The following is a 51,593-nucleotide window of genomic DNA, read 5'->3' as shown; positions in this document are numbered from 1 at the left end:
TGAGCCGCTGCTCCATCGGGTGGGTGGGCGGGTCGTCACCGACGCAGTGGCGTCGGGCGACGTCGAGGTCGGCTGGCCGGGAGGGCCGACCGTACGCGTACGCCTCGACGCCGCGGCCGCCTCGACGACCATCTCGGCCAACCCGGACAGTCCATCCGCCCCCGCCGAACCCGCTTCGCTTTCGGACGGCTTGGCGCGTCTGATCGCCGACGTCGAGCGTGAGCTCGGGGGCGACCTCGCCGACCTGGCGCGGGACGGCAAGCAACGTGCGGTCCGGCTGCTCGAGGAGCGCGGCGCGTTCGAGATGCGGCGCTCCGCCGAGACGGTCGCCCAGGCCCTCGGCGTGACCCGCTTCACCGTCTACAACTACCTCAACAGGGCGGGCCGTTCGTCCGCCTGACCGTTGGTCAGCGTCCACGAACTGGTTTCAACAAACCGTTGACGCCCGCGTTTCAAGTCCCTACAGTTTCCGTCATTCGTAACAGCGATTCCGCATCCCGGTAGTTTCCATTGCATCTTTCAAGGAATCAGGTGTGACATGACAGCGACACCCACCCTCCCCCGCCCGCCCGAGTCGCCTGCGAAGCGACCGGTCCACCCCGTCGACGAGATCCTCCCCGTCCCCAAGCTGGCGATCTACGGCTTCCAGCACGTCCTCGCGTTCTACGCCGGTGCGGTGATCGTGCCGATCCTGCTGGCGAACCAGATCGGGCTGAGCACCCAGGAGCTCATCCACCTGATCAACGCCGACCTCTTCACCTGCGGGATCGCCTCGATCATCCAGTCCGTCGGGTTCTGGAAGATCGGCGTCCGGCTACCCCTCCTGCAGGGCGTGACCTTCACCGCGGTCTCACCAATGATCGCGATCGGTCTCGCCGCCGGCGGTGGCACCGAGGGCCTGCTTGTCATCTACGGCGCGGTCATCGTCGCCGGCCTGTTCACCTTCCTCATCGCCCCCTACTTCAGCCGGCTGATCCGCTTCTTCCCACCCGTGGTCACCGGGTCGGTCATCACGATCATCGGTATCGCGCTGCTCCCGGTTGCCGCCGCCGATGCCGTCGGCGGAGCCGGCCCCACCCTCGACCCGACCAGTGGGCGCAACCTTGCCTACGCGATGGGCACCCTCGCGCTCATCGTCCTCATCCAGCGGGTCTTCAAGGGGTTCATGGCCACGGTCGCCGTCCTGGCCGGCCTGGTCATCGGCACGGGTGTGGCCTGGGCGCTCGGTGACGCGCACTTCGACACCGTGGGCCAGTCCTCGTTCTTCGGGCTCACCACTCCGTTCTTCTTCGGCTGGCCGAAGTTCTCTGCCGCCGCGATCATCTCGATGATCGTCGTCATGCTCATCACCGCTGTCGAGACGACCGGGGACGTGTTCGCCACCGGTGAGATTGTCGAGAAGCGGATCACCAAGGACGACATCGCCCGTGCGCTGCGGGCTGACGGCCTGGCCACGACCCTGGGCGGCATCTTCAACTCCTTCCCTTACACCTGCTTCGCCGAGAACGTCGTCCTCGTGCGGCTCACCCGAGTCCGCAGTCGGTACGTCGTCGCGACGGCCGGCGCGATCATGATCGTCATCGGGCTGATCCCCAAGGCCGGAGCCATCGTGGCCAGCATCCCCCACCCGGTCCTCGGCGGTGCCGCCCTCGCGATGTTCGCGACCGTCGCTGTCGTCGGCATCCAGACCCTGTCGCGGGTGGACTTCCACGACCATCGCAACGTCGTGATCGTCGGCACCGCCCTCGGCCTGGCGGTCTTCGTCACCGTGCAGCCTGACGTGGCCAAGGCGGTGCCGAGCTGGGCGCAGATCATCTTCGGCAGCGGCATCACCCTCGGCAGCATCACCGCCATCGCCCTCAACTACGTCTTCCACCACGTGGGAAACAACGACGGCCCGGCCGTGGCAGGCACACCCGGAGACTCGGTGCGCCTGGGCGAGGTCAACGCGATGAGCCAGGAGGAGTTCCACACCACGTTCGGCTCGATCTACCAGGGTCCGTCCTGGGCGGTCGACCAGGCCTGGGAGCGGCGGCCCTACAGCGACACCCACGACCTGCGGCGGGCGTTCCAGCAGGCGTTGTTCTCATCCACGGACGAGCAGGAGCGCCACCTGATCGCCTCCTATCCCGACCTCGGCTCCGAGGCGGTCGCGAGCGGCCTGACCGGCGAGAGCTCGATTGCCGAGCAGTCCTCGCTGGGGTTGACCATCCTCGGCGACTCCGAGAACGACGAGCTGGGGCAGCTGACCGCCGCCTACCGTGAGCGGTTCGGGTTCCCGCTGGTCATGTCGGTCCGCGACCGTGAGTCCTACGAGCATCTCCTCGCCGAGGGTCGCGACCGGCTGGAGAACTCGCCCGCCCAGGAGCATGCCACCGCGCTGGTCGAGATCTCGCGCATCGCGAGCCACCGGTTCGACGACCTGCTCGCGGGCGCGAACCCGATCCACAGCGCCCGGCAGCGGCGATGAGCGACGACGCACCGGACGTGGGGCGCTTCGACGCTCTGCGCAGCGAGGAGGCGAAGGCCCTGCTCGGGACCTGCCTCGACGTGCCCCGGTGGGTCGCCGTGATCGAAAGCGGTCGCCCGTATGCGTCGTGGCCGGCTCTGCGAGCGGCCGCGACCACGGCCGCTGACAGCCTGACCGAAGAAGAGGTCGAGACCGCGCTGGCCCGCCACCCGCGCATCGGGGAGCGGGCCGGCGCCGGCCACGACGCCGCGCACTCCGAGCGCGAACAGTCGGCGGTCGACCCGCAGGACCGCGAGGTCGCAGCGCGGCTGGAAGCCGGCAACTCCGCATACGAGGACCGTTTCGGACGGGTCTTCCTGATCCGGGCTGCCGGTCGGTCCGCGCAGCAGATCCTCGCCGAGCTGGACCGGCGCCTCAGCAGCTCGGTGGAGCAGGAACAGGCCGAGACCGTCACCCAGCTGCGCGAGATCGCTCTGCTGCGGCTAGAGAGCGTGGTCTGAGGTGGCCGGTCGCCTGGTCCTCGACGGCGGCACGGTCGTCACGATGGACGGGGTGAGGACCGAGTATGCGTCGGGTCACGTCGTCGTCGAGAACGGCCGGATCGCGGCCGTCGGGCCCGGCCCGGCACCCGCGGTCGACGGGGCGCAGGTCGTCGATGTTCGCGGGTGCGTCGTCACCCCCGGGCTGGTCAACACGCACCACCACCTCTACCAGTGGGTCACTCGTGGGCTCGCGGTCGACGCGACTCTTTTCGAGTGGCTGACTACGCTCTACCCCGTCTGGGGCTGCATCGACGAGGAGACCGTCGGCGCAGCAGCGACCGCCGGCCTGGGCTGGTTGGCCCGGACCGGGTGCACGACCACGATGGACCACCATTACGTGTTCCCCGCCGACGGGGGCGACGTGCTGGGGGCGGAGGTCGAGGCGGCCCGTGTGGTCGGGCTCCGGTTCATGCTCACCCGGGGGTCGATGGACCTGGGCAGGTCAGCGGGTGGACTTCCGCCCGACCACGTGGTGGAGGGCATCGACCAGATCCTGGGCGCGACGAGCGAGGCCGTTGACCGGTTCCACGACCCCTCCGCAGACTCAATGCTGCGCGTCGGAGTCGCGCCGTGCTCACCGTTCTCCGTAACAACGCAGCTGCTCACCGAAGCCGCGAGCCTCGCACGGGACAAGGGAGTGCGGCTGCACACCCACCTGGCCGAGACGCTCGACGAAGACACGTTCTGCCGCGAGCGGTTCGGCTGCGGACCAGTGGACTACATGGCGTCCCTGGGGTGGTTGGGAGACGACGTCTGGTTCGGGCACGGCGTCCATCTCGACGACTCCGCGATTGCGTTGATGGCCGCGACGGGGACGGGCGTGGCGCACTGCCCGTCCTCGAACGCGCGGCTCGGTGCGGGTATCGCTCGGCTGCGTGACCTGAAGGACGCCGGAGTTCCGGTAGGGCTGGGTGTCGACGGAGCCGCGTCGAACGAGGCGTCGTCGTTGCTGGAAGAAGCCCGCCATGCCCTGCTGTTCGCCCGGGCGCGAGGTGGCCCGCAGGCTTTGACGGTGCGAGATGCGTTGGAGGTCGCCACGATCGGTGGCGCCCGCGTACTGGGCTGGGACGAGCAGATCGGGTCGCTCGAGGTCGGCAAACAGGGCGACGTCGCCGTCTGGCGGGTCGACACGCTCGCGCACGTCGACATCGTCGACCGGGTGGCCGCACTCGTCCTCGGGGACCGCCCGCCCCTGGAGCTGCTGCTCGTCGCTGGGGAACCCGTCGTCGAGCGCGACCGCCTGGTCCGCGTCGACGAGCAGCAGGTGACCGACGCCTCTCGCGAGGCCGGCCGACGCCTCCTGGTCAAGGCCGGCGTCGCAGGATGACCGCGACAGCCGGCCTCTCTCGGCCCTGTTCAACAGAACGTTGAAACGCTACGATGGCCATCATCTCCGCGGCCGGGCGTTCTGCATGGATCACCACCCGGCCGTCGCACGACCTCAACCATGCCGCCCTCCCCGACACGTGACGTCGGAGCGGATGATCGAGCCAACGGCGGCGCGACAGGAGACGAGATGAGTACCACCCCGATGCAGGTGACCGTCAACGGTCGGACCCGACCACTCGACGGTCTGGCGGCGAACACCACCGCCCTGAACTGGCTGCGCGACAGCGGTCTCACCGGCGCCAAGGAAGGGTGCGCTGAAGGCGAGTGCGGGGCCTGCTCGGTGCTCGTAGCCCGTCCCGACTACCACGACGGCGCTACGCGGACGCAGTGGACGGCCATCAACTCCTGCCTGATCCCGATGGCCACCCTGGACGGCCAGGAAGTCGTCACGGCCGAGGGGCTCGGCACCTCGAGCGACCTGCACGTCGTCCAGCGCGAGATGGCGGTCCGCGGTGGTTCTCAGTGCGGCTACTGCACGCCCGGGTTCGTCTGCAGCATGGCCGCGGAGTACTACCGGGCCGACCGCTCGGCCACACCCCAGTCCGCCGACAACCCCGACGACCTGGATCCCAGGGAGTCCGGCGAGACGGTCGAGCACGAACACGGACCCAACGGGTTCGACTTGCATGCGCTCTCCGGCAACCTGTGTCGGTGCACCGGCTACCGCCCTATCCGCGACGCCGCGTACGCCTTGGGTACGCCCGCCGAGGACGACGCGTTCGCAGCCCGATGCCACTTCGCGCCGCCGGCCGTCGCACACACGCGCCTAGTCGCACCGGACGGCGAGTTCGTCCGACCCATGACCTTGTCCGAGGCGACCGCGCTGATCGCCGAGCACCCAGACGCCGTGCTGGTGGCCGGATCCACCGACTGGGGCGTCGAGGTCAACATCCGCGGGGTCCGGGCCGCGTACGCTATCGGCGTCGACCGGCTGCCCGAGCTGCGGACCTTCAAGATCGAAGACGAGTGGATCGAGCTCGGCTCAGCGTTGACGCTCACGGAGATCGAACGCCGTCTCGACGGGCGGATCCCGTTGCTGGCCCAGGTCTTCCCCCAGTTCGCGTCCCGCCTGATCCGCAACGGCGCCACGATCGGCGGCAACCTCGGCACCGGCTCCCCGATCGGCGACATCCCGCCCGCACTCCTGGCCCTCGAGGCAGTGCTGGTCCTCGCATCCAACGCAGGCGAGCGCGAGGTGCGACTCGCCGACTACTTCACCGGCTACCGACAAACGCTGCGGCGACCGGACGAGGTCATCCGTGCGGTGCGGATCCCGTTGCCCCTGGCTGGGATCACCGCGTTCCACAAAATCGCCAAGCGCAGGTTCGATGACATCTCCAGCGTTGCCGTGGGTTATGCGCTCGAGGTAGTCGAGGGAGAGGTCGTCACGGCCCGTATCGGTCTGGGTGGGGTGGCGGCCACCCCATTGCGGGCTCGCGCCACCGAGGAGGCACTCGAGGGACGTCCTTGGACCCGCGCCACGGTCCGCGAAGCAGCCGCGATCCTGCGCCGTGAGGGCACCCCCCTGGACGACCACCGGGCGAGCGCGGCATACCGGTCGGCGATGCTCGGCACGTCGCTGCTCAAGCTGCATGCCCGGAACCCCAGCGAGACCGACTCTGCCACGGAGGTAGGAGCATGAGCACCCTTTCCGAGCGCCCGATCAATCCCGTTGTCGGAGAGGCCATCCCGCACGAGTCCGCCTCCCTTCACGTCACTGGTGAGGCGCTCTACACCGATGACCTCGTCGGCCGCACCAAGGACTGTCTGCACGCCTACCCCGTCCAGGTGATGCAGGCCCACGCCCGGATCACGCGGATGGATACGGCCCCGGCCCTCGAGGTCCCGGGGGTTGTCCGCGTGCTGACCGCCGCGGACGTCCCTGGTGTCAACGACGCGGGCATCAAGCACGACGAGCCGCTGTTTCCCGACGAGGTCATGTTCTACGGACACGCGGTCTGCTGGGTGCTCGGCGACACGATCGAGGCCGCTCGCCTCGGCGCCGCTGCGGTCGTCGTCGAGACCGACCCGCTTCCTTCGCTGGTTACCGTCCGCGAAGCCATCGCTGCCAAGAGCTTCCAGGGCGCCCAGCCGCACATGGAACGCGGCGACGTCGAGGCCGGTCTCGACCAGGCTGCGCACGTGTTCAGCGGCGAGCTCGACTTCGCCGGTCAGGAGCACTTCTACCTCGAGACGCACTGCGCCCTCGCCCTGGTGGACGAGAACGGCCAGGTGTTCGTCCAGAGCAGCACCCAGCACCCGTCCGAGACACAGGAGATCGTGGCGCACGTCCTCGGTCGCTCGAGCAGCGAGGTCACGGTCCAATGCCTGCGCATGGGCGGCGGTTTCGGCGGCAAGGAGATGCAGCCACACGGGTTCGCCGCCATTGCCTCGATCGGCGCGATCCTCACCGGGCGCCCGGTCCGGCTGCGCCTCAACCGGACGATGGACATGACCATGTCCGGCAAACGCCACGGGTTCCACGCGGAGTGGCGGGTCGGTTTCGACGAGGAGGGACATCTGCTGGCCCTCGACGCCACCCTCACCTCGGACGGCGGCTGGAGCATCGACCTGTCCGAACCGGTCCTGGCGCGTGCGCTGTGCCACATCGACAACGCCTACTGGATCCCCAACGCCCGCGTGAACGGGAGGATCTCGAAGACCAACAAGACCTCTCAGACGGCGTTCCGCGGGTTCGGTGGACCCCAGGGCATGATCGTCATCGAGGACATCCTCGGCCGGTGCGCCCCGCTGCTCGGCATCGACGCCATGGATCTTCGCCGTCGCAACCTCTACTCGCAGGGCCAGACCACTCCTTATGGCCAGCCCGTCCGGCACCCCGAGCGAGCCACGGCCGCCTGGGACCAGGTCATCGGCTCGGGTGACGTCACCCGTCGATGCGAGGAGATCGCCCGGTTCAACGCCGAGCACGACGACGTCAAACGCGCCATCGGCATGACCCCGGTCAAGTTCGGGATCTCCTTCAACCTCACGGCGTTCAACCAGGCAGGCGCTCTCGTTCACGTCTACAAGGACGGGTCGGTGCTGATCAACCACGGCGGCACCGAGATGGGCCAGGGGCTGCACACCAAGATGCTCCAGGTTGCGGCGACGACCCTCGGCCTCCCCCTGCACCGGGTCCGGCTCGCCCCGACCCGGACCGACAAGGTGCCCAACACCTCTGCCACCGCAGCCAGCTCGGGCGCCGACCTCAACGGAGGGGCCGTCAAGTCCGCCTGTGAGCAGATCAAGGCGCGGCTTCTCGAGGTGGCAGCCCAGACGCTCGGCATCTCACCCCATGACGTCCGCATCGAGGCCGGGGAGGTACGCGGCGTCGCTTACACCAGCAAGCGGATCAGCTGGGAGGAGCTGGTCACGACGGCGTACTTCCGGCGCGTCCAGCTGTTCGCGGCCGGGTACTACCGCACCGAGGGTCTGCACTGGGACTCCTCGACCATGCAGGGCGAACCGTTCAAGTACTTCGCCTACGGGGTGGCCGCGACCGAGGTCGAGGTCGACGGTTTCACCGGCGCATACCGGACCCGGCGCGTCGACATCGTGCACGACGTGGGGGACAGCCTCTCCCCGCTCGTCGACCTCGGTCAGATCGAGGGCGGATTCGTCCAGGGCGCCGGCTGGCTCACCTTGGAGGACCTGCGGTGGGACGAGAGCGACCGGCCGAGCCGAGGTCGCCTCGCGACCCAGGCGGCCAGCACCTACAAGCTGCCGAGCTTCTCCGAGATGCCGGAGATCTTCAACGTCACGCTGCTCGACCAGGCCCACGAGGACGGGGCGGTCTACGGGTCCAAGGCCGTCGGTGAACCGCCGCTGATGCTCGCCTTCTCCGTGCGGGAGGCGCTGCGCCAAGCCGCGGCCGCCTTCGGACCGGCCGGCATCAGCGTCGACCTGGCGTCTCCCGCTACTCCCGAGGCCGTCTACTGGGCCGTCGAGCAGGCCCGCCGGGCAACCGAGCACGGCCACGTAGACGAGGGGTATCCGGGAGTGGTCCCGGACCAGCCCGGCATCGGCTCGCACCCCATGCAGCCGACGTCCGAGGCGTACGAGCGTCCCGTGCCGGCTCGGGTCTAAGGAGGAGGAGGTGAACTGGGTCTCCGCCGTCGACTCGCTGCGCCGAGAGCGCCGACCGGGAGTGCTCGTGACGCTGGCGACCGTGCGTGGGCACGCGCCCCGAGAGGCGGGCGCCAAGATGGTGGTCTCCGCCGACCAGACCTGGGACAGCATCGGCGGGGGGAACCTCGAGGCAACCGCCGTCGAACGGGCTCGCGCGTTGCTGACCGACGGTGCCCGGCTGCCCGAGTTGATGTCAGCCCAGCTCAACGAGCGCGCTCTCGCGGACCACGGGGTGCAGTGCTGCGGTGGCGAGGTGACCGTGCTGCTCGAACCTCTCGCCGTCGTCCCGTCCATCGCCGTGTTCGGTCTCGGCCATGTCGGGGTCGAGCTCGCCCGGATCCTCGCTCGCCACGACGTCGAGCTGCACCTGGCTGACTCCCGTGCGACGTATGCCAGTTCGGGCGCTCTGCACAGCGCCACCCTCGACGCAGTGGCCCGGGTGGTCGTGCATCACGCACCTGTCCCGGAGCTCGTCCTCGGTCAGGTGCCGCCGGGAACGCACGTCCTGGTGATGACGCACGACCACGCCGAGGACGTCGCGCTGTGCGACGTGGCGCTGCGCTGCACCCATCTCGGAACCATCGGGCTGATCGGGTCGTCGGCGAAGTGGCGCCGGTTCCAGGTCCGCCTCTCCGAGGAGGGTCACTCCGCGGCGGATCTCGACCGGATCACCACGCCGATCGGGCTGCCCGGCATCACCGGGAAAGACCCGGCCACGATCGCAGTGAGTGTCGCCGCCGATCTGGTGCGCATCATGCAACGCGAGCACTCCCAGCAGGTTTCACGATGACGATCTATCGCGGGTCTGTACTCGACACTCCGGAGAGCCCGTTCACCGGCGGTGTCCTGCGATCCGAGCAGGACGCCGGGATCCTCGTTGTCGACGGGGTGATCTGCGAGCGGGGCGACTTCGCCGCGACTGTCGGCGCACACCCCGACGAGGAGGTCGTCGACCTGCGCGGTGGTGTCGTGCTCCCAGGGCTCGTGGACACGCATGTCCACTACCCCCAGGTGCGAAGCATCGGTGCCCTCGGTATGCCGCTGCTCGAATGGCTCGAACGCAGCGCCTTGCCGGAGGAGGCCCGACTGGCCGAACCCGCATACGCCCGAGCGGTGGCACACGAGTTCGTGTCGGGACTGGTGGCCGCCGGGACGACGACTGCGCTTGTCTTCGGCTCGCACTTCGCGGGCGCTGTGGACACGCTCTTCACCGAGGCGTCCCGAGTGGGAGTGCGGATGACGACTGGGCTCGTCGTAAGCGACCGCGTCCTGCGCCAAGACCTTCTGTCGACGCCCGCTCGCGCCTACGACGAGGGACGGGCGCTTGCGCAGAAGTGGCACGGCACCGGGCTGAACCGGTATGCCGTCACGCCGCGGTTCTCGCTCTCCTCCACCGACGAGATGCTCGAGTCGTGCGCTGCGCTCGACAAGGACGTCGAGGGCCTTTGGTTCACGTCGCACGTCAACGAGAACCTCGCGGAGGTCGAGCAGGTGGCGCAGCTCTTCCACACGTCGATCGACTACCTCGATACCTACGATCAGGTCGGGTTGGTCGGCCCCAGAAGCGTTTTCGCCCACAACGTCCACGTCACCGACCGTGAGCTCGCACTGTTGGCGGCCCAAGGCGCCGCCGTGGCCCATTGCCCGACAAGCAACTCCGCCCTCGGCAGCGGCCTCTTCCCGCTGAAGCGCCACGTCGAGGCGGGGGTCCACGTGGCGCTGGGCTCGGACGTCGGGGCGGGCACGGGTCTGTCGCTGCTCAAGGAAGGGCTACAGGCGTACTTCATGCAACAGCTGCTGAATGAGCGCGGGCTGCCCCTCACACCCGCACACCTGTTGTACCTGGCCACGCGTGCCGGTGCCCAGGCGCTCGGTCTGGACAACCTCGTCGGAGACCTGTCCATCGGTCGCCAGTTCGATGCCCTCTGGCTCCAGCCGCAGCCCGGCAGCACCCTGGCCCATGCTCTCGAGCACGCGCACGACGCGGACGACGCTCTCGCGAAGGTCTTCGCAATGGGAACGGTGTCCGACACCGCCGGGGTGTGGGTGGCCGGACAGCGGTTGACCGGCTGACCGCTCCGGCCAGCCTGGGCCGAACCCAGGCTGGCCGGAGTCGGGGGTGGGTCAGTCCTTGAAGACGTCCTTGACCTTCTCGCCGGACTGCTTGATGTTGCCGGACGCCTGGTCTGCCTGGCCCTCGGCCTGCATACCCTCGTCGTCCTTGGCGCCGCCCACGGATTCCTTCACCTTGCCCTTGGCGATCTCCGCCTCGTTCTTGGCCTTGTCCATCAGTCCCATGAGGTGTCCTCTCGACGGTGGTGCGCACCTCGCGGTGCGAGGCGCAGGCTCGTCAGTGCGTCGTCAGGACGACGGCGCCTGCTGCCTCTCGACAACGTACCCCGCGCCGGGCAGGACGAAACGTCCAGCAGCCCCGGTGAAACCTTGCGTTGGGTCCGGAAAAATGATGTATTCCACCTAGCGGTCCAGCAGTGGCGCCGCGGGCGAAACGCTACCCAAGGAGCGTCACTGTGGCTGTATCGGGCACCCCCGAGACCCACCCGTCGCGCGAGCGCACCGATTTCCTGCTCGCCGACCTCGCGTCACTCACGTCTGCCACTGCCGGCGACCTCGCTCGGCGCAGCGAGGTGGAAGAGACGATCGTCCTGCTCAACCTCGCACTGGCCGACTCGATCGCGTCCCGTTACATCGGTCGAGGGATCGACCGGGACGACCTGGTCCAGGTGGCCCGGATGGGCCTGGTCAAGGCGGTCCAGCGCTACCGCTGCGGCCTGGGCGACTCGTTCGCGGGTTTCGCGGCACCCACCATCTCGGGCGAGATCAAGCGGCACTTTCGCGACGCCGGCTGGATGGTGCGACCGCCACGGCGGTTACAGGAGCTGAGCGCCCAGACACGCGAGGCGGAGGCGAGCCTCGAGCAACGCCTGCATCGACCGCCTACGGTCGAGGAGGTCGCCAGCACGTTGGGCGTCGCGCCGACCCAGGTCGCCGAGGCTCACGCCGCCGCGTCCAGCTTCCACGCCCTGTCCCTGGATGCCCCGCCCGTCGGGGGGGACAATGACACGACCGGCCCGGGTGGCGTCCACGAGACTCTCAGCGAACGTGGCGATGACCCGTATGCCGCGGTGGAGGACGGCGACTGGCTCGCCCGGGGGATCGCCCAGCTGACGGAGCGGGAGCGTCTCGTCCTGCGACTGCGGTTCGTCGAGACGTTGACCCAGTCCGAGATCGCGGAACGCATCGGCGTCAGCCAGATGCAGGTCTCCCGCATCCTGCGGGCCACCCTCCGGCGGGCGCGGCTCGTCCTCGAGAGCAGCATGGTGAGGCTCGCCTGAGCCGCTCCCAGACAACACGCGGGAGCCGGCAGGGCCGGCAGGACCCACGCATGCGCGGCGGGCGGAATGTCTGACGCATACTGGGGTGGGCCCGCAGGGTCCTCCCCAGCTCCCCAGACCCCGGAGGCTACGAACCCGTAATGACCACCGAGTCCCAGGCATGCACCAAGGCCAGCAGCGACCGTCACCTGGCCGGCATCTTCGCCGAGCTCGCCAACGTCATCTACGACGACGCACAGGACTACGAGTCGACGTTCCGCAACATCGTCGAGGCCGCGGTCACGGTGGTCGAGGGCTGCGACCGGGCCAGCATCATGCAGATGCGCAGCGACGGGAGCTTCGCGACGGCGGTCAGCACCGACGACGTGGCGGCCTACGTCGACAGGCTGGAGCGGCAGTTCGGCGAGGGTCCTTGCCTCGACGCGATCGTGGACAACGCCCCCCAGTTCGAGCCGGACCTCGCCGCCTGCACACAGTGGCCCAACCTGTCGCGGGCCGTGCTGAGCGAGACGCCGGTGCGGGGGGCGGCCGGGTTCCGGATCCTTGCGGGTAACCGCAAGGTCGGGGCGCTCAACCTGTTCTCCGACACCGTGGGGGCGCTGAGGGAGGAGAGTGGCGACGCGGCCATCGTGCTCGCGGCCTTCTCCTCGGTGGCAGTCTCCGCGGCCCATCACCGCAACGAGGCGACCACCCTCGCCGCAGGTATCGAGAGCAACCGCGAGATCGGCAAGGCGGTCGGGCTGCTGATGGCCTTCCACAAGATCGGCGACGTCGAGGCGTTCGCCATGTTGCGCAAGACGTCTCAGGACATGAACATCAAGCTCGCGGAGGTGGCGCGCAAGGTTGTCGCCCATCACAACGCCGGACGTTCGGCTTGACTCATCTCTCGATGTGACCCGCTCGACCTGCGCCCTGTGGTCCTAGCGCCGAAGCGGCACCGAGTCGTACTGTCACAAGGTCACCGGTGGCGCCCTGCAGGCCCGTCCTTTCGTCGCCGGTGGCGGCTGTGGACCAAGGGCGCCGATGCGGAGGAGGATGTTGAGCAGGTTGAGTGAGCATCGGTGTGAGCTGCTCGACGGCGGGGATCGCGCCTGCGGCGAACTGCTGTTGGTGCTTGCCGCCCGGGTGCGCACGCTTGCGCCAGGCGCTCACATTCGCCTGGTCGCGACCGACCCCGCGGCGGCGATCGACCTCCCTTTCTGGTGCCACCTGACCGGGCACTCCTATCTGGGCAGTGGGCTGCACGATGACGACCGGCCCTACTATGACGTTCGAATCGCTGCCCGGGCGCGGGCCACCCAGCCCGACCGTCCTTGGCGGCTGCAGCAACCGCCTGGCAGTCCCACCCCCCACGAACAAGAAGGCCACCAATGACATCCATGAACGGACTCGTCGTCAACCTCACGCACTCGGTCGATGACCCGGATCGTTGCAGTGTCGCGATGGTCGTGGCCGGCGCCTCGGTTGCGTCCGAACAGAAGACCACGGTCTTCCTCTCGTCCGAGGGGACGCGGCTGGCTGCCAAGGGCGTCGCAGACGAGCTGCAGGAGGACGGCTTCGCACCGATGAGCCAGCTGGTCTCGACGTTCGTCGACGCCGGGGGCACCTTTCTCGTGTGCAGTCCGTGCGCCAAGAAGCGCGGCATCACAGCGGACGACCTGATTCCCGGCGCGTCGATCGTCGGCGGCGCCACTCTGGTCGCCCTGCTTGCCGACGGCGCCGCCTCGTTGTCCTTCTGAGCCCGGCGCGCTGATGTCATCCACGCAAACCACGCCTGCGGCCGAGTTCGACGGGGGGGACATGGACTGCGGGAGCGGATTGCTGTTGGCCATCACGACCCGCATGCGCGGCATCGACGAGGGCCAGGTGCTGCTGCTGCATACCAGCGAGCCTTCGGTGTTGGCCGACCTGCCCGCCTGGGCACACCTCGCCGGACACGAGCTGCTGCAGGTCGCCGACCACGGTGACGGGGCAGGACCGTGGGACCTGTCGGTGCGACGTGGGCGACCGCGGCAACGGTCCGAGCCCGTCGACACGGTCGAGTACTCCGCCGGCGCCCCCGCCCCTCTGGGAACCCGGCTGTGGTTGTACTCGAACTTCCACTGCAACCTGGCCTGCACCTACTGCTGCGCCAGCTCCTCACCCCGGGCGGACCCCCGGTTGATGTCGGTAGCGGTGGCCGCAGCAGCAGCCGCCGAGTTCGCAGCTCAGGGCGGCCGAGAGCTGCTCGTCACGGGCGGCGAGCCGTTCTTGCATCCCCAGATCGGAGACCTGCTCGCGGTGACTTCGGCATACGTCCCGGTCACCGTGCTCACCAACGCCATGGTGTTCGAGCGAGGCCGACGTCGCGCTGCGCTCGAGTCGCTCGACCGGGACACCGTGACGCTCCAGGTCAGTCTCGACTCCGCTTCGCCGGGCCTGCACGACCGTCAACGCGGCGCTGGGTCGCATACCAAGGCCGTGGCTGGCATCCGGCTCGTGCGACAGCTCGGCTTCCGGGTGCGCGTAGCGGCCACCTACGCCGCACACGAGGCCGCCGACGCCGGCAACCTGGACCAGACGCTCGCGGAGCTGGGTATCGACCCTGACGACCGCCTCATCCGACCGGTGGCCAAGGAAGGTCATGCCGACAGCGGCGTCGTCGTCAGCATCGACACCGTCGAACCGGAGCCCACACTCACCGCCGACGGCGCCTGGTGGCACCCTGTAGCGGTCACCAACCCCCAGCTCAAAGTGGCCGACGCACCTCTCCCGCTGAGCCATGTGCTCGACGTCATGCGTGACGTCGTCGCCGTCCAGGAACAAGCGGGCGCGCAGGGCCGGGCCGTCTTTCGCTGCACCTGAGCGACGACCAGCCCTTAGGCTGCCGAGCATGCCTCGAAGCCTGCGTAAGGTCGCCCTGCTCACCGCCGGTGGGTTTGCCCCCTGCCTCTCGTCCGCGGTCGGTGGGCTGATCCAGCGGTACACAGCCGAGCTGCCCGACGTCGAGATCATTGCCTACCAACACGGCTACCACGGTGTGCTCACGGGCACGTCCCTCGTCGTCGACCACGAAGCCCGGGCCAAGGCGTACCTGCTCCACGAGTACGGCGGCAGCCCGATCGGCAACAGCCGGGTCAAGCTGACCAACGCGGCCGACCTGGTGGCGCGGGGGCTCATCCAGGAGGGCGACGACCCGCTCGAGGTGGCAGCCGAAAGGCTGCGCGCCGACGGGGTCGACGTCCTGCACACCATCGGCGGCGACGACACCAACACCACCGCCGGAGACCTCGCCGCCTTCTTGCACGAGCAGGACTACGACCTCACCGTCGTGGGCCTGCCCAAGACGATCGACAACGACATCATCCCGATCAGGCAGTCTCTCGGGGCGTGGACCGCCGCCGAGCAGGCGTCGAGGTTCGCCCAGAACGTCCTTGCCGAGCACGGCGCGAACCCGCGCATGCTCATCGTCCACGAGGTGATGGGCCGCGGCTGCGGATGGCTCACGGCGGCGGCGGCAGAGCGCTACCAGCAGTGGCACGCGGGCCGGGACTGGGTGCCGTCAATCGGTCTCACGCCGGAGCGGTGGGCCATCCACGCGGTCTACGTCCCCGAGGTCTCCATCGACATGGACGCCGAGGCAGCCCGGCTGCGCGCCGTCATGGACGACATCGGCTGCATCAACATCTTCCTGTCCGAGGGCGCTGGTGTCCCTGAGATCGTCGAGCAGCTGGAGGCGGCCGGCGAGGAGGTCCCGCGCGACCCGTTCGGGCACGTCAAGCTGGACAAGGTCAACCCCGGTCAGTGGTTCGCGAAGCAGTTCGCCCATCTCGTGGGGGCCGAGAAGACGATGGTCCAGAAAAGCGGTTACTTCTCCCGCTCCGCCCCGGCGAACGATGAGGATCTCGCGCTGATCCGCGACATGGTGGTCGTGGCGGTCGAGGCAGCCAGAGCCGGGGTGTCCGGTCTCGTGGGCCAGGACGAGGAGCGCGGAGACGAGCTGCGGGCGATCGAGTTCGAGCGGATCGCCGGGGGCAAGAAGTTCGACACGTCCGTCGACTGGTTCCAGACCGTGCTGAAACACACTGGCCAGATCTGAGCGAGGTCGGTCAGACCGGCCACTCCCGTCGGGCGGCGCCGTCCCACCGCCGTATGCCGGTGGCCAGCACCGGATCCCCGTCACGGTCCCCACCATGGTCGGTGGCTACGGCCACCACGGCGTGTACCCGGGCCAGTGCCTCCGCACCCACGCGGGGGGCGAGGGTGACGTGCGGGGTCCAGCGCTCCGGCGTCGTGAGGCTGTCTGCCGGCACCCCGCAGACTCCGGCGACCCGGGCCTGGAGTGCACGCATACCGGCCGACGGTTCGACGAGCCGAACCACCGTCCAGGGTCCATGGCCGAACTCGGCGACGCGACCCCACGTCCCGGCCACCGGCAGCTCGCCGACCTGCGCGGGGAGCAGGTCGTCGGCGTCGGCAGGCAACGCGCCCACCGCGACCAGGGTGAGGTGTGGTCGGTTGCTGGGCGCCAGATGCCGCGCCTGGGACGGGAGGCCCGCGGCGGCCAGCGCCTGCCAGACCGCCCGAACCCGGCGCTCAACCTCCCGGTCCAGCAGCAGCTCGACCGACTGGACGGTCACGTCACCTCACCGTCCGTCTTGCGAGCTCAGGAGATGTCCCGGAAGAAGTCGTCCCACTCGCGTTCCAGGTCGTCCGTCGAGTGCGGCGCCAGCGGGTCGGCCGTGTATACCGAGGCGTCCGCGAGACTCTGCAGCCGGATCGACGGGATGCCGACGTACGCCCAGGTGACGAGCCTCTCGTCGACGACGGCATGACCGACCTGGATGCCGAGGATGTCGCGGGCATGCGCCTGAGTAGCGCGTCCGTCCACGACGACCGCACCGGACTGCCAGGACTCCGCGTCGTGTTCTGCCTGCGTGAGTAGCTCGCGCCAACCGGTCTGTTCGGGAGGTTCCGGACCCCAGAAGTGCATACCCCCGATCACCAGGAATGCCGCACCGGACCTGGCCCGTCGCTCGAGCGGCCAGCCTCCGTTCGGCACCATCTCGGTGTTCACGACCACGCGCGCCTCGTGACCGGTGCGCCAGCCGAGGCTAACGCCGTCGGCCGGCATCGAGACCTGTCCATTGAAGTTGAGCAGCCAGCGTCGTCCCGTGTCGACCAGGTCCGCAGCCACTGTGCAGGTGTCCATCTCGAGGAGCGTGAAGGTCGGCGGGACGTAGTAGCGGGCTCTGTCGAAGACCTGCGGGGGCTCTGGGGTGGGCGTGGAGCTGGGCACGTCTCCACGTTAACCAGGTCGGCTTATGCCTGCCTCAGGGACGACCCTGAGCGAACCCTGGACCACATCTGACACCGAGTCGCGTGCGGCTGCCGTTGCACACCTGCCCGGACCGAACTCATATTGTTGCGGGTTCCGGCTGTTCCGGTGTCCGAATTTCCCGGGAACATGTGAGTCCGGTCGCCGGGAACGTGAGTCCGGTCGTGTCGCCGGCCTTAGTGTCCTTGGCGTAGTAGTACAGCAGCCGCGACCGAGCTGCGGGTGCACACCCGCGACGGAGCAACGCTGGCAACCGTGTCGAGGAGAAGCACCTGACCAGGCGGACAACCGACCGTCTCGTCGTGGCAACGGCCGCATACAGTCGAGCGATGCGCATCGTCTCCCTCCTGCCGTCGACGACGGAGATCCTCTTCGCACTCGGGGCCGGTGACGACGTGGTCGGTGTGACCTTCGAGTGCGACTATCCCGTCCAGGCCCGCGAGCGGCGGATCGTCTCGACCTCTGCGCTCCCCGAGGGGCTGACCGCCGCCGAGATCGACCGAGTGGTCGTCGAGCGGCTGCGGGCCGGCGAGGACCTCTACCACCTCGACGCCGGCGCGCTCTCCGGACTCGACGCCGACCTGGTCGTCACCCAGGACCTCTGCGCCGTCTGCGCCGTGGACGTGTCCGTCGTCGACGAGGCGCTGGCTCATCTTGGCTGCCGAGCGGACGTCCTCACGGTCGACCCCCACACGCTCGACGAGGTGTGGCGGTCCGTGGCGCTGCTCGGAGACGCGACCGGCCAGCAGGACCAGGCCCAGTCGATCGTCGACGGGCTCATGACGCGGCTCGACACCGTGGAACGGCTCGTCCGGGGCCGCTCGCGCCCTCGAGCCCTGGTCCTCGAGTGGACCCACCCTCCGTTCGCGCCAGGCCACTGGGTCCCCGAGATGGTCGACCGGGCGGGCGGGGTCAACGTGATCGGCGCTCCTGGCGAGAAGTCGTTCCGCACCACCTGGCCGGTCGCGCTGGCCGGCCGACCGGAGCTCGTGGTGGTCGCTCCCTGCGGCTACCACCTCGACGGCGCGGCCGACCTCGCCGCAACCCTGGTCGCCGAGGGTGAGCTGCCCGACGGCATACCGGTATGGGCGGTCGACGCCAACGCCTCGTTCGCCCGCCCGGGTCCTCGGCTGGTCGACGGCATCGAGGCCCTCGCCGCGATCTTCCACCCCGCAGCAGTCGGTGACCCCGACCCGGCCATGGCCCGTCAGGTGGCGTGACGGCCAGGCTCTCCCCGGTGGAGCAGACCAACCGCCTGATGCTCCGGGCCCGGGACGCCATGGACCGTTCGTACGCCGAGCCGCTCGACGTCGCCGCGCTCGCGACCCTGGTGCACTCATCGAAGGCGCACTTCACCCGCACCTTCCGGGCCACCTTCGGCGAGACTCCGCATCGTTACCTGCAGCGCAGGCGCATCGAGCGTGCCATGTTCCTGATGCGCACGACCGAGCTTGACGTCACGCGGATCTGCATGGCGGTGGGCTACTCGAGCCTGGGGACCTTCAGCCGCACCTTCCGGGAGGTCGTCGGCCAGTCCCCGACGGCATACCGCCGCGACGTCCAGCCGCTCGACGCCCCCGGCTGCTTCGTCATGCGGTGGACCAGACCGAGCGGCTGACCCGAGCAGTTTCGGAGAAGCGACCCGCCGGTATGCCTGCCTAGCCTGGGGCCCATGATCACTCACAAGCGCCTCTCCTCCATCTACGTCCTCGACCAGGACGAAGCCCTCGACTTCTACGTGGGCACCCTCGGGCTCGAGGTCGGCACCGATGCCGACCTCGGCTTCATGCGCTGGCTGACGGTGCGCGTCCCCGGCAGCACCGAGGAGATCTTCCTCGAGAAGCCGGGCCAGCCGGCGCACGACGACGTGACCGAGGCGCAGGTCCGCGAGCTCGTCACCAAGGGCGCCGGCGGTGGCTGGCTCGGGTTCGGCACCGACGACGTCCAGGGCACCTTCGACGAGCTGAAGGCCAAAGGCGTCGAGATCACCCAGGAGGTCATCACCCAGGGCTACGGCACGGACTTCGCGATCCGGGACCCCTTCGGCAACCACATCAGGATCGGTAGTATCGCCTGAGTCCCGTTGCGCCGCAGCGCTAGTCGTAGGCGACGTCAGTCGGTGAGGAAACCCAGCAGATCAGCCCGGGTGAGCACGCCGACCGGCTTGCCCTCGTCGACGACGAGGATGCCGTCGGCGCTCTCGAGCTCGTGCCGGGCGACGCTGACCTTCTCACCTGAGCCGACCAGCGGCAGTCCGGGCTCCATGTGGGTCTCGACCGAGTCGGCGAGGTGGGCCTTGCCGGTGAAGAGCAGCTCGAGCAGGGCTCGCTCGCTCACCGCACCGGCCACCTCGCCGGACATCACTGGCGGCTCGGCCTTGACCACCGGCATCTGCGAGACGGCGTACTCACGCAGGATGTCGATGGCCGTGCGCACCGTCTCGGCCGGGTGCGTGTGCACCAGGGCCGGCAGAGCCCCGGACTTGCTGCGCAGCACGTCGCCCACGGTCGTCTCGCCGTCGGCGTTGAGGAACCCGTAGGAGCTCATCCAGTCGTCGGAGAAGATCTTGGAGAGGTACCCACGGCCGGAGTCGGGCAGCAGCACCACGACGACCGCCTCGGCCGGCAGCCGGCGTGCCACGCGCAGGGCGGCGACCACCGCCATACCGCAGGAGCCTCCGACGAGCAGCCCTTCCTCACGGGCGAGGCGGCGAGTCATCGCGAAGGAGTCGGCGTCCGAGACCGGCACGACCTCGTGGACGACGGAGGGGTCGTATGCGCGTGGCCAGAAGTCCTCGCCGACCCCCTCCACGAGGTAGGGCCGTCCGGACCCACCGGAGTAGACCGAACCCTCGGGGTCGGCTCCGATGATCCGCACCCGGCCGTCGGAGACCTCACCCAGATAGCGACCCGTGCCCGTGATGGTCCCGCCCGTCCCGATGCCGGTGACGAAGTGGGTGATCTCTCCGTCGGTGTCGGACCAGATCTCGGGACCGGTCGACGCGTAGTGGCTGTTGGGTCCTTCCGGGTTGGAGTACTGGTCGGGCTTCCAGGCGCCGTCGATCTCGCGGACCAGCCGGTCGGAGACCGAGTAGTAGGAGTCCGGATGCTCCGGCGAGACGGCCGTGGGGCAGACGACGACGTCGGCGCCGTAGGCCTTGAGCACGTTGCGCTTGTCCTCGCTGACCTTGTCCGGGCACACGAACACGCAGTGGTAGCCGCGCTTTTGGGCAATGAGCGCCAGTCCGACGCCGGTGTTGCCCGACGTGGGCTCGACGATCGTGCCGCCCGGTTGGAGGGCACCCGACTTTTCGGCCGCGTCGATCATCGGCAGCGCGATGCGGTCCTTCACCGACCCGCCGGGGTTGAGGTACTCGATCTTGGCCAGGACCGTGCAGACGATGCCCTCGGTGACCGAGGACAGCTTGACGAGAGGCGTGTGACCGACGAGGTCGGAGATGTGCTCGGCGTACTTCACGGGATTGATTGTCCCTCCTTTGTTGTCACCAGACGTACGCACTCCCGATACCGGTCCGTTGTGTAAACCGGGGTGTGGGCGTCAGAGTCGCGTCGTACGGTGGAGGACCGGAACGGGAGCCGGGATCGAGAACGTCGGCAACACGGCAGGGGGTGCGGGATGGGACGAGCACGGCGGGCGCGACGCATCGCCCAGACGGCCGCCTACGGTGGCGGGTTCGGGGTGGCCGGGATCGGGGCGATCGGGGCGGTCGGGTACGCCCTGATCAAGGCCGAGGCGTTGCTGGCCAAGCGGGCCGTGGGGATTCTCCCGGGTAAGGCGCCGGACGACGACGCGCTCTACGGCTCCGGGCCGGGCACCCCCCTCCAGATGGTCGTCCTGGGCGACAGCAGCGCAGCCGGGCTGGGGGCCGAGCGCATCGACCAGACGATCGGCGCCATCGTGGCCACCGGAGTCTCGGCCTTCAGCGGCCGGCCGGTGCGGCTGACCAACGTGGCCGTGGTGGGTGCGACGTCCGCCGACCTCGACCTGCAGGTCGCCAACGCCCTGGACCTGGTGGCCCGACCAGACGTCGCTGTCCTGCTCATCGGCACCAACGACATCACCCACCGGATCGACAAGTCGATCGCCGTCCGTCACCTCGAGGAGGCAGCACGCCGCCTGCGCGCGTCCTCCGCCCAGGTCGTCGTGGGCACCTGTCCCGATCTCGGCACCATCCAGCCGATCGCCCAGCCGCTGCGAGCCATCGCCCGACGGTGGAGCCGCGACCTCGCCGCCGCCCAGACCGTGGCCGTCGTCGAGGCCGGCGGGCGCACGGTCTCGCTCGGTGACCTCATCGGCCCCGAGTTCGCGGCAGCACCGGGAGAGATGTTCAGCACCGACCGGTTCCACCCTTCACCGGCCGGGTATGCACGGGCGGCCGCGGCGATGCTGCCGAGCGTCTGCTCGGCGCTGGGTCTGTTCCCGCAGGAGGCCGGCAGCTCGTTCGGGCTGCAACGCGGCGACGTCGGGCAGCAGGTCCGTCCGGTCTCCCGCGCCGCCACCCGCGCCGTCCGAGACCCCGGCACCGAGGTGAGCCCCACCCAGATTGCCGGCGAGACACGGGGGCCGCTGGGAAGGTGGGCCATGGTGCTCCACCGCGTGCGGCTCCCCCACCCAGGCCGCACGCAGGACCCATCGATGGGTCAGACGCAGCAGGTCGACTCGGCGAGCTGATCTCCCGCCCCGACGTCCTGCGTCATCCTGCGACGGCCTGCGTCATCCTCGGTCATTACTGCCACCGTCGCGCGGCATACCCTGGTCAGCGTTGGGTGAGCGAGTGCTCACCTGTCCAAAGGAGGACCCCGTGCCCGAAGCCGTCATCGTCGCCACTGCTCGCACCCCGATCGGGCGGGCCTTCAAGGGCTCTCTGAAGGACGTCCGGCCCGACGACCTGTCGGTCCAGGTACTGCGCGCCACGCTGGCCAAGGTCCCGGGACTGGACCCGTCCGACATCGACGATCTCTACTGGGGCTGCGCCGAGCCGTCCGGGAAGCAAGGCGCCAACCTGGCGCGCGTCATCACGGTGCTGGCGGGTTACGACAGGCTGCCGGCGTCGACCGTGAACCGGTTCTGCGCGTCCAGCGTCCAGACCACCCGGATGGCCTACCACGCGATCAAGGCAGGCGAGGGCGAGGTCTTCGTCTCGGGCGGCGTCGAGTGCGTCTCGTCATACGCGAACTTCGCCGGGGCGGGCGGCGCAGACCCCGATGCCCGCAACCCGCTGTTCGACGAGGCCACCGCCCAGGCGCTCGAGATGGCCACCACCAACGAGACGTGGACCGACCCGCGCGAGGACGGACGCATCCCCGACGTCTACATCGCGATGGGTCAGACCGCCGAGAACGTCGCCACGTCACTCGGCATCTCCCGCGCCCGCCAGGACGAGTGGGGCGTGAGCAGCCAGAACCGCGCCGAGAAGGCCATCGCCAACGGGTTCTTCGAGCGCGAAATCGCCCCGGTGACGCTCGCCGACGGCACGGTGGTCAGGGCCGACGACGGACCCCGGGCCGGCGTCACGATCGAGGGCGTCAGTGCGCTGAACCCGGTCTTTCGTGAGAACGGCACGGTCACCGCCGGCAACTGCTGCCCGCTCAACGACGGGGCGGCGGCGGTCGTGGTGATGAGCGACACCAAGGCAGCCCGGCTCGGCCTCACCCCGCTCGCACGAGTAGTCGCGACCGGCGTCTCCGGCCTGTCCCCCGAGATCATGGGCCTCGGCCCGATCGACGCGTCCCGGCAGGCGCTGGGCCGGGCTGGGCTGACCATCAGGGACATGGACCTCTACGAGATCAACGAGGCGTTCGCCGCGCAGGTGCTGCCGAGTGCCGACGCCCTGGGGATGGACTTCGACAAGCTCAACGTCCACGGCGGCGCGATCGCGCTCGGGCACCCGTTCGGCTCGACCGGGGCGCGGATCACGACGACGCTGCTCAACGGGCTGCAGGAACGCGACGGCCAGTACGGTCTCGAGACGATGTGCGTCGGCGGCGGCCAGGGCATGGCCATCATCTTCGAACGCCTGTCCTAGGGATGCGAGTAGGCCGAACTCGCTGAGGCCATCGTGGACGAGCGGGACAAGGCTCCCAGAGATCGAATGCTTCCTGTTGCGGAACTCACTCAGTCGGCGCAACCTGAGTCTATGTATATAGCGTTAGCATATGAGCACCTATCTTCGGCAGACGCCCGCCTTGCGGGACGTGCTCTGCATCCTCCTCGACGCCCATGAGGAGACGTGGGGGCTACGTGTGTCAGCCGCTTCAGGTCGACCCACGGGGACCGTGTATCCGTTGCTGGAGCGGCTGGAGCGAGCAAAGTTCGTGGCTTCTCGATGGGATATCGAACGTGACGGACCCGGCCCGCGACGCCGGCTATATGCCCTGACTGAAGAGGGGCGCGCCTGGGCGCAGTCGAAGGGGCTGAGTTCGACACCAACTACGTCAAGGGGTAAGTCATGACCTTAAGCAACCGACGGCTGCGCAGCGCGATCCGGCTCACCCCCAAGGACGAACGTGCCCGGTACGCCGAAGAATGGGAACACGACCTGTCGCACGCTGGTGCCGCTGGTGCTGGCTCCCCGCAGGTCTTGCGGGGTGCCATGAGTGTCGCGCTCCGGCGGCGGGCACGCTGGACCGGTCACGCGCTGCTCGGTGGCCGGGGTCTCGGGGTCGCTGTCTCCGGGTGGGTGGTCGTTGCGGTCTTGATCGTTTTGGCCTTCCTGGGTGGCGGCTTGTTCGGTGTGGCACTACTCGTCGGTCTCGTTCTGGCCGCAGTGGGGCTCACTTTCGCCGGCCGGCCGTCGCTGCTGACGCACTGGCTGCTCGGCCTTTCGACGGTGGTCGGAATCTGCGCGGCGTCCTACGTCTGGTGGGTTCTTGGCGTACAGATCGACGCCGCCGACACCTCCACCCCGCCGTCGGGGGCGGCCACCCACGGCGGAGCTGGACTCCTTGTTCTCGGTGTCAGCCTCATCGTGTTCGTCGCCTCCGCCGTCGCCGCCTACACCCGACGACCGCACTGACTTCAGCGTCATACGTCCATGCCGGAATGGCTTCAACGGCGCTGTTACCTGCCGCAAACGTCATCCTCGGTGTGAGAGGCGTGGTCCATCTCGACACCGATGACGTCTGCCGGGGCGTGGTCGACCGCGTGGACGCCTCGCATGCTCAGGGCCTCGTCCCGGCTCATCGGCTGTCCGGCCAGATGACGAAGTGCCAGGTCGACTGAGCAAGGCGCGGACGAACATGGTGCGGACGAACATCGAGATCGACAACAACGGCTCGCTACGGATCGTGACGCGTGTGCTCAATACTGCGCCATGGGCGGCACCCTTCAGAGCGCCCGTCGCAGCTCGACCAGCCGATCCGTCATCGCCTCCGCGCCAACCCTCGACGCCCCATCGTGGACCATCACGGCGAGCTGGTCCATGGCCACGGCCGGTCCGAGGTCGGGCACGGGTATGCGTGCCCGCCCCTCTTCCTCGGCGGCCAAGTCCGCGAGCTGCTGGATCATGGCCCTCACCACGGGCATCCGAGAAAGCGCGTGGTCGAGCGGCAGCTGACGCCACCGTTCGACCACGCGCCTCAGTTCCGTCAGGGTCTCCCTGGATGTGCCCGGCTCGTCGATGTCAGTTGCGCATCCGGGCGAGCAGACGCAGGATCTCGAGGTAGAGCCAGATGAGCGACACGATCAGTCCATGGGCGAGCAGCCAGGAGTACTTCTCCGGAAGCTGCGCCTGGACGGCGTGCTGAATGTTGTCGAAGTCGAGGGCTAGCGAGTACGCCGCCAGGCCGACGCCCAGCAACGAGATGCCGATCCCGATGATCCCGTTGCCCCCGAAACCCCAGCCGCTCGTCCAGCCGAACAGCAAGGCGACGATGTTCACCATGCTGAACAGCAGGTAACCCATGATCGCCATGTTGAAGATCCGGCGGCTGCGGCTGGTGACCTTGATGATCCCGAAGCGGTAGCCGGCGAGCATTCCGGCGAACGTGCACAGCGTCGCGACGACGGCGGTGACAACGATGCCGGTGTAGGAGCGCTCCATGAACTGGCTGAAGGCGCCGACGAACACACCCTCGACCACCGCGTAGGCCACGATCAAAGGAACGCTGACCTTCTTCATGAAGGCGATGGCCAACCCGATGGCCAGCCCGACGAACATGCCGCCGATCCACACCGGCATGAGCAGGCCGGGGCTGTTGCGGGTGACCAGCCACGACCCGGCCGCGAAGACCAGGACGAGGGCGAACAGCCCGAGGGTCTTCATCACGACGTCGTCGACGGTCAGCCGGCCGGTCTGGATGGGCCCGGCGGGCGGCTGCTGGTACATGTTCTCCAGCTGGTCCTGGCTTACCGCGTCCTGGGCGCCGAACATGCCCGGCTGCATGCCGGACTGCACTCCGCCGGGCTGTGCACCCGGCTGCCCGGTGCGCTGCTGGCCGAAGCCGGCATACCCGTCCTGGATCTGCTTGTTGACCTGCGCGAAAACCGGGTTGTTGCCGGCCATCTGTCCTCCACTGCTCGGGCGCCCGTGCGGACGCTCAGTTGTCTCCCCAAAGAATAGGGCGTTCGGAGCGCCTCGTTTGTTCCCGACCGCCGTCTCTAGTGTGCAGCTGTGACCTTCGCCGACACCCGACGCTCGTGGGCGAGCGTCTGACCCTCGAACCCCTGTCTTCCAAACACACCGACGAGCTGGCCGAAGCGGTGGCCGAGAACGCCCTGCACCGACTCTGGGTGACCCGCATCCCGGCACCGGAGGCGATGGGTGCGGAGATCGAGCGACGGCTGGCGCTGCAGGCGTCCGGCGAGGTGGCCCCGTGGGCGATCCGCAGCCACGCCGACGATCGCGCGATCGAGGCGCTCGGCGCCAAGCAGGACGGGGTGCTGCGCAACCAGGACCTGTGGCAGGACGGGACGGTCCGTGACGTGGTGGTCTACTCGAGCATCGTGAGCGCCTTGCCCGCCGGTAGGTGCCCCCGACGGGATTCGAACCCGCACTGTAGCGATTTTAAGTCGCCTGCCTCTGCCGGTTGGGCCACGGGGGCAGGCCAACTCTAGAGGTCACCGCCGAGGAGGTAGGCCGGCTGGCCGGCCGTCACTGGTAGGTCCGCCGCGGGTGCACGCCCTGTGGCCCGGTGACCCGGTCGAGGAAGATCAGCCCTTGCGTGTGGTCGATCTCGTGCTGGATCGCGACCGCCTCGAAGCCGTCCGTCTCGAGAGTGACCCACTCCCCGGTGACCGGCAGCTGGCCGCGGACGGTGAGCCGGTGGGCCCGCGCGACGTCACCGGTGAAGTCTGGAACCGACAGGCACCCCTCGCGACCTCGTTCTCGGCGGGACGTCGCAACGATCTCGACGTTGCACAGGACGAACAGGCCGTGGCAGCTGCGGGTCTTGGCGTGCTCGCGCACATCGACGCTGAACACCTGGGAGGCCACCCCGACCTGCTGGGCAGCCAGCCCGACGCATCCCCGCGAGACCTGTTGGGTAGCGACGAGGTCGGCCGACAGCTGCACCACATGCTCGGCTGTGGGGTCCACCGGCTGCCCTGGTTGCCCGAGCATCGGGTCCGGTGCGCGCACGACCTCGAGGACACGACCCGGTGGCAGCGGCGGCAGCCGCCAGGAGGGCGCAGTGTTCGGACCGCTCACAGCAGGTCATCGTCGACCGGCGTCAGGTGGACCTCGACCCCGATGTCGCGCGACACCTGGGCGAGCTCGCGCTCCAGCGCCTCGGCCGAGCCGCCTTCGGGCAGGACGAGCTCGGCGACCAGGACGTACATGGTCCCGCCGAGCCGGGTGCCCAGGTCGATGATGTTGCCACCGTGCCGGGCGACGACCCCGGTGATCGTCGCGACGATCCCGGGACGGTCGGCGCCGTGGACGCGCAGTGCGTATGCGGTCCCACGCCGGTCGGGTGCGTCGTGCTCGGGGAGGGGTCGGACGTCGACCACGAGCTGCCCGCCGTCGGTGAGCGGGTGCAGGACGGCCTCGACCTCGGACCCGGCGTGCGGGGTGCGGAGCAGGACGACCATGGCAAAGTGACCGCGCAACAACGTCATCGTCGAGTCTTCGAGGTTGCCGCCGAGCCGCGCGAGTGCGCTCGTCACGTCCGCGACGATCCCGGGCCGGTCGTCGCCGAGCACGGTGACCGCAATGAGGTTGGCGGGCTCTACCTCGGGGGGGATGGCGTCCATCTGCGCGAGCGTATCCACCGGTCTCAGAGGGGGCTCAGAGGCGGGCGAGGACCGCATCGAGCATCGGCTCGGTCAGCTTGCCCGTGAACGTGTTCTGTTGGCTCACGTGGTAGCTGCCGACCAGCCGTACCTCCCGCCCAGCAGCAGTCACCAGCACCGCCTCCGCGCCGTGCCCGAACCGAGGCTTCGGCCTCGGCACCGTCCACCCGCTGCGCCTCGCCGTGCCGAGCGCGGCGTCCCACGCGATGCTTCCGAGCGCCAACATCGACCTGAGCCGGGGTTCGGCCAGGGCGAGGTCACGGTCGAGCCAGTGCCCGCACGTGTCGCGCTCCATGGGCGTGGGTTTGTTGGCCGGCGGCGCACACCGCACCGCCGCGACGATCCGTATGCCACGCAGCTCCAGCCCGTCGCCGGCCGCCACGCTCGTCGGCTGGCTGGCGTACCCGGCCCGGTAAAGAGCGGCATACAACCAGTCGCCGCTGCGGTCCCCAGTGAACATCCGGCCGGTCCGGTTCGTACCGTTCGCGGCCGGAGCCAGGCCGACAACGAGAACTTCGGCGTCGGGGTCGCCGAAGCCGGGACCCGGGCGGCCCCAGTACGGCTGTCCGGCGAAGCTGGCCCGCTTTCCCTGAGCAGCAACGGTTTCGCGCCATTCCACGAGTCGGGGGCAGGCTCGGCAGACTGAGATGCGGGCGTCGAGCGTCGCGACCGCGAGGGCACCGTCGGCATACCGGCGCACCTGGTCGGCGGTTCTCGCGACCGGGGTCGACGAGTCCGCCGGGTCACCGGGCCAGCCCGTCCCCGCGGGCACCGGTGAGTCGAACAGCACCCCGGTGACCGGGTGCGGAAGCCACACGCTGGGCATGCGGGCGACCATATTCCACGGCCGGGGCCCGCCAGCGACGCCCCTGATCAGGACTCACGCCTTCTTCGACTGGACTCACGTTGTGCTCGGTTCCAGCCAGCATTCCGGAGTCGAAACCAGTAGACCTGTGAGTCCGGTCGCTCGAAGACAGAACAGGCGGAGCGACGACCCAGATCCGCGCCTCTTCCAGGGGTGACTCGAAAGTAGGCACCGGGTGTGAAAGCCTCACGGTTGATGGACTCTGGCGTCGGTGCGAGGAGGCTCCCGTGACGTTCCCTGCCTCATTCAGCAGGATCGCGGTCGTCAACCGCGGCGAGGCGGCGATGCGTCTCATCCACGCGGTGCGTGACCTGAACGCGGAACGGCCGCAAGGGAGTCCGCGAACTGAGGTCGTCGCTCTGCACACCGACGGTGAGCGGCGGGCGATGTTCGTCCGCGAGGCCGACGTGGCCTACAACCTCGGGCCCGCCTCCGCCCGGCCTTATCTCGACCACGCCGTTCTCGAGACCGCCTTGCGTGAGACCGGAGCCGACGCCGCCTGGGTCGGCTGGGGGTTCGTCGCCGAGGACCCGGCCTTCGCCGAGCTGTGCGAGCGGATCGGCGTGACGTTCATCGGGCCGAGCGCGGATGCGATGCGGCGGCTCGGCGACAAGATCGGCTCGAAGCTGATCGCCGAGGAGGTCGGCGTCCCGGTGGCGCCGTGGAGCCGCGGCCCCGTCGACACGCTCGAGGATGCGGTTGCGGCGGCCAAAACGGTCGGGTACCCGGTCATGCTCAAGGCCACGGCCGGCGGTGGCGGCCGGGGCATCAGGATGATCGCCTCCGATGCCGAGATGACCGACGCGTATGCCCGCACCCGCGACGAGGCGCAGCGCGCCTTCGGTAACGGCGTGGTGTTCCTGGAGAGCCTGGTCACCGGTGCTCGGCACGTCGAGGTGCAGGTCATCGCTGATGGACAGGGCACCGCGTGGGCCCTCGGAGTCCGGGACTGCTCCATCCAGCGGCGCAACCAGAAGGTCATCGAGGAGTCGGCCTCGCCCGTGCTCTCCGACGAGCAGACCCGCGAGCTCAAGGCGAGCGCCGAGCGGCTCGCCCTGGCGGTCGACTACGCCGGGGCGGGCACCGTCGAGTTCCTCTACCACCCGCAGGGCCGGTCCTTCGCGTTCCTCGAGGTCAACACCCGTCTCCAGGTCGAGCACCCGATCACCGAGCTGACGACCGACACCGACCTGGTCAAGCTCCAGCTGCACGTTGCCGGCGGTGGACGGCTGGAGGGCCCGCAGCCGACCGAACGTGGGCATGCTGTCGAGGCCCGCCTCAACGCCGAGGACCCCGACCGCGACTTCGCCCCCGCCCCCGGCCGGATCGCCCTGTTGACCCTGCCCTGCGGACCCGGCGTCCGCGTGGACACCGGCGTCGGCGAGGGCGATACGATCCCGGCTGACTTCGACTCGATGATCGCCAAGATCATCGCCTACGGCCGCAGCCGCAAGGAAGCGCTCGGACGGCTGCGACGGGCAGTAGCCGAGACGACGGTCGTCATCGAGGGCGGCGCGACCAACAAGGGCTTCATCCTCGACCTGCTGGGCCAGCCTGAGGTCGTCGACGGGTCGGCCGACACCGGCTGGATCGACCGCGTCCGTGCGCAGGGTCGACTGGTAGTGCACCGGCACAGCGGGGTCGCGCTCGTGGCTGCCGGGATCGAGGCATACGAGGAGGAGGAGCAGGTCGAGGTCGCCCGGCTGCTCGAGACCGCGCGCGGCGGCCGTCCGCAGGTCCAGCACAAGGTCGGTCGGGCCGTCGACCTCAAGCTGCGCGGCACCACCCACAAGGTCGTCGTCACGCGCACCGGACCCCACCGTTTCCTCGTCGTCGTCGACGGCACGCACCGGGTCGACGCGGACCTCGAACGCCTCGGCTCGTATGCCAGTCGCCTCACCATCGGGGGGGACCGGTTCCGCCTCATCACCGCGACCCACGGGCCGGTTCAGCTGGTGGAGGTCGACGGCACCACGCACCGTGTGAGCCGCGACGAGGGCGGGGTCGTCCGCTCTCCCGCTCCGGCGCTCGTGGTCGCCACCCCTGCGCTCGTCGGGTCGGTCGTCGCGGCGGGGGCACCGGTGCTGGTGCTCGAGAGCATGAAGATGGAGACGGTGCTGCCGGCCCCGTTCGCCGCCACGGTGAAGGAGCTGCTCGTCTCCACCGGCAGCCAGGTCGAGACTGGAGCGCCTCTGGTACGCCTCGAGCCCCTCGCCGAGGACCCAGATGCCGCTGAAGCCGCCGATGCGGCCGCCGCTGCTGCCAGCTCGGCGGCCGGCGGGGACGACCTCGACCTGCCGAGCACCTCCGCCGAGGCGAGCTCCCGGCGGTCCGCGCGGGCGACGGCGGAACGTCACCTGACCGACCTCGCGGGGATGCTCCTCGGCTACGACCTCGACCCCGAGGACGAGGGCCGCAGCCTGACGGCATACCTGCAGGCGCGCGATGAGCTCGAGCGCGAGGGGCTGGCGCCCGTCGACGGCGAGGTAGCCCTGCTGTCCTTGTTCGCGGACTTCGCGGAGCTGAGCCGCAACCGGCCTGCGGGCGCGGACCGGCACGTCGAGAACCGCGTCCACTCCCCGCGCGAGTGGTTCCACACCTACCTGCAGACCCTCGACATCGAGCGAGGCGCATTGCCCGAGGAGTTCAGCGGTCGCCTGACGCGCGTGCTGCGGCACTACGGCGTCGACGCGCTCGACCGCAGCCGCGAGCTCGACGACGCGGTGTTCCGGATCTTTCTCGCTCAGCAGCGGTCGGCGCCGGACGCCCGGCTAGTCATGTCGCTGCTCCAGCGCTGGATGACCGAGCGCTGCCCCGCCGACCCGGCGCTGGCCGTCGCGGCCCGCGAGGTCCTCGACCGGCTCGTGCTCGCCACCCAGCTGCGCTTCCCGATCATCGGCGACCAGGCGCGCAGCGTCCGTTTCCAGTGGTTCGACCAGCCGAACGTCGACGCCGAACGAGCAACGGTGCTGGCCGCTGCGCGGCGCCAGGTCGAGATCCTCGCCCAGAACCCCGAGGCGGCCGACCGCGGCCAGCGGATCGACGCGCTCGCCGCCATCCCCGAGCAGATCGTCCGGTTCCTACTAGAGCGCCTGGACGGCGACTTCGACGGGTCCGAGCCGATGCTCGAGGTCCTCATCAAACGGCACTACCGGGGTTACGACCTGACCGGCCCGACGTCGGCCAGTATCGGCGGACGGCCTTTCGCGATCGCGGACTACCTGCTGGACGACCGGCCGACCCATCTCGTCTCCAGCGTGGGGAGGGTCGACGAGCTGACGCCGGGCAGCGCCCTCGAGGCCGCCGTTGTGGAGCAGGTCGGGATGGCCGACGAGGGGCACGAGTGCGTCGTGGACCTCTACCTGTCTTGGCCGGACGAGCCCGAGAACCCCGAGGAGGCGTCCATCGAGCTGCGGAGACGGCTGACCGCCCTTGACTTCCCTCACCACGTGCGGCGCGTGGCGGTCGCGGTGGGCTCAGGGCCGGCCCGGCCCGTCGGCTACTTCACGTTCCGCCCGGCCACCGACGACGCAGCATCAGGACCGGAGGCATCGCTGTACGAGGACGACCTGGTCCGCGGCGTCCACCCGATGGTCGGGCGCCGGCTCAACCTGTGGCGGCTGAGGCTGTTCACGCTCACCCGGCTGGACGCGCCCGAGGACGTCCTGCTCCTGCACGCCGTGGCCAAGGACAACCCCGCCGACCAGCGGCTGATCGCCCTGGCCCAGGTTCGGCAGCTGAGTGTCGTGCGGGACGAGTCGCGGCGGGTCACCTCGCTCCCGCACGTCGAGCGGGCGATCGCCAACTGCCTCGAGGCGATCCGTCGGGCCCGGGCGGCCCGGGGGGCGCAAGGCGCCCGCCTGGACATGAACCACGTCTGGCTGCACGTCTGGCCGGCGATCGACGCCGAGGTGCAGCAGCTCACGGCGCTGCAGACCAGCATCGCCCCGCTCACCGTCGGTGCAGGAATCGAGGAGATCCGCGCCGACGGGCGGATCGCGGGACCGGGCGGCACGTCCACCCCCATCTCGGCGCGCTTCTTCTACCAGGCCGGCTCCGGTCTGGCGTCGGTCGTCGGCGGCCCGGAGACCGAGCTGCTCAAGCCCCTCGACGACTACCACCAGAAGGTCCTGCGGGCCCGGCGGCGCGGCACCGTCTACCCCTACGAGATGCAGGACCTGGTGGCCGGTCCAGGTGGGTCGTCCGTCGAGTACGACCTCGACGAGTCGGGCGAGACCGGGCACTCGGCATACGGAGTGACCCGGCTCGTGCCCGCGAACCGCGCAGAGGGCCTGAACCAGGCGGGCATCATCGTCGGAGTCGTGACGACGCGGACGCGTCTGCATCCGCAGGGTGTCACCCGCGTCGTCCTCAGCGGTGACCCGACCCGGGCCCTCGGGGCGGTCGCCGAGGCCGAGTGTGCGCGCGTCATCGCCGCGCTCGACCTCGCCGAGGAGCTGGGGGTGCCCGTCGAGTGGTACGCCCTGTCTGCCGGCGCGCGGATCTCGATGGACTCAGGCACCGAGAACATGGACTGGGTGGCCAAGGCGCTCAAGCGGATCATCGAGTTCACCCAGGCCGGCCATGAGATCAACGTCGTCGTGGCGGGGATCAACGTCGGGGCGCAGCCGTACTGGAACGCCGAGGCCACGATGCTCATGCACACCAAGGGCGTCCTGGTGATGACGCCGGACAGCGCGATGGTGCTCACAGGCAAGCAGTCGTTGGACTTCTCCGGTGGGGTGTCGGCCGAGGACAACTTCGGCATCGGCGGATACGACCGGGTGATGGGCCCGAACGGGCAGGCGCAGTACTGGGCTCCCGACCTCGGTGGCGCACTGCGCATCCTGCTCACCCACTACGACCACTCCTACGTCGCCCCTGGTGAGGCCGGGCCCCGACGGGCTCGCACCGAGGACCCGGCGGACCGTGACGTCACCACCTACCCGCACGAGATGCCGGGTAGCGACTTCACCACGGTCGGCGACGTCTTCTCCTCGGCGACCAACCCGGACCGCAAGAAGGCGTTCGACATCCGCACCCTGATGCGCGCCGTCTCCGACCAGGACCACCGCACCCTCGAACGCTGGGCGGGCATGGCCGACGCCGAGACGGCGGTCGTCCAGGACGCCCACATCGGTGGGTTCCCCGTGCTGCTGTTGGGTATCGAGAGCAAGTCCGTGCCGCGTCGCGGTTTCCCCCCCACCGACGGGCCGGACGTCTACACCGCCGGGACCCTGTTTCCCCGCTCGTCCAAGAAGGCCGCGCGCGCAATCAACACCGCCAGCGGCAACCGGCCGCTGGTGGTCCTGGCCAACCTCTCCGGGTTCGACGGGTCGCCCGACTCGATGCGCGGGCTCCAGCTCGAGTACGGCGCCGAGATCGGTCGCGCGATCGTCAACTTCGGCGGGCCGATCGTGTTCGTGGTGGTGTCGCGCTACCACGGCGGGGCGTTCGTTGTCTTCTCCAAGGCCCTCAACCCTCGTATGACGGTGCTCGCCGTCGAGGGCTCGTTCGCGTCGGTGATCGGGGGGGCGCCCGCAGCCGCGGTGGTCTTCTCGGCCGACGTGGACGCACGCACCGGCGCCGACCAACGGGTCCGCGCTGCCGAGCAGGCGGTCGCGGCCGCCACCGGGGGCCAGCGGGCCGGCCTCGTCGCCGCCCTTGCCGAGACGCGTACGGCGGTGCGGTCCGAGAAGCTGGGTCAGGTGGCGTCCGAGTTCGACGCCGTGCACAGCATCCACCGGGCCGTCAAGGTCGGATCGGTCGACGCGGTGATCTCGGCTGCGGAGATCCGGCCCAGGATCATCGCCGCGCTGGAGGCAGGCCTGTCGGCGGGTTCGTGAACGCAGGCCACTGATTCCGGCTCCCCCGTAAAGGCCCGCCCGTATGCTGTTGGCTGGACGATGACCCAACGCCCGGTGAACCGGGAGACGCAGCGGGGGCTGACATGACTACGCCGACCAACCCACCGGCCGGGTGGTACCCGGAGGGGACCCAGCTGCGCTACTGGGACGGCGGGGTGTGGACCAACCACACCCGCCCTATGGCCCCTCCAGCCCCGAACGGCCAACCGCACGCGGGCGGCTCGGGAGCGTGGGCGCCTCAGGTCCAGGACCGCCCGGCGACGCCACCTGAGTACCCGCGCTATCCGGCGAACTCTCCCACCCCCGCCGCCTATCCGCACCTCGCCGTGGCCGCCAAGAGCCCCGGACTGGCCCTGTTGGCCTCCTTCTTCATCCCTGGTCTTGGGTCGATGATGAACGGCGAGGTCGGCAAGGGGGTGCTGCTTCTGTGTGGCTACATCGTCAGCTTCTTCCTCATCGTCGTCTTTATCGGCTTCATCGGCATCCTCGCGTTCTGGATCTGGGGCATGGTCGACGCCTACCAGGGAGCTCAGCGATGGAACGCGAGGTACGGCATCCTCAGCTGAGGGCGGACTCGCGAGTCGAGCGACGGGCAATCGGTCTCAGGTCGACGGATCTTGTTCAGCTCAACGAATATCCGTTGGGCTGACGCGGATCGGTGGACTGGGCACTCGGTCAGGACGTCGCGAGGGACAGGGCGATCCCGTCGAGGATGTCGTGCTCGCTCGCTACGACGGTGAGGTCGTTGCCCCAGCCGCTGTCGCGCGCCACCCGGTCGATGACGCGATCCCAGACGAGTGCCCCGGCGCCGATCACGTCGACCCGGCCCGGGTGCATGAACCCCAGCGCGGACCGCTCGGCGCGGGTCATGGCAAGCAGGGCGTGGGCGGCCTCGCGCGTCGCCGGCACCGACGTCGAGGCGAGGTGGATCCGCACGGGGTCGTAGGCCTCCAGCCCGAGCGTGTGCGCGGTCACAGTCGTGACGGTGCCAGCCAGCCCGACCAGAGTGCGCGTTCCGGCGAACCCGACCTCGCGAGCGGCCCGGTCGACCTCCTGGTCGATGTCGGCGACGGCAGCCGCGATCTCGGGACTGGTCGGCGGGTCGGTGGTGAGGTGCCGTTCGGTCATCCGGACGCAGCCGATGTCGACGGACAGAGCGGCCTCGACCTGGGTCGTCCCGCGGACGAACTCGGTCGAGCCCCCACCGAGGTCGACTACGAGGTAGGGACCCTCGATCCCGGCCGCGACGAGGTCGCCGGTCGCCCCGCGGAAGGACAGCGCCGCCTCCTGCGCGCCGCTGACCACCTCGGGCGCGGTCCCGAAGGCGCCGAACGCCTCCCGGACACCGGCGACGAACTCGTCCGCGTTCGACGCGTCCCGGGAGGCCGAGGTCGCCACGAACCGAACACCCGTAGCCCCGAGCTCCGAGCACTGACCGGCATACTCACGCGCCATGGCCAGGGTCCTGGCCATCGCCTCAGGGTCGATCCGGCCAGTGCGGTCGACGCCGTAGCCGAGTCGAACGACCTCCATGCGACGCAGCACATCGCGCAGCGCACCGGTGCGTGAGTCGACGTCGGCCACCAGCAGCCGGATCGAGTTGGTGCCGCAGTCGACCGCACCGACGCGCAGCACGTCACTCACCGGGTGCCTCGGCTGGTGCGTCGACAGCCGAGTCTGCGCAGCTCATCGGAGTCCACCACGGGCCGAGCAGCGCGAGCGCCTGGTCACCCAGCGGGTTCACACCGGGACCGACGGCGAGAGAGTGCGCCACGAGGACATGCAGACACTTGACCCGGTCGGGCATCCCGCCGGCAGAGATCCCCTCCACCTCGGGCACCGAGCCCAGCTCGGCCCGCCGCGCGAGATAGTCATCGTGGGCGCGTCGATAACGCTGCGCAAGAACAGGATCCGAGGCCAGTTGCTCTTCCATCGACTTCATCATGCCCCGGGTCTCAAGGGTGCTGAGGAGCCCGGTCAACCGCGGACACGTTGCGTAGTACGTCGTCGGGAACGGCGTCCCCTCGGGGAGCCGAGGCTGGGTGCGCACGACATCCGGCTCACCGCAGGGACAGCGGTGCGCGACCTCGACGACCCCCCGCATGGGGCGTCCGCGCTGTCGTGAGGCGGCGGCCAGGTCAGCGTCGCTGACCCTGCTCATCTCGCGGTCACTTGTCGGGTACCGGTGCCATCCCGGCGCTCGGCTGGTCGGCGAGCAGCATCGACTGCCAGACCTGGCCGTACCAGGGGGCGTTCGCGTCGGCCGCTGGCGCCGCGACGACGGCCGACGACGGGACAGCCGGCCGCTCAGCGGTCGGATCGATGACGCTGTAGGAACGGTCCCCCACCTTGACGAACTTCAGCCGCTCGCGGGCCTGCTGCTCGACATAGGCCGGGTCGGCCCAGCGGGCCTGCTCCCGCTGCAGCTCGGCGACGCTGGCCTGCTGGTCGACGACCTTCTCCTGCAGGGCGGCGATGTCCGACCGCTGACGGATGACCGAGCGAGCCGTGGGGATGAGGGTGACAGCGAGGATCACCAGGATCGTCGCAAGGATGGCCCCACGCACCCAGCCGTTCGAGGCCGGGCGCTCGGGTGCGGGTTCGGCGGATTCGGCGGACCGGCCACGCGAGGCTGTCGCCGGGCGGCTCGACGAGGCCCGGGACGAGGTCGAGCGGGTGCCCGCCAAACCGGACCGGCCCTCTCCGGGACGCGTATGCGTCTGGCGCGGTGGCGATCCCGGTGCGCTGGGTGCGCCGGGTGCGCTGGGTGCGCCTGACCGTGACGGCCGGGCGGCGCGTGCCGCGCGGGGAGCATGGGACAGACGAGGAGCGGGACCGCCGCCTCGGCTGCTCCGCTCACTCATCGCCGCGCCCTTTCCCTTCTGCTATCGGTGGTCTGCTGACCGAGCGGTCAGCCGCTCGTGCGCGAGGCGAACCTCGGAAAGGCGCTGACGCCGGCATACACCGCGGCGTCGTCCAGCTCCTCCTCGATCCGCATCAGCTGGTTGTACTTCGCCACCCGCTCGGACCGGGCGGGCGCGCCGCTCTTGATCTGGCCGCAGTTCGTCGCGACGGCGAGGTCGGCGATCGTCGTGTCCTCGGTCTCGCCCGACCGGTGGCTGATCATGCAGGTGTACCCGCTGCGCTGAGCGAGCGACACCGCGTCGAGGGTCTCGGTGAGCGAGCCGATCTGGTTGACCTTGACGAGCAACGAGTTGGCGCTCCCCTCGGTGATCCCGCGCTGCAACCGTTCGGAGTTGGTGACGAACAGGTCGTCGCCGACGATCTGGACGCGAGTGCCGAGCCGGGCGGTCATGGCCTTCCAGCCGTCCCAGTCCTCTTCGTCGAGCGGGTCCTCGATGGACACCAAGGGGTAGTCGTCGAGCAGGCCGGCATAGATGTCGATCATCTGCTCCGAGGTGCGGGTCTCACCCTCGAACGCGTAGCCGTCATCGCTGTGGAACTCCGACGCAGCGGCGTCGAGTGCGAGCGCGACATCGGTGCCCGGGGTATACCCGGCCTTCTCGATGGCCTCGAGGATGAGGTCCAGTGCGGCTCGCGTCGACTCGAGGTTGGGCGCGAAGCCGCCCTCGTCGCCGAGACCGGTCGCGAGACCTCGCGCCTTCAGCACCGACTTGAGGGCGTGGTAGACCTCGGCTCCCCAGCGCAGCGCCTCGCTGAACGACGGCGCCCCGATCGGCGCGATCATGAACTCCTGGACGTCCACGTTGGACTCGGCGTGGGCACCCCCGTTGATGATGTTCATCATGGGGACGGGCAGGACGTGCGCGTTGGGGCCGCCGATGTAGCGGAACAGCGGGAGGCCGGCGGAGTCGGCGGCCGCGCGTGCCACGGCGAGCGAGACCCCCAGGATCGCGTTGGCGCCGAGGTTCTCCTTGTTCGTGGACGCGTCGAGCCGGATCATCTCGGCGTCGATGAGCCGCTGCTCCGTCGCATCGAACCCGATCAGCTTGGGGTGGATGTCGTCGAGCACGGCGTCGACGGCAGCGGTGACACCCTTGCCGTTGTAGCGGGCCTTGTCGTTGTCACGACGCTCGGCCGCCTCGAACGCTCCTGTCGAGGCGCCGGACGGCACGGCCGCCCTGGCGATCGTCCCGTCGTCGAGGGCCACCTCCACCTCGATGGTGGGGTTGCCGCGCGAGTCGAGGATCTCGCGGGCGCCGACTGCCTCGATGCTGGCCACGGGAGCGCTCCTTGGTGAGGGACTGGTGGGGTGCCGGGGTGCTGACGGGCCAGCGGAAGGGCTCGTCAACCTCGAGGTCAGCCTAGTCGTCAGCCGTCGTCGTCCGGCGGAGCGACCCGCTCCCCGAGACGCGCCTCGACAGTCCGCAGCGCCTCTCGCAGGGCGGAGTCCGGGTCGACCCCCTTCGCCTCCAAATAGGCGACGAGCTGGAGGAGGTGCACCCCGGGGTCAGACTCCTCACGATCGGTCCAGTCGGGTCCCAGCAGGTCGGCCCGGCCAGCTCGACGCAGTCGCCCGACAATCTTGGTTGCGCGCGCCAGCGGCGGCATGGCGACCGGTATGCCGTGCAGCAGGTCGGCTCCTACCGCACCGGGCACTTCACCGCGCTCGGCCCGTTCGGCTGCCTTGATCGCCTCCCAGCTGGACTCCACCTCGGAGGCTGACGACGCGCTGGCGTCGGCGAACACGTGCGGGTGCCGGCGTACCAGCTTGGCGACGATCGCGGCCGCCACGTCGTCGATGTCGAAGGGGTCGTCGAGGTTCTCCTCCCCGACCCGAGCGTGGAAGGCCACCTGGAGCAGGACATCGCCCAGCTCCTCGACCATGTGCCGACGGTCGCCGGACTCCAGTGCCTGTGCCGCTTCGTAGGCCTCCTCGATGAGATAGCTCACGAGCGACTCGTGCGTCTGTTCGGCGTCCCACGGGCACCCGCCCGGCGAGCGGAGCCGGTCCATCACTGCAACGAGGTCGAGCAGCCGGGAACCGGGAACGTCGTGAGACCCGAGCAGCACCTCGACCTCCGGGGCGCCGGTGCGACGGGTGACCTCTGCTGCGACGACGTCGGTCAGCCCCGGGTCGCCGTCGGAGGACCCCAGCCAGACCACCAGCGACCCTTCGGGGTCCGGGACCAGCTGGCCCGGGCGCCCGTGGATGCCCTGGGCCCGGTCGACCAGCAGCCGGCCGATGCCGGCCACCGGGACCTCCAGCTCACCGACCTCGGCGAGGTCCGCGACGTCGGTCACCGCGATCCCCGACTCGCGCACCGCGAGAGCCTGCGGCTCGTCGGCATACCCGACGACCAGGCCCGCCTCGCTCAGTGCCACCCAGGCGGCGCGGCTCAGCAGCCCGGGCGCGACCCGGGGGCTGGTGAGCAGGAGGGTGAGTCGTCCGGCCACGCGGTGGCCGTCACTGCCCCGTCGGAGAGTCGGTCGAGGTGTCGGCGGGCGCCTGGCCCGGTGGCTCGGCCGGCGCCGTCGAGGATGCGGTCGCCGATGGGGTGGGCTTGATCCAGTTGTTGACCAGCGGAAGCGGGCCCAACGACGCGGCGTCGAAGGTGCCGAACCGTGGGTCCAGCTCGATCGTCGCCTTCTGGACAGCTTTCTTGACGACCGCGATCTCAGCATCGGTGCCCGAGTTCTGCAGCTGGTTGAAGAACAGGCTCGTCGCGACGACGTCCCTACTGCTCTGAGATGCGTCGGGAAGCTTGGCGAGCAGTGCGTTGTACTGCGCGTCAGGTACCCAGAACCCCGGCTGCCCGCTCAGGGGCAGCACGACCTTGGACAGGACCAGGAGGTTGACCACCTGAGCCTCGGGGATCTGCTTGCTGGGGTCGGTCACCAGGCTCCGGTTGAGCTGTGCCGTCGCCTGGCCCACCTCCGAGCTCGGGATAGAGACGCCGTTGACGATCGCGGCCGACTGCGCCTTCTCGAGGGTCGAGCAGCCGCCCAGCGAGAGCGCCGCGGCGGCGAGCAGCGCTGCACCGACCGCCATCGGTCGCGTCGGGATCAACAGACGTCGGGCGGGCATGCGGTGGTCCTCTCGCGGGAGTGGGGCGGCCCCCATTCTGCACTAGCGGGACACCTCACCGGACCGCTGTCGCTCCAGTCGCTCGGGTCACCTCGGCCACCCGGGCCGCATCCCCGACACCGTCGAGCAGCACGGCGCGCATCAGGTCGGCGGCCCAGCCCAGCACCGCGTGGTCGCGCAGGGGCTGGCCGCCGACCCTGGCCGTCATCGGCTTGGGTACGAGGATCGTCCTGAGCGACTCCTTGACGATCGACCCGGGGTACAGACGTTGCAACCGCAGCTGCTGGCTCTCGCGCAGCTCCACCGGCCCGAACCGGACCACGTTCCCCTGCACGGCGATGTCGCCGACCCCAGCCCGGCGGGCCACCGTACGCAACCGGGCGACCTCCAGCAGGTTCTCGGCCGCCTCGGGCGGCGCGCCGTAGCGGTCGCGCAGCTCCTCCGCGATCTCGACGACGGCCGCCTCGTCGAGCACCGCCGCGAGCTTCTTGTACGCCTCGAGCCGCAGCCGTTCGCCCGGAACGTAGTCATGTGGCAGGTGCGCGTCGACCGGGAGCTCGATCTTGATCTCGGCGAAGGCGGTGTGGTCCTCGCCCTTGAAGTCCGCGACAGCCTCGCCGACGAGCCGCACATACAGGTCGAACCCGACTCCCTCGATGTGGCCGGACTGCTCGCCGCCGAGCAGGTTTCCCGCGCCGCGAATCTCCAGGTCCTTCATGGCGACCTGCATGCCGGCGCCGAGGTCGGCATGGCTGGCGATCGTCGTCAACCGGTCGTGCGCCGTCTCGGTGAGCGGCTTCTCCGGCGGGTAGAGGAAGTAGGCGTAGGCGCGCTCCCGCCCGCGACCCACCCGCCCGCGCAGCTGGTGCAGCTGGCTGAGGCCGAGCACGTCGGACCGCTCGACGATCAGGGTGTTGGCGTTGGAGATGTCCAGGCCGGTCTCGACGATCGTGGTGCAGACCAGCACGTCGAACCGGTTCTCCCAGAAGTCGAGCACCACCTGCTCGAGCCGGTGCTCACCCATCTGCCCGTGGGCCGTGGCAATGCGTGCTTCCGGCACCAGCTCGCGCAGCCGGGCGGCGGCCTTCTCGATCGAGCTCACCTTGTTGTGGACGAAGAAGACCTGGCCCTCTCGCAGCAGCTCGCGCCGGACGGCCGCGATGATCTGCTTCTCCTCATAGCCCCCGACATACGTGAGGACCGGGTGTCGCTCCTCGGGAGGCGTTGCGAGAGTTGACATCTCACGTATGCCGGTGACAGCCATCTCAAGTGTTCGCGGAATCGGGGTCGCCGACATCGCCAGCACATCGACCGCGGTGCGCAGGGTCTTCAGCTGTTCCTTGTGCTCGACGCCGAAGCGCTGCTCCTCGTCGACGACGACGAGCCCGAGGTCCTTGAACGTGACGTCCTTGCCGAGCAGCCGGTGCGTGCCGATGACCAGGTCGACCCGCCCGTCGGCGAGACCTGCGAGCACCTCCTTGGCCTCCTTGTCGGACTGGAACCGGCTGAGCGGCTTGACCGTGACCGGGAACGGCGCATATCGCTCGGTGAACGTGTTGAAGTGCTGTGTGACGAGCAACGTGGTCGGCACGAGGACGGCGACCTGCTTGCCGTCCTGGATCGCCTTGAACGCCGCGCGCACCGCGATCTCCGTCTTGCCATAACCGACGTCGCCGCAGATCAGGCGGTCCATCGGGACCTCCCGCTCCATGTCCTGCTTGACCTCGTCGATCGAGGAGAGCTGGTCGGGCGTCTCGACGTAGGCGAACGCGTCCTCCAGCTCGCGCTGCCACGGGGTGTCGGGACCGAACGCGTGACCGGTCGTCGCCATCCGGGCGCTGTAGAGGCGGATCAGGTCGGCCGCGATCTGCCTGACGTAGCGGCGCGCCCGCGCCTTGGTCTTGTGCCAGTCCGACCCGCCGAGCTTGTTCAGGGTCGGCGACTCGCCACCGACGTACTTCGTGATCTGGTCGAGCTGGTCGGTGGGGACGAACAACCGGTCGCCCGGTTGTCCCCGCTTGCCGGGGGCGTACTCGATGACGAGGTACTCGCGGGTCGCGCCACCGACGGTGCGCTGCATCATCTCCACGAACCGACCGACCCCGTGCTGCTCGTGCACGACGTGATCGCCGGGCCGCAGCTGGAGGGGGTCGACCTGCCCCCGACGACGCGACGGCATACGGCGCATGTCCTTGGTCCCTGTCGACCCGGGCTGTCCGGTGAGGTCCGTCTCGCTGACGACCACGAGCCGGTTGGCCGGGTCGACGAACCCGCGCCCGAGCGAGCCGGTTGTGATGTGTACGAGCCCGGTCGCGATGTCAGCGGCTGACGGGTCAAGCGGGTCGAGGGTGGAAGCGACCTCGTGCTCGCCGAGCACCTCGTGCACCCGGCGCGCCAGGCCAGCCCCGTCGGTGACGACGACGACGCGCCAACCGTCGGTCACCCAGACGCGCAGCTGGGCAACGGCCGCTTCGGTGTCCCCCCGGAACGGCTCGACGTCGGAGGTCGCCAGGTTGATCCGTTCGGACCCGTCGGACCCGTCGGACCCGTCGGACCCGTCGGTGAACTGGGCGAGCTCCGCATCACTCGCGAACCCGGTCATCGACCACCAGGGCAGACCGACCTCCCGGGCGTACTCGCGGGCCCGCGCCAACGTCCAGAACGAGGCGGTGCCGAGAACGCCCTGCAGGTCGACCGGCACCGCACTCCCAGCCGCAGCGCCGACCCAGCTCGCCTCAAGGAACTCAGCGCTCGTGGCGACCAGGTCGTGGGCCCGGGTGCGAACCCGCTCCGGGTCGCTCAGCAGCACGAGGGAGCGTGCCGGCAGCACGTCGAACAGTGACTCCATGCCCCCAGAGCCCTCCAGCAGGGCCGGGGTCAACGACTCCATCCCCTCGACCGCGATCCCCTCGGCGACCCTGGCGAGCATGTCGCCGACGCCCGGGAGCTCGGCCGTGAGCGTCCGAGCGCGCTGGCGCACCTGCTCGGTCAACAGCAGCTCGCGGCACGGCGGCGCCCACAGCCCGTGCGTGGCGAGCTCGAGGCTGCGCTGGTCGGCGACCTTGAACCAGCGGACCTCCTCGACCGTGTCGCCCCAGAACTCGACCCGCAGCGGGTGCTCCTCGGTGGGCGGGAAGACGTCGAGGATGCCGCCGCGCACCGCGAACTCACCGCGGCGTTCGACCAGGTCGGTCCGGGTGTACGCCGCCGCGGCGAGCGCCTCGACGACGTCCTCCAGGGGTTGTTCGTCGCCGACGCGCAGCGACACAGGAGCAAGATCGCCCAGCCCTCGGGCGATCGGCTGGAGCACGGCCCGGACCGGGGCAACGACTACCGAGAGCGGTCCGTATGCCGGGTCGTCGGGATCCGGGTGAGCCAGCCGCCGTAGCACGGCCAGCCGGCGACCGACCGTGTCGCTGCGGGGACTAAGCCGCTCGTGGGGCAGCGTCTCCCAGCTGGGGAAGGTCGCGACGACGTCCGGGGACAAGAAGCAGGCGAGCGCCTGCTCGAGGTCTTCGGCCTCGCGGGTGGTCGCCGCGACCAGCAGGACGGGGCCCGCTCCTGGCTCGCGGGCCGCCGACAGGATCGCCGTGAGCGGGGCCCGGGCACCGGCACTGACGGCGACATCGACGAACGGCAGCCGGGTCCGGGCGCTCTCGAGCACCTGTCCGACACCAGACGTCGCGCCCCACATCCTGGTGACCGTGGCGAGCCGGGGGGAGGTGGAGTCGGGCGCGGCCCGTCGGGCCGGACCCGTGAGCGGCACGGACGGCTGCACGGACGGCTGCACGGACGGCTGCACGGACGTGGGGGGTGCGGCCGAAGTACGGGACGAGAAAGGGGTGATGGGAGAGGTCCTGGGAGGAGTCATGGCAGGGGTCCAACCGGTCGAAAGAGCATGCCGATCCTGGTCGGGACAGCACGGCAGACCCGCTCCGAGGTCGGGGGCGGGTTCCTCCCCTCAGCCTACGGCTTCGGGGTGACAGGGCTGTTCGGGCCGGTTCGGGCCGGTGCGGCCGGTGCGGCCGGTTGGGACCACGCGGCCCGCATACCGACGAGTGCGCCGACCGTCAGGAACGAGCCGCCGACGACGAACACCGCGGCCGAGTCCATACCTGCATCGACCAGGTCTGCTGGATAACCGGGGCTCGACCCTGCCACCATCCCTATCGCCATCAGGACGGCGCCGAGGACGACGAGTGCCGCGGCCGGGTACCTCAGCGCAGCTCGAGGGGACTCACTCCCGCTGGCCGATGGTCGGTCGCGGGGCAGCTGTGGCCAGGCGACCATCGCCCAGCCGAGGCAGATCAGCACCGGGGCCAACACCTCTTCCGGGTCGTGCCAGCCCATTGCCATGACGCCCAGGCAGATCGCCGCCAGCAGGGTGCAGACGGCCGCGGCGGCGGCGAACAGGCGCCCGAGCGGCACGACGAGCAGCGCGCCGCAGCAAAGGGCCCCCGCCAGTGCGGCATGGCCGCTGAGCGGCCCGAGCCGGGCCAGCGCCCCACCCGGGTCGACGGGCGAGTGCTTGACCACCTGCACCGTCACGTTGCTGACCAGGATGGTCACGCCGACGATGACGGCCGTTCGGCGAGACCGGCGCTTCAGGCACCACACCACCAGCGCCAGACTCGCGACCACAAGGGCAGGTTTGGCGACGTCGGTGAGCACCACCTCCGCCACCTTGGCAATGGCGGTGCGGTCGACGAACGGGTCGTCGAAGCGCAGCCCGTGCCAGCGCCGGCCGACCATCTCCCCGGACAAGAGCACGACAACAGGCACCGCCAGGAGGACGAGCGCCATCCCGCCAGCCGAGACGGTGCTGCTGCGCCCCGCGGGACCTCGGGCCACCTCGCCTCGAGGCACCGGACGCTCGGCGACGCCGGGTCGCTCCCACACCATGGGACCACTCTGCCGCGAAGGACGAGTCGAGGCGTCAATTGCCGGGAAACACGGACAGGCCACCCCTCCAGCAGCGACACTTGACCCCACTGCGGTGCGGGACCGCGGAGACCTACCGGGGACAGCACGTCAAAGGGGTGAACGCGCAGTGTCGACTGCTGGGGCACGACAGCTCGTGCTGGACGCCACGTCCGCCGCGGACCTCGAGCTGGTCCGGGCCGGAGTGAGCCTTCCCTGGTCCGTCCTCGGCGGACGCCTCGGCGAGTCGGCGCCCGAGGGCGTCGCCGTGATCGTTCCCGCGTCGGACCTCGGCGCCGTGGAAGCCGCGGGCGAGCTGGTCCTCACCGACAAGACGCTGCTCCCGGTGGCGCTGTTGCGCGAGGTGACACTGGGCCAGCTCGCAGCCGCTGACGACAGCCCGCAGGACGCACCCGCGTACCGGGCGGGCGGCACGGTCGAGCATCTCGGCCCAGCCGTCCCGGGCCCCTCGTGGACAGCCTTCCCCGGTCGAACCGTGCTGCTCCAGCGTCCACCGCTGCTCGGTGAGCTGGACGAGTGGCTCGACGCAGCCGCCGACATGTGTGTGCAGATTCTGGTCCCGACGCGACCAACGCCCGACGGCTTGCCTGCTCAGGTGCTGCGACGGGGGGTGCTGGGCCTGCTCGCCGGGCGAGAGGTGGACGTGGTCTCGGTCCCCGTGGCGTGGCGAGACGCAGCAAGCGATGTCGAGCTGGTCAAGTCCATCGCAGAGGCGGCCGGATCCCCGCTCGAGGTGCTGTGGGCGCAGGACGAGCGCTGGGTCCGAGCCCGAGCTCTCGTGGACCGGGGAACAAACACCGACGACCTCGACGAACCCGTGGCAGCAGCCCTCCTGACCTGGCGCCCACCCCCCACCGAGAGAGGTGTGGTCGTGTTCTTCACCGGCCTGTCGGGGTCGGGGAAGTCGAGCATCGCGGATGCGCTCGTCGCCCACCTCGAGCACACGGGCGAACGGGCCGTCACGCTGCTCGACGGCGACGTCGTACGCCACATGTTGTCCAGTGGCCTCGGCTTCGACCGGGCCGCCCGCGACCTCAACATCCGGCGAATCGGCTACGTGGCCGCGGAGATCGCGCACCACCACGGCATGGCCGTATGCGCCCCCATCGCCCCGTTCGCCGCCACCCGTCAGGCAGTGCGCGAGATGGTCGAGCAGTTCGGGGACTTCGTCCTCGTCCACATCTCGACTCCGCTCGAAGAGTGCGAACGACGGGACCGCAAGGGCCTGTATGCGCGTGCTCGAGCCGGTGAGATCCCTGAGTTCACCGGCATCTCCTCCCCCTATGAGTCGCCAACGGATGCCGACCTCACCATTGACACCACGGGTCGGCCACTCCAGGAGTGTCTGACCGAGGTGCTCGACGCCCTCATCCGAAAGGGTTACCTCACCTCATGAACATCGACCCGCTCCTCACCCTCGCCTCACTCGGCATCGGGATCGTCGTGGGCCTGACGGGCATGGGCGGCGGTGCCCTGATGACGCCGGTCCTCGTCCTCTTCTTCGGCATCCCACCCCTGGCCGCGGTGTCGAGCGACCTCGTCGCCGCTGCCGTCATGAAGCCGGTGGGCTCGTTCGTCCATCTGCGGCGCGGCACCGTCAACCTCGAGCTGGTCAAGTGGCTCTGCGTCGGCTCGATCCCGGCCGCCTTCGGGGGGGTTCTGATCCTCAAGGCCCTGGGCACCTCTGACGAGGTCCAGCACTGGATCCAGATCTCGTTGGGCGTCGCACTGCTGTTGGCGTCCACCGGGCTGATCGTGCGCGCCTACCTGCGCCTGGCCGAACGCGCGCGCAACCTCGACGGGAGCGCGAAACCGCTGCCGCAGGACGCGCCCAAGGTCGCCGTCCGCGTCGTCCCCACCGTCCTCGTCGGCATGGTTGGCGGCCTGGTGGTGGGCCTGACGTCGGTGGGGTCCGGCTCACTTATCATCATCGCGCTCATGGCCCTCTATCCGACGCTGAAGGCGAGCCAACTGGTCGGCACCGACCTCCTGCAGGCGGTGCCGCTCGTCGCGTCAGCAGCATTCGGTCACCTGCTCTTCGGTGACTTCCACCTCGACCTGACCGTCTCCCTGTTGCTGGGCTCGGTTCCCGGGGTGTGGATCGGCGCCCAGCTGTCCTCGCGCGCACCCGGTGGGATCGTTCGCCGGGCCTTGGCGTTCGTGCTGCTCGCCTCCGGTCTCAAGCTCCTGGGCATCTCCACCCCGATGACCGGGCTACTGCTCCTGATCGCCCTCCTCGTCGGTCCGCCCGTGTGGATCCTGGTCCGACGTGCCCACGGTCTCCCCGCGCTGGCCCGTGGCCGCACGATGGCCCCCGACAAGGTGCCGACGTCCAGCTGAGGAGGGAGGCGGCGAGCCTTGCATCAATACCCCCCCGAGGACCTGTCCCCGGGGGGGTTGTCGTCGCCGCGGATCACGCTCCCGTCACGCAAGAGTCACTCGAGAGTCGCTCGGTGGTCGCGGTCTTGTCACGTTCGGCGGCGACGTCATTGCGTCTCACCAGGTGGGATCACCGGGGATTCGTATCCTGAAACCGCACGCAAAAGGGAAATGGATGCCTCGTTACTAGTCAGTAACTGATCCTCGTGTGTCATGGTCCTCCCTGCGCGCGTCCACCCGCCAGGGGGCAGGTTGGGTCACCCCGATCGCGTGCGAATCCACCCTCTAGGAGACCCCGTGACCCATCCGGTCCGTGATACCCCATGCCCCGCCCCGAGATCGATCTCCCGCTCGTCCCGTCGCCATACACGCACCGTCCGCCGGGCCGGCCTCCTCGGCGCCGGCCTGGCCATCGCCCTCGTGGTCGGTGCCGCGTCGACCCAGGCGAGCCCCTACCTGAACGGCGCCGAATCGTGGAGCGGCTCCACGTCGGCGGTGGGAGGTGCGGCTTCAGCCGCTGCCGGCGGTACCTCTGACGCTGGTGACGCTGCTGCGGTCGACGGTTCCGCCGTTCCCACCCCCGTCGACGACTCGGCTGACCCCACTACCATCTCGGACCCGGCACCCATCCCGGCGGCAGCCGACCTTGGTGCCGGCCCGATCGCAGCCGCCCCCGACGCCGCCTCGAGTGCGGCTCCCGCGGCGACCAGCTGCACGCTGGCCGCCAAGCTGGTGCCGACGTGCGGTGTCCTCTGGGGCTCGGCTCCGCTGGCCTTCGGTGGCGGGGACCGGATGAAGAACGTCCTGACGTTCGAGAGCCAGATGGGCCGTCCGATGGACATCTACCACGGGTACCACACCAACGGTCAGGTCTTCCCGACGGCGTACGAGCGTCAGATCGCGCTAGATCCCAAGAACCCGCGTCTCCTGCTGCTCAACTGGCGTCCGGCGCTGGACATGAGCTGGGCGGCGGTGGCACAGGGCAAGGCCGACGCACGGATCGACCAGGCTGCGCAGAACATCAAGTCCTTCCCCGGCAAGCTGTTCATCGCGGTCTGGGCCGAGGGCGAGCACTACGTCCAGCCGGCCGCCGGTTCGGGCATGACGGCTTCTGACTACAACGCGATGTCGCGACACGTCATCACCCGGCTGAAGGCGCAGGGCGCCGCGAACGCCGTGTTCGTCCAGATCTTCCAGGGCTATCCGGCCTACGCCGTCCAGTCCTGGTGGCCGAGCATGTACCCCGGTGACGACGTCATCGACTGGATCGCCACCGACTCCTACAACAACGGCCGGGCCAGTGGTTCCAACAGCGGCGACTTCACCAACATGGTCAACCGGACCAAGGGCAGCTGGCCGGGTTGGTATAACTGGGCGACCAGGAACCACCCGGGCAAGCCGCTGATGATCTCCGAATGGGGCGTCTGGTATTCCAAGGCGGAGCCCGGTCAGCAGGCCGTCTTCTACGACAAGGTGCGCCAGCAGCTGGCTCAGTTCCCCGCCATCAAGGCCATGCTCTACTTCAACACCAAGAACCACCCGTTGGGCACCGACGCCATCGATACGACGGCGGCGGGCCAGGCCGCCTACCGGCAGCTCAGCGCGAGCCTCCCCCGCATTGACCTGACGAACCGCAGGTAGGCAGGCGCTCGCAGGGCAATGACGCCCTGGGCTCGCGCGACGCTCTCAGCCGGTGGCTGGCAGCGCCAGGGGGCCCAGGGCGTGCACGTCGTTCATGTCGTAGCCGAAGTCGGCGACGACCTCCGAGTAGCGCTCGACCAGGGCCGCTCGCTGGCGTCGGCGTAACGGCGAGGTCGCCATTGAGGCCCAGGTCGCCTCGTAGGTGCCGCTGTGGCTGGGCCGCAGGCTGCTGATGGGGACCGGCGTGTCCAGTCCCAGCAGATCCTGAACCGGCTGCAAGACCCGTGTGGGGTCGCTGACCAGATCTTCGTAGCGCAGGACGACAAGGCGTTCGATACGGGGCGAGTCCTGGAGGAACGTGCGGTGGGCGGCGACCCAGTGGGCCAGCATGGTGTCCAACGAGGTGAAGTTCTGGAAGTTGCGAGAGAGCAGCTTTCTCCACTTGACCGTCGACAGGGCGACGATCACCGGATGCCGCAGGACGACGATCATGGCCGACCCCGGGAAGACGGCCTGCAGGAACCGGCCCATCACCAGGTTCGGGGGCGACTTCTCCACAAGCAGGCGACGGTCGAGGTCCCAGTAAGGTGCCCACGCCTCCACCAGGCGCTCGGCGGTCCCGGGGCTGGCCAGCGCAGATGCCTCGGTGAGGTGCGACCGAGCGTCGAGCGCGAACCGTCCCGGCCCTCCGTAGACCTTGGCCTGAGGGTAGACGCTCTGCAGATGCTGGCCCTCGTCCTCCTTGACGTCAGTGGCCGAAAGGCCGCTGACGTCCGGATGCTCAGCCAGAGCGCGAGCCAACGGGGTGGTCCCGCTACGGTGCAGGCCGCCGACGAAGACCAGCCGGCTGGGGTCGACGGTCAAGACGTCGCCTGTCTGGCCTCGGCGCCGGGCGTCGGTGGGCCCGGCCGTCATACCGCCGGCCCTGTTGTCGGCTTGCCGGACTCGCCTGTTAGCTTGCCGGACTCGCCGACCTCAGGTCGCGTACGACGCAGGAGCCGAGGAGACATGCGCGAGAGCAGGAACACGAGCCCGCCGGCTCCGACCAGTCCCAGGCCGCTCGTGACGACCACCTGCGACTGTGAGCCGGTAACAGGCAGCGCCGTGGTCCGGATGTCGCTGATGAAGTACCCCTGGTAGAGCTGCGTGGAGTTGCTGCGCACCGCCACGTTGGCCGCGTCCCGGGCGGTCGCATAGGCGAAGCTGGTGCCGTAGCCGGCGTCGACCTTGCCTTGAAAGTCCGTGATGGAGATCGCGTCGCTCTGACAGGTGGTGCTCGCACCCGGCGCCAGGGTGGTCGTCGCGCAGGTGACAGCGGTCTTGCTCTTGACGAGGCGGTCGTCGACGATGGTGAGACCGTAGAGAGTCGTGTTGCCGGTGTTAGCAGCGGTGAACCCGAGCTTGAAGGTCTCCCCGGCCGTGAACGCGCCGTTGCCGTTGACATCGTCGTACGAGAGCCGGAACTGGGTGAGTGTCATCTTGCGGATCGTCCGCGGGGTCGGCGTGACACCGGTGGTGGTGGTGGTGGTCGTGGTGCCGCCCGGGACATCGGTCGTCGTGGACTTGACACCCACGGGGAAGGTGACGTTGGTCGTTGCGCTGACGAAGGAGGTGCCTCGTGCGCTCACCGCGCTCGGGGTGGCCCAGTTGACCAGCACGCCGCGCACCGCAGCGGAGTTCGTCACGGTGAACGTCGGGGAGACACACGAGGTTTTCTGGCCGGGACTGAGCGCGGTCGGCGAGCAGGACATGGTCAGGCCGTAGCGAGCGAGCAGGCTGTCGCTCACGGCGATCCCGTGGACGCTGACGTTGCCACTGTTGACCACTGCCATCCGGAACACGACGGCGTCACCCGCGTCGACGCGACCGTTCTGGTTGCGGTCGCGCGCCAGGCTGAACCACTGGGTTGCGTTGAGTCCGACGATCTCGCGCAGCACAGGGCTGCTGGGCGCCGACGAGGCGCTCACCGACGCTGACGCCGGGTCGTGTGCGGTCACTGAAGCGGCCGCGCGCGTCACGGAGGTGGCGTCCAGGTCGGCCTGGGTGAGCCGTGACACCGAGGTGCAGTTCAGGGTCGCCCCGGCGACGAGCGTCGTCCGTGGGCAGCTCACCGCCGCTGTGGCGCTCGGGTCGCTCACGACCACGTCGTGTAGATCGGTGTTGCCGGTGTTGTGGACGACGTAGGCGTAGCTCAGCTGGTCGCCAGCGTCGCGTCGACCCGTCCCGTTCGTATCCGTCTGGGACACGTTGCGGGTCAGGGTGACACCGTTCACCGGGGCCGGGGCCGGAACCGGAGGTGGCGTGGGCGTCGGTGTCGGTGTCGGTGCAGTCGTGGCGGCCGCGGGAGGCGGGTCCGCCGCCGGAGCCGGGGCCGCCGCCGGAGCTCGGGCCGGGGCGGGAGCCGGTGCCGGAGCTGGGGCGGGGGCTGGGGCTGGGG

At 69.6% G+C, this 51,593-nt stretch carries 46 protein-coding genes and 1 tRNA gene; 27 read left to right on the top strand and 20 right to left on the bottom strand.

Features of this window, described 5'->3' with window-relative positions:
* From ABI385_RS16675 to guaD, 8 genes are all read left to right on the top strand, one after another.
* Positions 1-400: helix-turn-helix domain-containing protein (locus tag ABI385_RS16675; RefSeq protein ID WP_348104883.1), on the top strand; the 400-nt coding region annotated here is incomplete at its 5' end.
* Positions 401-538: 138 nt separating this feature from the next.
* Positions 539-2,470, top strand: coding sequence for a 2-oxo-4-hydroxy-4-carboxy-5-ureidoimidazoline decarboxylase (gene uraD / locus ABI385_RS16670; RefSeq protein ID WP_348104882.1), 1,932 nt, complete (start codon positions 539-541; stop codon positions 2,468-2,470).
* Positions 2,467-2,970, top strand: a complete 504-nt coding sequence (gene uraD / locus ABI385_RS16665) for a 2-oxo-4-hydroxy-4-carboxy-5-ureidoimidazoline decarboxylase (RefSeq protein ID WP_348104881.1) — start codon at positions 2,467-2,469, stop codon at positions 2,968-2,970. Before uraD (ABI385_RS16670) ends, uraD (ABI385_RS16665) begins: the two co-directional genes overlap by 4 nt.
* Before the next feature lies 1 nt (position 2,971).
* On the top strand, positions 2,972-4,339 hold the full coding sequence (locus ABI385_RS16660) for an 8-oxoguanine deaminase (RefSeq protein ID WP_348104880.1): 1,368 nt from the start codon (positions 2,972-2,974) through the stop codon (positions 4,337-4,339).
* 189 nt (positions 4,340-4,528) lie between these two features.
* Positions 4,529-6,043 (top strand): FAD binding domain-containing protein, encoded by a 1,515-nt coding sequence (locus ABI385_RS16655; protein ID WP_348104879.1) that lies wholly within the window; start codon positions 4,529-4,531, stop codon positions 6,041-6,043.
* Positions 6,040-8,490: a xanthine dehydrogenase molybdopterin binding subunit gene (xdhB, locus tag ABI385_RS16650; protein ID WP_348104878.1), complete on the top strand. Its 2,451-nt coding sequence runs from the start codon at positions 6,040-6,042 to the stop codon at positions 8,488-8,490. Before ABI385_RS16655 ends, xdhB begins: the two co-directional genes overlap by 4 nt.
* A 10-nt stretch (positions 8,491-8,500) precedes the next feature.
* A complete protein-coding gene (gene xdhC / locus ABI385_RS16645) occupies positions 8,501-9,322 on the top strand; it encodes a xanthine dehydrogenase accessory protein XdhC (protein WP_348104877.1) in 822 nt (273 codons plus the stop codon).
* The gene (gene guaD / locus ABI385_RS16640) at positions 9,319-10,605 is read left to right on the top strand and encodes a guanine deaminase (RefSeq protein WP_348104876.1); all 1,287 of its coding nucleotides are present in this window, start codon (positions 9,319-9,321) and stop codon (positions 10,603-10,605) included. The genes xdhC and guaD overlap by 4 nt, the downstream gene beginning before the upstream one ends.
* A 51-nt stretch (positions 10,606-10,656) precedes the next feature.
* On the opposite strand, the gene ABI385_RS16635 is transcribed toward guaD, so the two are convergent.
* A complete protein-coding gene (locus ABI385_RS16635) occupies positions 10,657-10,830 on the bottom strand; it encodes a CsbD family protein (RefSeq protein ID WP_348104875.1) in 174 nt (57 codons plus the stop codon).
* Positions 10,831-11,060: 230 nt separating this feature from the next.
* Here ABI385_RS16635 and ABI385_RS16630 point away from each other — a divergent pair, with 230 nt between their 5' ends.
* From ABI385_RS16630 to ABI385_RS16605, 6 genes are all read left to right on the top strand, one after another.
* On the top strand, positions 11,061-11,885 hold the full coding sequence (locus tag ABI385_RS16630; protein ID WP_348104874.1) for a sigma-70 family RNA polymerase sigma factor: 825 nt from the start codon (positions 11,061-11,063) through the stop codon (positions 11,883-11,885).
* Positions 11,886-12,025: 140 nt separating this feature from the next.
* Positions 12,026-12,763 carry a GAF and ANTAR domain-containing protein gene (locus ABI385_RS16625; RefSeq protein WP_348104873.1) on the top strand — a complete coding sequence of 246 codons (738 nt, stop codon included), beginning with the start codon at positions 12,026-12,028 and terminating at the stop codon, positions 12,761-12,763.
* Positions 12,764-12,932: 169 nt separating this feature from the next.
* Complete coding sequence (locus ABI385_RS16620) at positions 12,933-13,259, top strand: sulfurtransferase TusA family protein (RefSeq protein WP_348104872.1); 327 nt, start codon at positions 12,933-12,935, stop codon at positions 13,257-13,259.
* A complete protein-coding gene (locus ABI385_RS16615; RefSeq protein ID WP_348104871.1) occupies positions 13,256-13,624 on the top strand; it encodes a DsrE family protein in 369 nt (122 codons plus the stop codon). The genes ABI385_RS16620 and ABI385_RS16615 overlap by 4 nt, the downstream gene beginning before the upstream one ends.
* 13 nt (positions 13,625-13,637) lie before the next feature.
* Positions 13,638-14,729 carry a radical SAM protein gene (locus tag ABI385_RS16610; protein WP_348104870.1) on the top strand — a complete coding sequence of 364 codons (1,092 nt, stop codon included), beginning with the start codon at positions 13,638-13,640 and terminating at the stop codon, positions 14,727-14,729.
* Between the two features lie 28 nt (positions 14,730-14,757).
* On the top strand, positions 14,758-15,963 hold the full coding sequence (locus ABI385_RS16605; protein ID WP_348104869.1) for a pyrophosphate--fructose-6-phosphate 1-phosphotransferase: 1,206 nt from the start codon (positions 14,758-14,760) through the stop codon (positions 15,961-15,963).
* A 10-nt stretch (positions 15,964-15,973) separates the two neighbouring features.
* On the opposite strand, the gene ABI385_RS16600 is transcribed toward ABI385_RS16605, so the two are convergent.
* Entirely contained in the window at positions 15,974-16,504 is a 531-nt protein-coding gene (locus tag ABI385_RS16600) for a 2'-5' RNA ligase family protein (RefSeq protein ID WP_348104868.1), read from the bottom strand.
* 26 nt (positions 16,505-16,530) lie between these two features.
* The gene (locus ABI385_RS16595; RefSeq protein WP_348104867.1) at positions 16,531-17,163 is read right to left on the bottom strand and encodes a hypothetical protein; all 633 of its coding nucleotides are present in this window, start codon (positions 17,161-17,163) and stop codon (positions 16,531-16,533) included.
* A gap of 368 nt (positions 17,164-17,531) precedes the next feature.
* Between ABI385_RS16595 and ABI385_RS16590 the strand changes: the two genes are divergently transcribed.
* The 3 genes from ABI385_RS16590 to ABI385_RS16580 are packed head-to-tail and all read left to right on the top strand — an operon-like array spanning position 17,532 to position 19,279.
* Positions 17,532-18,422: an ABC transporter substrate-binding protein gene (locus ABI385_RS16590; RefSeq protein WP_348104866.1), complete on the top strand. Its 891-nt coding sequence runs from the start codon at positions 17,532-17,534 to the stop codon at positions 18,420-18,422.
* Between the two features lie 17 nt (positions 18,423-18,439).
* On the top strand, positions 18,440-18,820 hold the full coding sequence (locus ABI385_RS16585; protein WP_348104865.1) for an AraC family transcriptional regulator: 381 nt from the start codon (positions 18,440-18,442) through the stop codon (positions 18,818-18,820).
* A 54-nt stretch (positions 18,821-18,874) separates the two neighbouring features.
* Positions 18,875-19,279, top strand: a complete 405-nt coding sequence (locus tag ABI385_RS16580; protein WP_348104864.1) for a VOC family protein — start codon at positions 18,875-18,877, stop codon at positions 19,277-19,279.
* 35 nt (positions 19,280-19,314) lie between these two features.
* Here the strand turns inward: ABI385_RS16580 and ABI385_RS16575 are convergent, their stop codons facing one another.
* Positions 19,315-20,679 (bottom strand): cystathionine beta-synthase, encoded by a 1,365-nt coding sequence (locus ABI385_RS16575; RefSeq protein ID WP_348104863.1) that lies wholly within the window; start codon positions 20,677-20,679, stop codon positions 19,315-19,317.
* Positions 20,680-20,838: 159 nt separating this feature from the next.
* On the opposite strand from ABI385_RS16575, the gene ABI385_RS16570 reads away from it, so the two are divergent.
* From ABI385_RS16570 to ABI385_RS16550, 5 genes are all read left to right on the top strand, one after another.
* Positions 20,839-21,894, top strand: a complete 1,056-nt coding sequence (locus ABI385_RS16570; protein ID WP_348104862.1) for an SGNH/GDSL hydrolase family protein — start codon at positions 20,839-20,841, stop codon at positions 21,892-21,894.
* Between the two features lie 130 nt (positions 21,895-22,024).
* On the top strand, positions 22,025-23,248 hold the full coding sequence (locus ABI385_RS16565) for an acetyl-CoA C-acetyltransferase (RefSeq protein WP_348104861.1): 1,224 nt from the start codon (positions 22,025-22,027) through the stop codon (positions 23,246-23,248).
* Between the two features lie 130 nt (positions 23,249-23,378).
* On the top strand, positions 23,379-23,675 hold the full coding sequence (locus tag ABI385_RS16560) for a PadR family transcriptional regulator (RefSeq protein WP_348104860.1): 297 nt from the start codon (positions 23,379-23,381) through the stop codon (positions 23,673-23,675).
* The gene (locus ABI385_RS16555) at positions 23,672-24,238 is read left to right on the top strand and encodes a hypothetical protein (RefSeq protein ID WP_348104859.1); all 567 of its coding nucleotides are present in this window, start codon (positions 23,672-23,674) and stop codon (positions 24,236-24,238) included. The genes ABI385_RS16560 and ABI385_RS16555 overlap by 4 nt, the downstream gene beginning before the upstream one ends.
* A 26-nt stretch (positions 24,239-24,264) precedes the next feature.
* The gene (locus ABI385_RS16550; protein ID WP_348104858.1) at positions 24,265-24,444 is read left to right on the top strand and encodes a hypothetical protein; all 180 of its coding nucleotides are present in this window, start codon (positions 24,265-24,267) and stop codon (positions 24,442-24,444) included.
* A 105-nt stretch (positions 24,445-24,549) separates the two neighbouring features.
* Here the strand turns inward: ABI385_RS16550 and ABI385_RS16545 are convergent, their stop codons facing one another.
* The 6 genes from ABI385_RS16545 to ABI385_RS16520 all read right to left on the bottom strand — a co-directional run bounded on the left by ABI385_RS16545 (position 24,550) and on the right by ABI385_RS16520 (position 28,279).
* Positions 24,550-24,729 carry a hypothetical protein gene (locus tag ABI385_RS16545; RefSeq protein WP_348104857.1) on the bottom strand — a complete coding sequence of 60 codons (180 nt, stop codon included), beginning with the start codon at positions 24,727-24,729 and terminating at the stop codon, positions 24,550-24,552.
* A 115-nt stretch (positions 24,730-24,844) separates the two neighbouring features.
* Positions 24,845-25,726: a Bax inhibitor-1/YccA family protein gene (locus tag ABI385_RS16540; protein WP_348104856.1), complete on the bottom strand. Its 882-nt coding sequence runs from the start codon at positions 25,724-25,726 to the stop codon at positions 24,845-24,847.
* A 464-nt stretch (positions 25,727-26,190) separates the two neighbouring features.
* Positions 26,191-26,264 (bottom strand) — tRNA-Leu (locus tag ABI385_RS16535).
* A 50-nt stretch (positions 26,265-26,314) separates the two neighbouring features.
* The gene (def, locus tag ABI385_RS16530) at positions 26,315-26,869 is read right to left on the bottom strand and encodes a peptide deformylase (protein ID WP_348104855.1); all 555 of its coding nucleotides are present in this window, start codon (positions 26,867-26,869) and stop codon (positions 26,315-26,317) included.
* Complete coding sequence (locus tag ABI385_RS16525; protein WP_348104854.1) at positions 26,866-27,414, bottom strand: ACT domain-containing protein; 549 nt, start codon at positions 27,412-27,414, stop codon at positions 26,866-26,868. The genes def and ABI385_RS16525 overlap by 4 nt, the downstream gene beginning before the upstream one ends.
* Positions 27,415-27,448: 34 nt before the next feature.
* A complete protein-coding gene (locus ABI385_RS16520; protein WP_348104853.1) occupies positions 27,449-28,279 on the bottom strand; it encodes a uracil-DNA glycosylase in 831 nt (276 codons plus the stop codon).
* Positions 28,280-28,545: 266 nt separating this feature from the next.
* Here ABI385_RS16520 and ABI385_RS16515 point away from each other — a divergent pair, with 266 nt between their 5' ends.
* Together ABI385_RS16515 and ABI385_RS16510 are read left to right on the top strand one after the other, a co-directional pair.
* The gene (locus ABI385_RS16515) at positions 28,546-34,164 is read left to right on the top strand and encodes a carboxyl transferase domain-containing protein (RefSeq protein ID WP_348104852.1); all 5,619 of its coding nucleotides are present in this window, start codon (positions 28,546-28,548) and stop codon (positions 34,162-34,164) included.
* Between the two features lie 104 nt (positions 34,165-34,268).
* Entirely contained in the window at positions 34,269-34,751 is a 483-nt protein-coding gene (locus ABI385_RS16510; RefSeq protein WP_348104851.1) for a DUF2510 domain-containing protein, read from the top strand.
* 109 nt (positions 34,752-34,860) lie between these two features.
* Here the strand turns inward: ABI385_RS16510 and ABI385_RS16505 are convergent, their stop codons facing one another.
* The 8 genes from ABI385_RS16505 to ABI385_RS16470 all read right to left on the bottom strand — a co-directional run bounded on the left by ABI385_RS16505 (position 34,861) and on the right by ABI385_RS16470 (position 45,097).
* Positions 34,861-35,820, bottom strand: a complete 960-nt coding sequence (locus tag ABI385_RS16505) for an exopolyphosphatase (protein ID WP_348104885.1) — start codon at positions 35,818-35,820, stop codon at positions 34,861-34,863.
* A gap of 1 nt (position 35,821) precedes the next feature.
* On the bottom strand, positions 35,822-36,346 hold the full coding sequence (locus ABI385_RS16500; protein WP_348104850.1) for a DUF501 domain-containing protein: 525 nt from the start codon (positions 36,344-36,346) through the stop codon (positions 35,822-35,824).
* A gap of 7 nt (positions 36,347-36,353) precedes the next feature.
* Positions 36,354-36,752 carry a septum formation initiator family protein gene (locus tag ABI385_RS16495; protein ID WP_348104849.1) on the bottom strand — a complete coding sequence of 133 codons (399 nt, stop codon included), beginning with the start codon at positions 36,750-36,752 and terminating at the stop codon, positions 36,354-36,356.
* Between the two features lie 344 nt (positions 36,753-37,096).
* Positions 37,097-38,389 (bottom strand): phosphopyruvate hydratase, encoded by a 1,293-nt coding sequence (gene eno / locus ABI385_RS16490; RefSeq protein ID WP_348104848.1) that lies wholly within the window; start codon positions 38,387-38,389, stop codon positions 37,097-37,099.
* Between the two features lie 89 nt (positions 38,390-38,478).
* Positions 38,479-39,564 carry a MazG family protein gene (locus tag ABI385_RS16485; protein WP_348104847.1) on the bottom strand — a complete coding sequence of 362 codons (1,086 nt, stop codon included), beginning with the start codon at positions 39,562-39,564 and terminating at the stop codon, positions 38,479-38,481.
* A gap of 10 nt (positions 39,565-39,574) precedes the next feature.
* Entirely contained in the window at positions 39,575-40,195 is a 621-nt protein-coding gene (locus ABI385_RS16480) for a hypothetical protein (RefSeq protein ID WP_348104846.1), read from the bottom strand.
* A 55-nt stretch (positions 40,196-40,250) separates the two neighbouring features.
* Complete coding sequence (mfd, locus tag ABI385_RS16475; protein ID WP_407068295.1) at positions 40,251-43,961, bottom strand: transcription-repair coupling factor; 3,711 nt, start codon at positions 43,959-43,961, stop codon at positions 40,251-40,253.
* Positions 43,962-44,161: 200 nt separating this feature from the next.
* The gene (locus tag ABI385_RS16470; protein WP_348104845.1) at positions 44,162-45,097 is read right to left on the bottom strand and encodes a hypothetical protein; all 936 of its coding nucleotides are present in this window, start codon (positions 45,095-45,097) and stop codon (positions 44,162-44,164) included.
* Between the two features lie 175 nt (positions 45,098-45,272).
* Between ABI385_RS16470 and cysC the strand changes: the two genes are divergently transcribed.
* From cysC to ABI385_RS16455, 3 genes are all read left to right on the top strand, one after another.
* Positions 45,273-46,532, top strand: a complete 1,260-nt coding sequence (gene cysC / locus ABI385_RS16465) for an adenylyl-sulfate kinase (protein WP_348104844.1) — start codon at positions 45,273-45,275, stop codon at positions 46,530-46,532.
* Positions 46,529-47,476, top strand: a complete 948-nt coding sequence (locus ABI385_RS16460; RefSeq protein WP_348104843.1) for a sulfite exporter TauE/SafE family protein — start codon at positions 46,529-46,531, stop codon at positions 47,474-47,476. Before cysC ends, ABI385_RS16460 begins: the two co-directional genes overlap by 4 nt.
* Before the next feature lie 336 nt (positions 47,477-47,812).
* Positions 47,813-49,156 (top strand): hypothetical protein, encoded by a 1,344-nt coding sequence (locus tag ABI385_RS16455; RefSeq protein ID WP_348104842.1) that lies wholly within the window; start codon positions 47,813-47,815, stop codon positions 49,154-49,156.
* A gap of 45 nt (positions 49,157-49,201) precedes the next feature.
* Here the strand turns inward: ABI385_RS16455 and ABI385_RS16450 are convergent, their stop codons facing one another.
* Positions 49,202-50,071: a sulfotransferase gene (locus ABI385_RS16450; protein WP_348104841.1), complete on the bottom strand. Its 870-nt coding sequence runs from the start codon at positions 50,069-50,071 to the stop codon at positions 49,202-49,204.
* Complete coding sequence (locus ABI385_RS16445; protein WP_348104840.1) at positions 50,068-51,402, bottom strand: hypothetical protein; 1,335 nt, start codon at positions 51,400-51,402, stop codon at positions 50,068-50,070. The genes ABI385_RS16450 and ABI385_RS16445 overlap by 4 nt, the downstream gene beginning before the upstream one ends.
* Positions 51,403-51,593: the final 191 nt, after the last annotated feature.

It is taken from the genome of Lapillicoccus sp., assembly GCF_039935575.1.
In the GTDB taxonomy this organism is placed as follows: Bacteria; Actinomycetota; Actinomycetes; order Actinomycetales; family Dermatophilaceae; genus Lapillicoccus.
Note: the sequence above shows the minus strand (reverse complement) of the source record. Positions and strands in the feature narration are given on the sequence as shown.

Coding starts and splice junctions, on each gene's coding strand:
- uraD (WP_348104882.1), top strand. CDS start 539: ATGACAGCGACACCCACCCTCCCCCGCCCGCCCGAGTCGCCTGCGAAG.
- uraD (WP_348104881.1), top strand. CDS start 2,467: ATGAGCGACGACGCACCGGACGTGGGGCGCTTCGACGCTCTGCGCAGC.
- ABI385_RS16655 (WP_348104879.1), top strand. CDS start 4,529: ATGAGTACCACCCCGATGCAGGTGACCGTCAACGGTCGGACCCGACCA.
- xdhB (WP_348104878.1), top strand. CDS start 6,040: ATGAGCACCCTTTCCGAGCGCCCGATCAATCCCGTTGTCGGAGAGGCC.
- guaD (WP_348104876.1), top strand. CDS start 9,319: ATGACGATCTATCGCGGGTCTGTACTCGACACTCCGGAGAGCCCGTTC.
- ABI385_RS16635 (WP_348104875.1), bottom strand. CDS start 10,830: ATGGGACTGATGGACAAGGCCAAGAACGAGGCGGAGATCGCCAAGGGC.
- ABI385_RS16625 (WP_348104873.1), top strand. CDS start 12,026: ATGACCACCGAGTCCCAGGCATGCACCAAGGCCAGCAGCGACCGTCAC.
- ABI385_RS16615 (WP_348104871.1), top strand. CDS start 13,256: ATGACATCCATGAACGGACTCGTCGTCAACCTCACGCACTCGGTCGAT.
- ABI385_RS16610 (WP_348104870.1), top strand. CDS start 13,638: ATGTCATCCACGCAAACCACGCCTGCGGCCGAGTTCGACGGGGGGGAC.
- ABI385_RS16605 (WP_348104869.1), top strand. CDS start 14,758: ATGCCTCGAAGCCTGCGTAAGGTCGCCCTGCTCACCGCCGGTGGGTTT.
- ABI385_RS16590 (WP_348104866.1), top strand. CDS start 17,532: ATGCGCATCGTCTCCCTCCTGCCGTCGACGACGGAGATCCTCTTCGCA.
- ABI385_RS16580 (WP_348104864.1), top strand. CDS start 18,875: ATGATCACTCACAAGCGCCTCTCCTCCATCTACGTCCTCGACCAGGAC.
- ABI385_RS16570 (WP_348104862.1), top strand. CDS start 20,839: ATGGGACGAGCACGGCGGGCGCGACGCATCGCCCAGACGGCCGCCTAC.
- ABI385_RS16560 (WP_348104860.1), top strand. CDS start 23,379: ATGAGCACCTATCTTCGGCAGACGCCCGCCTTGCGGGACGTGCTCTGC.
- ABI385_RS16555 (WP_348104859.1), top strand. CDS start 23,672: ATGACCTTAAGCAACCGACGGCTGCGCAGCGCGATCCGGCTCACCCCC.
- ABI385_RS16550 (WP_348104858.1), top strand. CDS start 24,265: ATGGCTTCAACGGCGCTGTTACCTGCCGCAAACGTCATCCTCGGTGTG.
- ABI385_RS16545 (WP_348104857.1), bottom strand. CDS start 24,729: ATGATCCAGCAGCTCGCGGACTTGGCCGCCGAGGAAGAGGGGCGGGCA.
- ABI385_RS16540 (WP_348104856.1), bottom strand. CDS start 25,726: ATGGCCGGCAACAACCCGGTTTTCGCGCAGGTCAACAAGCAGATCCAG.
- ABI385_RS16525 (WP_348104854.1), bottom strand. CDS start 27,414: ATGGACGCCATCCCCCCCGAGGTAGAGCCCGCCAACCTCATTGCGGTC.
- ABI385_RS16520 (WP_348104853.1), bottom strand. CDS start 28,279: ATGCCCAGCGTGTGGCTTCCGCACCCGGTCACCGGGGTGCTGTTCGAC.
- ABI385_RS16510 (WP_348104851.1), top strand. CDS start 34,269: ATGACTACGCCGACCAACCCACCGGCCGGGTGGTACCCGGAGGGGACC.
- ABI385_RS16500 (WP_348104850.1), bottom strand. CDS start 36,346: ATGAGCAGGGTCAGCGACGCTGACCTGGCCGCCGCCTCACGACAGCGC.
- ABI385_RS16480 (WP_348104846.1), bottom strand. CDS start 40,195: ATGCCCGCCCGACGTCTGTTGATCCCGACGCGACCGATGGCGGTCGGT.
- ABI385_RS16470 (WP_348104845.1), bottom strand. CDS start 45,097: ATGGTGTGGGAGCGACCCGGCGTCGCCGAGCGTCCGGTGCCTCGAGGC.
- ABI385_RS16460 (WP_348104843.1), top strand. CDS start 46,529: ATGAACATCGACCCGCTCCTCACCCTCGCCTCACTCGGCATCGGGATC.
- ABI385_RS16450 (WP_348104841.1), bottom strand. CDS start 50,071: ATGACGGCCGGGCCCACCGACGCCCGGCGCCGAGGCCAGACAGGCGAC.